Here is a 57,671-nt window from a genome sequence, read left to right on the forward strand (position 1 = left end):
TTAGAACAATTGGTGCAGGATATACCGATACCAAAGATGGTAAAGGTAAAGCAGCATTTCGATAATCAGCAAATTGATGATTTAACACAAGAATTATCAAAGCGATTACATACTGAACGTATTGAGCAGCGAATACGTCCGGGTATGGAAATCGCAGTGGCAGTCGGAAGCAGAGGATTAGATCGAATTGTTGAAATGACAAAGGTAACGGTTGACTTCTTGAAGGAGCAAGGTGCGGCACCCTTTATTGTCCCATGTATGGGAAGTCATGGAGGGGCAACAGGACCTGGACAGAAAGCTGTTCTTGAACATCTGGGTGTAAAAGAAGAAGTGGTCGGGGCAGAAATTCGTTCTTCGATGGAAGTCATTAAAATTGATGAACTGGAGAATGGCCTGCCTGTGTATATAGATAAGCTTGCTTCTGAAGCAGATGGTATCGTAGTGATTAACCGGGTGAAACCTCATACAGCCTTCAGGGGACCCTACGAAAGCGGAATTATGAAAATGATTAGTATTGGACTTGGTAAACAGAAAGGGGCAGAAGCTTGTCATCAGTTAGGTTTTAAGCATATGGCTGAATATGTTCCTGCAATGGGCAAAGTAATTCTTGATAAAATGCCGATATTATTTGCTATTGCCACGGTAGAGAATGCCTTTGACAAGGTAGCTCGATTAGAGGTGCTTTTGCCAAATGAGATTGTAGAACAAGAGCCAGATTTACAGAAGTTAGCGAAAGCTTCCTTACCAAAGCTGATGTTTGATCAGATTGATGTACTGATTATTGATCAAATAGGTAAGAACATAAGTGGAGATGGAATGGATCCCAATATCACTGGGAGATATCCAACACCATATGCTTATGGGGGGCCAGAAGTTACCAAGATGGTTGTGCTGGATTTAACCGAAGCAACCGAAGGGAATGCGAATGGGGTAGGAACAGCTGATTTCACGACTGAACGTCTAGTAGATAAAATGGATCGTGAAGCAACCTACGCAAATGGATTAACTTCTACTGTTGTAGGCCCAACCCATATCTCTACCGCTATGCCTAATGAAAAGGCGGCTATCCAAGCGGCAATTAAGACATGTAATATTTTAGATTTTCATAAGGCTAGAGTAGTGCGCATCAAGAACACTTTAGAAATCGGGGAAATAGAAGTTTCGGAGAATATGTTAACAGATGTAGCAGAGAATGAGAGCTTAGAAAAAGCATCAGAGGTATATGCATGGCATTTTGATCAAGAAGGCAATTTGACACAATAATTTTAGGAGGTCTATGATATGAGTTCTTTATTTGATTTATCAGGAAAAGTAGCAGTAGCATTAGGAGGTAATAGTACACTTGGAGGTGCAATGGCCAAAGGGTTAGCAGATCATGGAGCAAAGGTGGCAATTGTAGGACGTAATATGCAAACCGCAGAAGAAGTGGCACAAACGATTAAGGAAAGTGGTGGAGAAGCAAAGGCTTTTCAAGCAGATGTCAGTGATCTGTCAAGCATTGATCGAGTAATTGGTGAGATTGAAGCATGGTCAGGCGGCTGGGATATCTTGTTGAACGCCCCGGGTATGAACAGTACCACCCCATACCTTGAATTAGACCCAGAAGAATGGGATCAAATTATGGATGTCAATCTGAAAGGAATCGTATTTGCTACACAAGCTTTTGCCAAAAAGATGATCGAACAAGGCCGAAGTGGCAGTATTATTAATATATCTTCCGTTTCATCAACGACACCTCTTTCTAAAGTATTCACCTATTCGGCTTCGAAGGCAGCTATTAATAGTGTGACACAATATTTAGCAAGAGAATTTGCGCCATATCACATTAGGGTAAACGCAATTATTCCGGGCTTTTTCCCAGCAGAACAGAACAGGAAGATCTTAAGTGAAGACAGAGTGCAATCGATTATGGGCCATACCCCTATGAAACGCTTTGGAGATCCAGAAGAATTACAAGGTGCAACTGTATACCTTGCTTCTGATAAAGCAAGCGGCTTTGTAACCGGAGAACTGCTTCGGGTGGATGGCGGCTTTGGCAGTATGACGATCTAAAAGGTAAAGGAGAGAGGCAGAACATGATAGAACAGAAGCAGCAGTCACTTATTTCTATCCTTCAGGATATGAAAAAAGTTGTCGTCGCCTTTTCTGGCGGCGTAGACAGTACCTATTTATTGAAAGTGGCGGTAGAGGCGCTTGGAACCGATCATGTCCTGGCAGTTACTGCAGATTCAGAAACCTATCCAACAAGTGAATTAGAAGAGGCAAAGCGTTTAGCAGAACATATTGGGGCGAGACATCTAGTTATTGAGACAAGTGAACTAGCCATTCCAGGTTATACAGAGAATGATAAGAATCGGTGTTATTTCTGCAAAAACAGCCTGTTTGATCATTTAGTACCGATTATGAACGAAAAAGGTTTTGAGAATATCGTATATGGCGTTATTGCTGATGATATGAGTGAGTATCGTCCAGGAATGAGAGCGGCAAAAGAGCAAGGTGTGCGCGGTCCATTACAAGAAGCTGATTTATATAAGGAAGAAATTCGTGAGCTATCGAAGCGTTTAGGCCTGCCTACTTGGGATAAACCATCTTTTGCTTGTTTATCATCACGGATTGCCTATGGTGAAACGATTACTAAAGCCAAACTGACAAAGGTAGAGAAATCAGAGGCCTTTTTGAAAACCGTTGGGGTAAGACAGGTGCGGGTAAGGACACATGATAATATCGCACGAATAGAGGTAGAACCTCAAGATATGGATCTCATTTTGAGAAATCATACAAGGATTACAGAAAAACTGCAGAGTTATGGTTATCAATTTGTTACAATGGATTTAGTTGGATATAAAAGTGGCAGTATGAACCGGGAATTATCTAAAATAAAGAGTTAATCGAAAAGTAACGAAACGATTGCTTTGCTGCCAATAGGATAATTACAAACAAGTAATGAGATTGCTGTCTCCCAAAGTCTGATAATGGGTGACAGCTTCTCATTGTGGCGACAAGAGGTACATCGGTTATAGTTCTCATTATGAATTAGCTCAATGTTATGAAAAGAGTACAAAGGAGGATATCATGGAGGAATTAGTGATAGGTCTGGATATTGGTACTACTAGTGTGAAAGCTATTGCCTTTGACTTGCAGGGGAAGGTGGAAGCAGAAGCGGAACAGTTAATTGATACATATTATCCAAGTACATCTTATGTAGAACAGAATCCGCTCGAAGTAGAAGCAAGTACTCAACAAGTATTAAAGGAGATTTTTCAAAAGGTCAACCAAGATAAAGTAGTGGCGATTGGGATATCTTGTGCTATGCATTCGCTTATTTGTGTGGACGACAAGGGTGAGCCTTTGTCTAATATGTTAATATGGTCAGATGGGCGCAGCAGTGAACTTGCTGACTCATTAGATCCAACACTAAAGAAAGCAATTTATAGTAAAACAGGCACCCCGATTCATCCGATGTCACCATTGCTTAAGTTAATGTGGATGAAAGATAATCGTTACCAGCCCTATCAAGATGCTGCATTTTTCATGTCAATGAAAGAATATATATTATACAAGTGGTCCAAACAGCGAGTGATCGATTATTCGATGGCTTCGGCAACAGGTTTAATGAATATTTATAGTTTGGATTGGGATGCGCAAGCATTGGAATTGGCAGGTATCGACCGAAGTCAATTATCAGACATTGTTGCCCCTACAACTATGGTAACCGATATAGATGCAACGATTAAGACGGCTTTAGAATGGCCTGCTGATGTACCATTAATTATTGGGGCAGCTGATGGGCAGCTTGCTAACTTAGGCGATGGGGCAATTAAGCCAGGTGAAGTTGCAGTATCTGTTGGGACGAGTGGAGCTATCCGTCAATTAATTTCTGGCCAGCTCGTTAATGATAATGGCGAAACCTTTAGTTATGCCTTTACCAAGGATACCTCGATTGTTGGCGGTCCTACTAATAATGGCGGAATAGCTTTACAATGGCTGAAGAACGTAATGGAGTTTGAGGGAACACATCAGGAGTTTCTGGCAGGTGCAGAAATAATTGAGCCGGGCGCTGACGGCCTGTTGTTTATTCCATATGTAAATGGGGAACGTGCTCCGGTTTGGAACCAACAAGCGCGAGGTAATTTCTACGGTCTGAATATGACACATAAACGCACACATATGGTAAGAGCTGTTCTGGAAGGAATAGTTTTCAATTTATATACGATCAATCAATCGGTAGAAGAAATTGCCGGTCCGCCAACTACCATTTCGGCAAACGGTGGATTAACAAAATCTCCACTTTGGGTGCAGATTTTGGCAGATGTCTTTGGAAAGCCTGTACAGCTTGCTGATACACATCATGGAGCAGCTTGGGGAGCAGGGTGGACTGCGCTAGTAGGTATAGGACGTGTAGAATCTTTCGAACAAATTAAGGAAAATATACCGATTAAACAGGTTGTTCAGCCAAACATGGAGCGGCATCAGCAATATCAATCAATTGTAAAAAAATACCAAAAATTGAATGGAGCAATTCAATCATTTTTTTGATAGACTAAGAAGATATACTATAAGAAGCGGGTTTTCCTTCTCTACAACAGGTTTAGTGAAACCTATCTCCATGCTGTTGCTGATGTTACCCTTTTCAATGATAGGACGGTATGGACTGTTAATACATGATAAATATGAATTGTTTAGGTATAAAGTATTGGAAGTAAGTCTATTTTGCTATAGATTTATAGTTTTTCTAAATAAGGGAGTGAATATATGCTAGAGAAGGTCCTGCAGCAAGTGGCAAATGGACAACTTTCTGTTCATGAAGCGCAAAAAAAGTTAGCAACTTTTGAAAACTTAGGCTTTGCTAAGGTTGATCATCATCGAAAAAAAAGACAAGGATTTCCTGAAATTATTTTTGGGGAAGGGAAAACGGCAGAACAAATTATCGATATTTCCCGGGCAATGATCAAAAAAGCGGAGGACATTTTAATCACTAGAATAAAAGCAGACAAGGCTGCAGTCATTTGTCAATCCTTGCCCTCCTTTGAATATGATGAAACCAGTCAAATATTATTGATGAAAAATAGTACATTCAAACCATCCTATAAGGGCTATGTCTCCGTTGTTTGTGCAGGGACCTCTGATTTAGCTGTTGCAGAAGAGGCTGCCAAAACGGCAGAAGCCTTTGGTGTAGAAGTAAGACGTTTTTATGATGTGGGTGTAGCTGGTATTCACCGGCTATTGGCACATATAGAAGAAATTCAACAAGCAACCAGTTCGGTTGTTGTAGCCGGTATGGAAGGGGCATTACCTAGTGTAGTAGGCGGTTTAGTAGCCCATCCTATTATTGCCGTTCCGACTAGTGTGGGCTACGGTGCCAATTTTCAAGGTTTGTCTGCTTTATTAACGATGCTTAATTCATGCGCATCTGGAGTCAGCGTAGTCAATATTGATAATGGATTTGGTGCAGCTTATAACGCGGTGATGATACATAGAATTGCTAATCAATCCATGTGATTGGGATAGAACAAAGGGATTGTTATGGAAAAATCCGATTCGGTTCAGAACATTTTAAATAAAAATATTAATCATAGAGCGGTCAATCTATTGGTTGTTCGCTCTATCCATATGTCGACACTAATTTAAAGTGTTGTCGCTGTCTCATTACTTTTCGCTGTGTTTAGTACGACTACTCCGCTTATTATGAGTAAGATTCCAATTACTTTCAATATGCTTAACACCTCACCCCAAAATATAACACTGATTAATACTGTTAGTGCGGTTCCTGCCCCAGCCCATATGGCATAGGCTAAACTTAATGGCATCGTTTTAAGTGTTAATCCCAGAAAGTAAAATGAAAATCCATAGCCAATAATTGCTGCAAAAGAAGGAAATGGTACCGTAAAACCTTCTGATATTTTGAGCATAGTGGTAGCAAATACTTCTGTTATAATTGAGATGATTAAAAAAAGATATGTCTTCATCATGTACCCCCTCTTTTTCTGTATTAGTGCACGCCACCCAAGTTCAAGAGAATAACTCCTCCAATAATCAGGCTTAATCCAATAAATTTTTTACTGTTGAAGCCTTCTTTATACAGGATTACACCTGCTAAAGCAGTCAAGGCTGTTCCTAATCCTGACCAAATAGCATAGGCCATTCCAAGAGGGATTATCTTTAAAGATAAGGATAGTGTATAAAATGCTATCCCGTATCCCATAATGATAGCCAGAGTAGGCAGGAGTTTTTTAAAGCCATTAGAAGCCTTGAGCATGGAACTTCCAAATACTTCACCCACAATGGCGGTTATTAAGAGTAAATATCCATTCATAGCTGTTCCTCACTTATTGTCATATTCATTAGATGTTGAATTAATTTTTAAAAATGTATTCACCTAAGGCTCAGGAGGTCAATTATCATAGAGAGCTATTTTATTGTATCGTCTGGACGGATTTTTTACAATATAAATATAGCGTTATAAGCATGGTGCTAATCGTCTATAAGCCTCACTTCAACATTTACCGTCAAAGCCTTCTTGGTGAATCTAGTTCTATTTTGCAAAGTTACATATAGAGCTGTAAGAAGAGAAATGGATTTGAATTAGCTGCAGCTTGTCAATCTGTACTTTTCATGATGAAATAATTCTGCCATAATAAAGTCAAGTTTTCATTAGATAAAATCTTGTGTTGTTTGCGCAATAAATGGAAAGATAATTTCTATTTATTTGAAACCTATGTATGTTTATTCACGTATTATTAATTAGAAGGAGTGAAATATATGAGAGAACAGCCAAATGTAAGGATTGCCAAAGATGCCATCAAAGCCTGGCAATTAACGGCCCATTTATTTGCCATTATATCTTTTATCATTACCATTGCGGCAATTGTACTATATTTCTATGTGGACTTTGTGCCAGGATGGTTAGTACTTGCTATAGCAGGTGTGACCATCGTCGAATGGGTTGTTACCGCCTTTATCATACCAAAGTTGAGATGGCGCAGATGGCGGTATCAAATTTATGATCAAGAGATCTACATACAGCATGGTATATTAATTGTAACAAGAACGCTTGTACCAATGATTCGTGTGCAGCACGTAGACACACAGCAAGGCCCGATTCTAAAGAAATACGGACTAGCAACATTAGAAATATCAACTGCAGCTACCACACACCAGATTCCCGCTCTATTAGAAGAAGAGGCTTCAGAATTGCGGGACCAAATTTCTGAATTAGCAAGGGTGGAACAAGATGATGTCTGAGCCAAAACGATTGCACCCAGCTGCCATGATATTTAATATTATTCAAGCCATTAAACAATCTGTTCTGGGACTTTTACCTTTAGTAATTATTGCGCTCACGAATGGTGTCTTGTTAATTGTTATGGTTATTAGTGCGGTAGTGTTGTTGGCAGGGGTAATTTTAGTAAGCGTGTTGTCATGGTTGCGGTTCACGTATCAGCTGGAGGATGACCAATTAAGAATTGAAAGAGGTATATTGATCCGGAAGAAACGGACCATCTCCAAGCACCGCATTCAGTCGATTGATTTATCACAAAATGTGATTCATCGAATTTTTGGTTTAACAAAGGTACAGATTGAGACAGCAGGAAATGATCCAGCAACTGATGCCGCTTTATCGGCTGTATCAATGGCAGAAGGGCAAAGACTGCACGATGAATTGAAGTATAAAAAACAAGTGCCAGAAGAACTGGAAGCAGATCTAGAAGGCCAAGAAGAAGAGCAGCCAGCACTGGTACAGCCTGATCCAATCGAGGAGACCGAACTGCCGCGGCGTAAGATTACTCTGAAAACATTACTAATTGCTGGTTCAACATCAGCAAGCTTTGGGATATTATTAGGTATCTTCGGGGTGGTATTTTCTCAAGCAGAAGCATTAATCCCGGACGAGTTTTATAGTGATGCCAGCCGCTGGGTTTTGTCTCTAGGTGCCCAACTTATGATTGTACTTGGGATAGTAGTAGTTATATTCTTATGGTTATTAAGTATTTTGCAAACCGTTATCAAGAATTGGGATTTTACGATTACACGTTATGAGAAGGAATTATTTATTACCAGGGGACTATTGGAAAAGAAACAATCAACGATCCCATTAAAAAAAATTCAGGCGATAGGTATCAAGGAATCTATTGTTCACCAGCCATTAGGCTTTGTTTCAGTTTATGTAGAAATAGCCAGTGGGGAAGTCAATCAGAACGAAGAAATGCATACGCTTATTTTCCCATTAATGCGCAAAAAAGACTTGACGTCTTTCTTGGCGGAAATACTGCCTGAATATTCGTATGAGACGGAGCAGCTTGTTTCTCTGCCCAAAAAGGCACTGCCTTACTATCTTGTTAGATCGGCGATTATTCCGTTGCTTGCTACAATTGGGGTAGGGATTTTCTTCTTGTCATATATTTGGATTCCACTTATTATACTAATTATTGCCCTGTTATATGGTTTTGCGTCATATCATACAGCTGGCTATGTCATTGATGATCGTCAGATAACCGTGCAAAGCCGTATATTAGGTAAGGACACAGCAATCATTAAGCAGCACCGTGTTCAAGCATTAGCAAGAAAACAAAATCCTTTACACCGTAAACAAGCTCTTGTCAACATGGACATGGCCATTTTGAATAAAATGTCTGGCCGTCATTTTATCATTAGGGAATTACGTGTCGAAGATGGTAATAAAATAGCAGATTGGTATTCTTACCAAAAAGAATCCTCTTCCTGACAATATTTGAACAAAAATTCACTTTATGAATACGGCACCTCTAATATGGTTTAACAGCCTTGATTTTAGAGGTGTTTTTATTTGCTGGTTTAAGAAGCAATGCGATCTATCAAACACTCCAAAGAAATAATTCATAAAAATCTTGACGTATTTTTGTATACGGTGTAATATTTTTCCTAGAAGAAACTATTTTAGGCGAGTCGCATATACTGTCTACAAAAGAATGAGATGGTCTGAAAAAGAGGTGAGAGGGTCAGTTGGATTTTGATGGTAATATATTAATAGCATTCGGTCTTACATTGATGGCTGGTTTGGCTACAGGAGTAGGCAGTTTATTAGCCTTTTTTACATCGAATACAAATACAAAGTTCTTATCCTGGGCATTAGGGTTTTCAGCAGGTGTGATGATTTATGTCTCTATGGTAGAGATCTTTGTCAAGGCTGAGGAATCATTAGTGGCTGGTTTAGGGACCGGTAAGGGACAATGGGTAACTGTCATTAGTTTCTTTGCTGGCATGGTGTTAATTGCCTTAATTGATAAGCTGATCCCCAAACAAGGAAACCCGCATGAAGTCAAAAAAGTAGAAGATATGAATAAAAGTCCAAATGGAGACGGCAATTTATTAAAAATGGGGACTTTTACCGCATTAGCGATTGCCATCCATAACTTTCCGGAAGGGATCGCTACGTTTACTGCCGCACTGAAGGATCCTATGTTAGGCATACCTATTGCCATTGCCATCGCTATTCATAATATTCCAGAAGGGATTGCCGTGTCTGTTCCGATTTATTTTTCAACTGGTGATAAGAAGAAGGCCTTTCGCCTATCTTTTTTGTCCGGTTTGGCAGAGCCGATAGGGGCAATCGTAGCCTTCTTGTTTTTAATGCCGTTTTTAAATGATGTCTTATTTGGTATTATCTTTGCCGCAGTGGCAGGTATTATGGTATTTATTTCACTTGATGAATTGCTGCCAGCTGCCAAGAAGTATGATCAGGCCCATACATCTATTTATGGATTGATAACAGGGATGGCAGTGATGGCGCTAAGTATCCTGTTATTTATTTAGATTAACTTGCACAGCTAATAACGAAACAAAGGCATTTCAACAAGTCGCAGAAAGGAAATGCCTTTGTTTATCATTTTCTGATCAACTTTACAATCAGAACAATTAATGCAATCACTAACAAAAAATGAATAAGGCTGCCGGCCACATTAAATATAAATCCTAGCAGCCAGAACAAAACCAAAATACCAATAATCGTCCAAATCATCTGATCACTCCTTATGTTTATTACAGTACGGGCTTTTATCATGAATAAGGAAGAAACTCTTTCTTATTGCATGATTTCTTGTATTTAACAATAGTTTACCCAAGTCGACAATTTTAAAACTTTTTTTCGACAACTATTGCAAATGAACGTGTAGATTGCTATAATAATAAGCGTGGTTCTGATTAGTGAAACAATGAATATGCGGGTGTAGTTTAGTGGTAAAACCTCAGCCTTCCAAGCTGATGTCGAGGGTTCAATTCCCTTCACCCGCTCCATACATAGGGGTGAACGTAGTGTTTCGTTTTAAATGAGGCATTACGTTTTTTTATTGTCTTCGTAATACCAAAAGGCAACTGTATGAATGAGCTTATAAACTTCTAAATCAAGCTTTGGTCATGACTTTCTCCATAAGAACTGCTGCTAGGACAAGTTTATTCTCATGATTTTATCTTCTATTTAGGTGAAATAGAACAAAGCTGAGGTGTATTTGTCGAAAAGAAAGGAGAGCCAACCCATTTTATGGATTTACTCTCCTTTCTTTTTTGCACTATACTTCTGATTTAGGTTTAGTTTGGCTGTATTTCATCCGGCAAGCGATTGATCTGGTCAATAGAAGCCTTAGATAAACCTCCTGTCCGCCAAAAAGAAAAGGCATTATAATTTCCATGTGATGTGAGGTACTGTACCCAATTTTTTATAGTTGTTTCATCTGCATACCAAACCTCTGTGTCAGCACCTTCATCTATTACGGAAAAGGTCATTGCGTCACTTGTTGCATCACGGGTTTGTTCTGGGTGATGCTTGTCTATTAATCGTTGTATTTCCTGTTCTGTTAATGCCTTAATATTGCCATCGGCCCAACTAAATCCACCGGTAGACAAGGCAATCTGAAAATCATTATCTTGATGAGGAAAGTTAGTAATAATTTCATCCAAAAAACGATAGTCTGCTTTGGGTCCAGGGCCACTGTGATAACCATATAGGTTATATGCCATCACAATATAAGCAATCCCATTAGGCAAGTCATATTGTCGGCTGGGAAAGGTAGGCTCTAATACCACTCGAAGTCTTAACCCCTCTTCTTGAAGTTCATCTCTCAACTCTGTAAGAAATAGAATAAATTCAGGGACTAAGGAGTCCGGAATCTTCTCATAATCAATTTCAATTCCGTCAATAGCTAGTGGTTTCACATAATCGGTAATTTCCTTGATATGGACGGAGCGGTTTTGTTCTGAAATTAACAGTGCCTGTAATAAGTCAGGATTTTTTTGAATAACTGAGCCGTCATGTAAGAATTGATCATTAATGATGCTCAGATAAATCTCTTTTTGCTGAAGTGAACTTTTTAATGTCTTATCAATTAAGCTTTCAGTATTTTGTGCTGGATACAGTTGTTGATCTTGATTAAAGTATGTGCCAAACAATAGGATGTCATCAGTAGAAGAGAGCATTTCTGCCTCTTTCAAGCTCTCTTCATGCATCCAGTCTACTAACCAGATGGAAGTATGAATCTTATTCATTCCTTCCTCATTATTTGAGTGATGACCCCCTGGTAGGGCCTGTTCTTTATTCAGTGAACAGCCACTAAGTAGTAGGAGTAAGAATGAGAGGATCAGCAGAGACCGTATCATCATACTTCCATCTTCCTTTCTTAAAGAGGTTGTTAAAAAGTTTCAATAAAGAAGTCAATTACTTCTGAACTTCTTTTATCTATGATGCGATAAATAGTTTCGCCTTCGTCAGTAACAGAATAGATGGTGTTTTCACCAGATGTAATTCGCAAATCTTCAACGATAGAGTCATAAATTGTATCTTCACTCCGTTGATGAGAGGTATTTAACTTGATGCTTTTTCCAGCCAATTGCAGCTGATAACTATCTGCAGCATAAGCCAGCTCTATTTGCTTTACAGTATTACCATCTATTTTGATAAGCAGATTTCCCGGTTCCATTTCCAATGTAAGGGAGCGCTTGTTTGCCAATGTCAGCGGATAATCTTCTTCGTCAATCCTTGATCCGCTTTGTGTATCATGGTAATCGTAGGTAGTCGCCTTATTAAAGGCATAATCTTTGCCGCTCCACGAAACCTCGCTTAACGGTTCTTTATATAATAATTCTACCTGATTTTTTTGGTTTGTTTGATAAATATATAAGGTGTTTTTCTTCAGCATGATCTGAATTTGGTTCTGTTGGTCGCTAGACTGGAGGTATACCGTCTGTTCTCCCATTATATTGCCTTTTAAGCTCATGTCAGCAATAAAATGGTTGGGTAATGCTTGTTTTAAAGTTGCGACTACTTCTTTATTAGGCTGAGAAGTAAGGATAATTGACGTATGATCAAATTCAGCTGCTCCACTGGTTAAATCCCAGTGTTGCGCTGTCTCTGCATCTCCTTGTTCAAAGTCAATCGCCCAATTATGATCATCTTGAATCTTCATTAATAAATGATTGACCGGCCAGTGGGGGGCTACTGGCAAACGGTTTAAATTATATATATCTGTGTCTTTATCATTATAAGACTCCCAATCTCGATTAAAATGAAAGGCAAAGGTATCTTTAATCATTTTATCATTAATACGTTCTACCGCTTCATTCATACCATTATAGAGAGAATTCGCGTGCATGATGGCGTAAGCCTTTGGCATTTTATCAAAATCTGCTTGATAAATATCCTGCATTTGCTGATAATCTTCGATAATCCTTGCTTCCATTTCTTTGCGGGTTTCTTTCGGGAGCATATATTCATCACGCAAATAATCCATCAGATAATGATTATAGTACTCCATCTGCATTTTATCAGGGATATCATTCTCATCAATTTCACCCAAATATGCTCCGTCCTCGTTGAAAATATTAGTATAAGTTAACCGATATCCATTGGAACCAAGCTCCCAGTATCCGCTATTCATCATTGGGATTAAATCTTTAGGTTTAAGGAATTTGGTATCTCTCGTATCCATTTTATTGGCATACGTAAACATTGTAGCTCGATAGTTCAGTTCTTCCAATGTCTTTTGGGCAAAGATACTCGAATCGGTCCGGCCATCTTCAAATGAAAGGAATAAAGCCTTTTCTGGTAAAGGAGTGCCATTCTGATAGAAATCCAATATCTGTTGCTGTGAAATAGTTTCAAATCCCTGTTGTTTTAAAACTGTCAGATGCTTGTTCAGTTCATCCTTCGAAATATGTTTCGCCGATCCGCTGCGGTCCACGCCAAAGTAAGATAAGGCAATAAATCCATGATCATTCGTCAGTTCACTGCTGGAGACAGTTTGAAATTTATTAGTAAAGAAAATCGCCTGCACTACAATGATCAACAGTAAGACAATCATTATAGACTGCACGATGACACTGATTACTTTCTTGCGGTTTTTTCTTTTGACATTGAGTTTCGTATTTTTACCAAACTGAAACATGACTTCCTAACCTCCTTTCGATTACCCATGTTGTCTTTTTTTCCTGCGCAGCGCTTTTTTAAGCTCCTTTTTTTGCCGTGCTTCGACATCTTGCGGGGTTTCCCGTGTCCCCCATGTTGATTTCCAGAAGGTAACCCATGCAACAGGCATTTGCCATAGCAGGATAAATTCATAGTACATGACAAATACAAAACCGAAGAACCATAACGTACTCTTACGGAAAAACAAATGGGCAAAACTCATCATTAATGCCATTACTAGTAATCCCACGATAAAGGTGGTAGGGAAGATGCCATGCATAAGCGGTACATACAGTAAATTAAATGCAACAACAACAGGGGCTGCAATGGGAACAATTAATCCTACAAGAAAGAAAAGCTGCATAAAGGGCTCTTTTTTGATCATAAAAGTCAATGCCCGCAGCGATTCTCTTAGCCAAGACCGCTTCCAGCGCATTTGCTGCTTAAGAAAGACATGGAAATCAGACGGTACAATCGTTGAACAGACTGCTTTGTCCTGATAACCAGTCCGATGTGTTTTTAAGATAAAATTGGTCATACTGCGGTCATCGCCAAATGTGGCAGGATGCCCCAAGAAGCGTTGATTGAGCCATGCCTCAGCATTGTCCAATACCAACGATTTCCGATAACAAGAAAGCGGTCCGGATAAACATGTAACACAATCAAACGTTGCTTCGGCTGCCTTCATGATACGGAAGGCAATGTAATAACGTACAGTTTGTAATTTCGTCAGGGCATTGGTGAACTTATTCTCTACTTCTGTTCTGCCGGATACACCGCCCATTTTCGGATCTTGAAATGGCTGAACAATGTTCCGGATCGCATTTGGCTCTAAGAAGCTATCAGAATCTACAAAGACAACCAATTCATGAGTAGCTGCTTTTGTACCTTCTACCAATGCTTCTCGCTTCCCGGCATTCTTAGGTAATTGGATAAATTTCAGCCGTTCTTCTGTTTTAAAACGATGGCCTTCTCGATATATTTTTGCGACTGTCTCTTTTATTTTCTCTACACTGCCGTCTGTCGAACAATCGTCAACAATAATAACCTCTAATTTATCAATCGGATAGGTTTGATCGATACAGCCTAAAATGGTTCGTTCTATCCATTCTTCCTCATTGAAAACAGGAATTACTATACTTACTCCTGGTTCATAAGAAAGGTTGACTGGCACATTGCGATAAACCATCCCGAAAACATAACGGCTCAACAAAAAGGTAGCGGCTATTAAACTATAAAAATACAGAAACTTATTAAACTTAAAATAGATAACACTTTCAGTTCTCATAAGAATAACGATTAACATCATGAAAAAGAGGAGCAGACTTGCTGTAAAAATCGATAAGCCCCATCGCCGCTTTTTCAAATAACTCTCTAAGGATTGTTCAAACTCAAAAGCACAATAAGTATAGGAGGCGGCATTGGTTGTTTCATTAAAATGACGTACTACCTTACCCTGCAATTTGAACTTTGCTTCATATCCCTCTGGCATGGCAGCCGGAGGGATGGTGAATGTTAGTTTAGCATTTTTATTTGCTTCCAAATCTTGTTTTAAATCAGCGTGTGGTATCTGTACTAACATCCCTGTATTAGAGATGTCTACACAACTGGCCTTTACTTTACGTCCATGTAGTCGTACATTTACGGGAAACTTTGCCATATAACGCTTGCCGTTCATTCTTGCTTGATAGGCAGTATTGGGATTCGTCTCATCTTTCATTAAATTTCCTCTGCGATCAAGCGTTTTTCTAATACCATCTGGGTCAGGAATATTGGACAGAGTACGCCGGTCTTTTTTAGGTACAGTTAATTTTTCACGTTTTGCCATAATCGTGTAGCTGGTGCAAGCAGCCTTCCTCCTTTTCCTTTATTGGCTAACCCATTCAGATATTTTCTTGAATTCGTAGCCTCGTGATTGCAGATTTTCAATAACGCGTGGTAAAACCTGAATAGTATGTGATTCATCAAGAATATGCAGACCGATAATACTGCCTGGTTGTACGTTATCGACGATGCGGTGATAAATTTCGTCTTCTGGCCGGTTAAGATCCCAATCTAATGAAGCAATATCAAAGAGAATAATATAATCCACACCTGTAGCAGTTATAGCTTTAGCTGTTCTGTCATCAATTAAACCTTGGGCCGGCCTAAAATAGTTTAAAGGTTTTTCTTGCAGAGCTTCTGTAAGAATTTGGTCATTCAAGACTACATCTTCTTGCAATTCTTTAGTACCCATTTCCGTAATTACTTGATGATGATAGGAGTGACTGGCTACTTCGTGTCCCCGTTCTTCTATTAAACGGGCTAGCTGCGGATTGATTTCCACTCCGCGGCCAATGACGAAAAAGGTAGAAGAAATTTGATATTGATCTAAGATATCCAAGATCTGCGACAGAGTTTCATCACTTGCCCAATCATCAAAGGTTAACGCAACTTCTTTTTTATCTGTTGCAAATTTTCGGATAATGTTAGGCTGTACCTCTTTATAATCCAAGTTTACTTGTAGATTGTTCGTGACCGGTATCACTTCTTCATTGACATAATTTCCTTTCATCACCTCTTCTAGTGTGTTTAAGGTATAACCCTTGGCTGCTGCATTTTGTTTGATTAATTCAAGTGATTGGATGACTTCTGGATTAAGATAAGTGTTTAATTGAATCACAGCGCCCCGGTTGGTAAAACGGTCAATATAATCAGCTATTTCCGCTGCACTTTGCATCTCCCCATCATTTGGGTTAATCGTATTGGTTACCACACGCATATCCAACTGGGCGGCGGCCTCTTCAAAAGCAGTTGATGTATCTCCAGAACGGCTTCTGACATAAGCGGGTTTAAGTTCTAGTTCTTCTTTAAAGACCTTATTGGCTAAGAATAGTTCCACATATGCCTGGTCGTAATCATAGTCTTGAATCAGTACATGATTTAGGGTGTTATTTTGAATGGTGTGTCCCTGTTCGATAATTTGCTGCACTAGTTCTGGTTCTTCAGCCACTTTCATCCCTTGTAGGAAGAAGGTAGCATGTATATCTAACATTTTTAGCTGGTCTAACAATCGCTTCATGGTTACTTGATCTGCCAACCCATTAAAGGTCAGAGCCATCTTTTTTTCAGTAGTTTGAATGTGATTAACAGGTGGGAGAGGAGTCTTTTCGTTTACAGCTATTTCAATTTCAGGTTCAATGGCCTGGATTTCAGACTGTTTGTTACTACAAGCTGTCAGACTTAGGGAAATGAGGCATGCGAAAAATAAGAAGAGTAACTTTTTCACTGTTATACATTCCTTTTCTAATAAATTTATTTGGTTTTTCAGGGTGGTGAGATAGAAATGGTAAAGACAACTTGATAATTTATTTGATTATACCTCTTAAGTGATAAATTGAATATATATTTAAACAAAATAGTAGTAAATTTAGTGCCATTATCACATATTATATATTCATTTTGTCAGCCTGAATAATATTGAGGGATGTTAATAGTTTGGGCTTTTTTAGAGAGCCGTGCATGTGGAATAGAGAGTGTTGTGAAATTCACGTGTACTCTTGAACGGAGATGGTTGCTTGAAAAGGCCAAGCTATACAGTCAGAAATCAAGTGGTTTTCTCCATATTTTTTATTGGTACATTTATGCTGATAAAGAGATGGTGATGAAGGCATAGACGAAACGCTTGCCTCGCTGGATAATTAATTGTATCCTAGTCGATGACGATACTTAAAGAGGGGTTATAGATAGATGAGAAAACTAAAGCAACTCTTACGGGATATAGATGGAAAAAGCTACAAGGCATATAAACAATTAAAAGGAAGCTATCACTTCCAGTCTTATCAAATAACTATAGATTATGTGCAAGGAGATCCGTTTGCAGCACCGTCAAAAATAAGGGTGATCATCCCGCAAAGTAAGCGCCCGTTGAAACGCCAATGGATTGACAATAAGCAGCGAAATATATATGTGTCTGACCGTATTGCCAGATCTGTAGCAAAGGAAATAGAAGATCAATCAAGCAAGGTAAGGGGATCTGGCAAAAGTGGACTGATCTTGATTGATAAACCAGGTCAAGAAATTATCGAACGGACAGCTGTTCAAATGAAACAAAAAGAGACGGTGATCTGTTTGTCTATCGGATTACCTGCCAGTGGCAGACGGGTGTTAGGCAGAGAAGCAGAGAAACTGTTTTTTCAAATGATACCAGCAATTATCAAAAAAGGTTTCTTTTCCATAAGTGAAGCCATATTGGAGGAGAGTGCCCAGCTTGCTGATCAGCATACTGCGATCAGAGAGGCAATGATTAAGCATAACTGGATCGCCTTTATTGCGGATGGCGCTATTCTGCCAAGGGTCAGCGGTGTCAGCAATCGACCTTTGAAACAGGCTGTCCCCTTTAAAAGTCCCAGCACTGACCGAGTGGAATTAATGATCCCGCACCGTGATGAGCCCATGACGGGCATGGCAATAAAGCCGGGGATCAATCTGATTGCAGGCGGAGGTTACCATGGAAAGAGTACATTACTGCAAGCATTGGAACGAGGAGTCTACCATCATATTCGCGGTGATGGACGAGAATATGTTCTTACTGACCCGAGTGCAGTAAAGATCCGTGCGGAAGATGGACGGCAAGTAACTGCTGTCGATATCTCGCCTTTTATTAATGACTTGCCACATGGCCAAGATACAACGGCCTTCTCCACAGAAAATGCGAGTGGAAGTACATCACAGGCGGCAAATGTAGTCGAAGCTATAGAGGCAGGTGCCAGCACCTTATTAATTGACGAAGATACAAGTGCCACCAATTTTATGATCCGTGATGCACGTATGCAGGCTTTAGTGAGTCAGGAAAAAGAACCGATTACGCCATTTATTGATCAGATCCAGCAGTTAAGAGATCAATTACATGTCTCCGCCATTATTGTAATGGGGGGATCTGGAGATTATTTTGATGTAGCTGATGAAGTGTGGATGATGGATCATTATCTGGCTTACAATGTGACGGCAAAGGTCAGCGAAATTGCCAAAAAACACCCCATCTCTCGCCAAGCAAGTAAGCACTCTAACATCAAACAGCAAAATAAGCGGATCTTTTTGCCTGAAAGTTTATCTTTAAACAAAGGTAAGAAAAAACAAGTGCAGGCTAAGGCACTAGATACTATTGTAATGGGTAGAACCGAAATTCAGCTGCAATATGTGGAACAGCTTGTTGATGCTTCGCAAACAAGGGCGATTGCCGAGATATTGCGATATCTAGAGTCACATAACGTGCTACAACGGAAGCAGAGTTTATCGGAGTTATTGGACGATATCGAACAGATCATAGATCGATCGGGGTTGGCTGCCTTTGCGCCCTTCCCGGATCAACACCCAGGTGAGTTAGCACGTCCACGCCGTTCAGAAATAGCTGCTTGTTTGAATCGGATGCGGACAGCGAAGATTATGTAATAAAGTATCGGTGTTGCAACACGATGTTGCGAACTTAACCGATGATGGCCCTTTTTACCGAACTTTTTGAACACGCACTTATAGAAAAGAGGTGAGTATGCTGGCATACCAATCATTGAAACAAGAACTGATTCAGTATAGTAAGGAAATTGGGATTGATCAAATCGGCTTTGCTAGTGCAGATGACTTTGCCGAATTAAAGTCAAGGCTGCAGGAACAACAAGAAGCAGGTTATGCCTCTGGGTTTGAGAAAGGTACGATAGAGGAACGGACCGAGCCGAATCGATTAATGCCAGGAGCGGAATCAATTATCGCTATTGCACTTGCTTATCCTACGAGATTGAAAAATGATGTCAAGAGTGGCAAGGGAAATCGCAGAGGCATGTTTTGCCGTGCTTCATGGGGGACAGATTATCATCTCGTTTTACAAGAAAAACTTTCCCAATTGACAAATTTTTTGACAGAACGGGTGCCAGGCTTTTCCTCGCTTTCGATGGTGGATACCGGCGAATTATCTGATCGGGCAGTCGCAGAGCGCGCCGGTATTGGATTTAGTGCCAAAAATACATTTATTATTTCGCCGCAATTTGGTTCGTATATTTATTTGGGCGAAATGATCACGAATATCCCCTTTACACCAGATAAGCCGCTTGCTGAAGGATGTGGAAGCTGTACCAAATGTCTGGATGCTTGTCCAACTGGTGCCCTAGTGGAACCAGGCCGCTTAAATGCTCAACAATGTTTGGCGTTCTTAACCCAGACAAAAGGCTTTTTACCAGATGAACATCGAGATAAGCTGGGGAATTTTATTTATGGGTATGAAACTTGTCAGGTAGTATGTCCATACAACAGAGGTGTCGACTATCATCACCATGAACAATTTGAACCAGACCCTGATTTAGTTAAACCGCGGTTACTCGATTTATTAACTATTTCCAACCGGGAATTTAAGCGTAAATTTGGAAAAATGTCAGGTTCGTGGCGAGGCAAGAAACCAATTCAACGTAATGCCATTATTGCCCTTGCTCATTATAAGGAAGTAGCAGCAGTCGATCAGCTAATTGATTTAATGCAGCATGATCCACGACCAGTAATCAGGGGAACAGCCGCCTGGGCGTTAGGGAAAATTGGTGAACCAAGCGGAATTGCTGCCATTAGAGAAGCTATGGAAACAGAGCAGGAGCAAGAAGTGCTGGCTGAAATGAGAAAGGGACTAGCCTATCCGCAGAAAGTAGAATAAGGGATGGAGATGGTTCACATGACGAAATGAATGAGTAGAGGAGAAGTAATGGATTGTATTTACTATGTCAACTATACATCACCAATAGGTCCGCTAGTGTTACTCAGCTATCAAGGTCATTTGATCTATGTAAAATACGGCAGTATGGAAAGTTCCAAGGATAAGTTAACAGCTTGGTGCAACCGGCATCAACTCCCGGTCAGGTTTGTCGAATCAACAGAGACTTTAGCTCAGGTTATTAAGCAATTAGATGAATATTTTGCGCAAAAGCGAACAACTTTTTCCATTCCTTATCAGCTATATGGTACCCCTTTTCAAAAAAAGGTGTGGCAGGCATTAGCTACTGAGGTGACATATGGCAATACTTGTACCTATCAAGATATTGCGGTTGCGGTCTCATCACCTAAGGCAGTCAGGGCAGTCGGTGGGGCGAATAACAAGAATCCAATTTCGATTATCTTGCCTTGTCACCGCGTGATTGGAAAGAATGGCAAACTAGTTGGGTATGGGGGAGGAATGGACAAAAAACAGTACCTTCTAAACCTTGAACAGCATAAAAAAAGAAGGTAAACAGAGCCTTCTTTTTTTTATATATATGAACAGTTATATCTTATCCCTCTTCTTGGTTGGAATCTTCGCTTGAATCAGGAGCTTTTTCTAATGGGGGCGGTGTTTGATTATTATGCTGCTGTTGTCCGGCACCCATGCACCCACTTAAACCACCAAGCATTAATGTGGATATGCTTAACATCGCTAACCACTTCTTCATTAAAATCCTCCTCATTCGTTATTCATTACATACATACCCTAATTGTCAGTGAAGTAATCATCTTCTGGGAAAATATTTTTCTTCTTTTAATTAAGTAATTCTCAGAAAATCTTAAAGAGAGTCATATCAGGGTTTACTAGATGAATAAAATAGAAGGAGTTATGTGCTCGCTAGGTTATGAGATGTGATAAGTCACAGTTCTAACGAGAGGAGGGCTACAAGATGACGGAATGGAATCTTGTGAAAACTTATTGGGAAGACAACATCGCCAAGTATCTGTCACCAACCTTTCTTCTTCATCAAAAACACCATAAACGTACGAAGCATCTAGTCGTTAAGGCAGAACAACAAGATCTGATTAGACAAGAAAAGCAAACGACAATTCCTTATCAGCTGCATATTAAACTATTAATAGAAGATCTTGATGATTATTATCATGAGGAATGGAGACAGCAGCGAATTGCTCGTTTTGAAGAAGGCTGGTTGCTGGATGATCATCCAGTAGCACGTACAATTAGTGATAATTTACCGCGTGTTCAAGCAAATCCGTTAGAAACCCGTTTTGTTTATGACCGTAGAGCTGCTGTGCGATATGCGGAAAGATGGTGGAATAGTGCCAATCCGGCATATCATTATTTTGAAGAGAACGATTGTACCAATTATGTGTCTCAATGTTTAAAGGCTGGCGGTATTCCTATGCATGGCATGCCTAATCGGTCAGAGGGATGGTGGTATGGCCAAGGAAGCTGGAGTTACAGCTGGGCAGTGGCTCATTCTTTTCGATGGTATCTGGCTGGGGCAGTGTCTAAATGGCAAGGAAGAGAAGTAAATCAAGCCAGTGAATTATCACCAGGTGATGTCATTTGTTATGACTTTGAAGGTAATGGCAGGTGGGATCATAATACAATCGTGGTTGCCAAGGACAGTCAGAATCAGCCATTGGTAAATGCCCATACCAATAACAGCAGAAATCGATTTTGGACTTATGAAGATTCAGCGGCATGGACACCGGCATGTGAGTATCTTTTTTTCCGGATTAGTGATTAGCTAAACGTGCAAAAGGGGGAGAGTATGATATAATAGCAAAGGTTAAATAGCGATAGTTGAGGTGAGAAAGATTGGCAATACATGTTGTACTATATCAACCAGAAATCCCAGCTAATACGGGCAATATCGCCAGAACCTGTCTTGCGACAAATGTGCATTTACATTTGATTCGGCCTTTGGGTTTTTCCACAGACGATAAGATGTTGCGTCGGGCGGGGCTAGATTATTGGCATGATGTTCAAATTCATTACTATGATTCCATCAATGAATTATATCAAACATATGACAATGGGGATTTTTATTATATTGAAAACTTTGGTACAAAATATTATTCTGATTTTGATTTTAGCAATACAGAAAAAGAATTATTCTTTGTATTTGGACGAGAGACAAATGGTATACCAAAAGAATTATTAATCGGTAAAGAAGACCGTTGTCTGCGCCTGCAAATGACTGATAAGGTACGGTCTCTGAATTTATCGAATACAGCTGCTATTGTTATATATGATGTATTAAAACAGCAGGGATTTCCTGGATTACATTAGATCAAGGTAGCGGTCTATTCTGTATTTATCCGCTTCATTAAATAAAACGGGAAAGGCTGTGATGGAGCGGACAAACTTTGGTTTGCTGCTCCATCTTTGTACTCAAAAACGCTTCATTGAAATCCCCTCATATTTTCCTGACTATACTTAGCCATTCTGTGCCGTTTGTATAATTTTCTGCATAAAGGTGGCATTGGGATAGTGAACGTCTTCATATTGTTTACAGACTGTTTCGATTGGATAAGATACCCTTATTTGTTGCACATTTAATTGATTATTTTCGATATCAAGGAGGACATATGAGGCCTTGGGGATGCCGTCAAATGGTAATCCGACACTGCCTAAATTAACAATTGTTTTGCCTGCAATTGTTCGCTGGTAAGATCTATGGATATGCCCGTATAGGTAAAGGTCGGCTTCTTCATTTAAAGTTAAACTTTCTAATAGATCATGGTCTGATCCGTCTGGAGTAATGACATCAAAGAGACTGTTCGGTGTTGCATGAAAGGCATGAATCTTTATGTTTTCTACAGATAAACTCAGTTCCGTAGGTAAGTTATCCAGATAGCTAATTTCTTCTTCTGATAATTGGTCTCTAGCCCATGCTTGTTCTGTTTGCATGGTAGCTAATGCTTGGTCAGGAACCTCTCCTGAACGCACACCCCTGACGATCCATTGATCTGCATTTCCTTTAATCACATCGGTTTGTAAGGAACGAATCCATTGAATACATTTTGCGGGTTCCGGACCACGATAGGCAAGGTCACCCAGTACGATAATTCGGTCGACCTTCTTCCTTTCGATATCTTGTAAAACCGCTTCTAAAGCAATAGCATTTCCATGAATATCTGATAGGAATGCAATTCTCATGATTATCACCTCTTAAATTATGATAAATGAAATAGTTGCTATAAAGCAAAGGTTTTGACGAAGCGGCTTATACGGGCATATAATAAAATAGTAACGTATTTTAGACTATTGGGGGATGTATAGTATGTTCTCTTACTTTGCGAAAGATCTTCCTATATTTGTAAAGACAGAGTTGGAACGTTTATTTGAGAAACTATCACCATTGATGAGGAAAAATGCAAAATATCGAATTTTTTCCTTGCCATTACTGTTTATATCTATCTTAAATTTGCTGTTTTGGTTGTTTATTGGTGGATTAGATAGAGGTTTATTGATTGTTTACGCATTAATTGCAGCGATCGGTCTTGCCTTATACAAGGAATCCAGTTATATTAAGAAACAAATCAGTGCCATTGAGAAAGAACATATAGTGAACCGTATTCAAACTAGTGATATTATCAATGACTATAAGAAAAAGGACTATCTTTCCATGCTGGAAACACAGCCGAGAATGAGATTGCACACATTTTTGCAATTCTTAACAGAAGAAAATGAGCGAAAAAGCAGAATGCAAGATTCATAGCAAAAAGTCTACACACATCTAAACTAAAATGATTTAGGTGTGTTTTTTATGCAATCATAGAAAGGCTGCGATCTCCAGCATGTTTTTGAGTAAAATGACAGAATAGGAGGAAGAATAGGTTATGAATGAATTATGTATGTGTGAGACAACAACAGTTTATCGATTAGAGGCCGATTATGAGGCAAGTCCCATCTGGTGTGCTGACTGCAGCTGTAATATAGAAATAGAGGCTATTCTTATGGATAAACAATTGAAACAGTTGTTAACAGAATGGGCCAGTGAGTATGGGGAATGGTTTGATTGGGTAAACGACCAGCTGAAAGCAGGCGCTGCAGAGCGAGAAGCAGCTCATAATAAGCAGGGCGAGCAGCTATTAAAACAGTTACAAGAGACGCATCCAATGTTTCAAACAGCTACTTTTTCGCCAGCGACACTAACAAAGGTATATATATAAACAGCATGCCTTAGTAGATAGAATCCACAATAAGTTATATTAAAAGGCTGTATATATTTTTTATACAATATTTTGTTGTTTAAATAGTTCAAAAGTATTATAATAAAAGGAGTGATTATTACATAAAAAGAATGGATTCGAGGATGTGAAAGAAATGAAACAGAAGGTTATCATTGGAGAAGCACAGAAATTATTTAAAGAGATGATTACTAGTATTGTAGGAGAAATTGATCAGTTTCAAGTAATTGGCACAATGGAAAACAGTCAAGAAATCATTGACTTTATAAAACAAAAACAAGTTCAGCCTTCGTTAGCGATTATAAATGTTGAGCTTTTACAAGGACAAGGGATTCAGTGCCTTACCTGCTTAAAGGAAGCATATCCAACTGTAAAATTAGTGCTGTTATCAGAAGAAACTGAAGATACTGCCATTGATTCTATCTTAGCAACTGAAGCAAATGGCTATATTCAGAAAAACCTAGGTTTAGAAGAGTTTAAGGAAGTTCTTCAATTTATTACAGCTGGCCATTTTGTAGCACCTGCATCATTTACTACCTATTTATCTGAGCGATTATGGCCATTTCTCCCAATGGAGCAGGTGCTTTCTTCTGAACGTTTAGAAAGTAGGTTACAGCTGGATAATCCTCTCAGTCAAAGAGACATAGGGATTATTCGATTGATTCAAAGAGGTTGGACTAACAAAGTGATTGCTGAGAAATTAGGTGTCAGTGAAGGTACTGTTAAGAAAAGCCTGTCTCAGATTTATAAAGAATTAGCTGTAAAAAACCGTGTACAGTTACTGAAATTATTAACAGAATAGCAAGACGTGCATCATTCAAGTTTACTGCCAAAGTAATCCAGAATGAATTTGTCCGTGTGGTCAAAAGTCAAAGATTTTTTGGCGGTATTCCCTCGGGGAAACAAGGTAGGTTTTCTTAAACACCCGATGAAAATAGGAATAGGAGCCGAATCCACAGTTTTGGGCAATGTTTTCTAAGGTCATCGTGGTGTATTTCATCTGATTAATAGCAGTAGATAACCGAATAGACTGAGCATATTCAATAATGGTTTGACCTACATACTCCTTAAATAAATGCACACACCGCGATTCGCTTAAATTGCAAAAAGCAGCAATAGATTCAATTTTAAAGCCTTGCTTTGTGGCGTTTTCTTCAATATAACGCATCATTCTGGTAACAATATACGGACGAAACGTGTCGGTTGACTTCTTATCAAGTGCTCGTTCTAATGAGACAAACAGTGCACTTAACAGGTGATAGGTCAACTCCCTGTTTCTTTCCATCTCTGGCCGGCGCTCTTCAATGATGAGATATTGCCATAGATTTAAAATTCCATCATCTAAGGCAATCTTCGAAAGGGTCGGGCTGTGTCGAAACCGTTCGCTAATTTCATTACCCTCACAATATAAATGAAAATCTCCGCTTTGCTGTCCGTCAGATACATGAAGTTCATAACCTTCCCCTGGCTTAACGATTAGCAGATCTCCTTTTTCAATTGGATGAGTTTCCTCGTTTATGTTAATCGCCGCCTGACCTTCCACCTGTAACCGAAAAAGGTAAGAAGAATAGCGGGATTGATGTAGTGTATGAAATAAATGGTTATGGTACGAGTATCCGCAAAAGTCAATTCTCATCAATAATCTCCCTTTCAGAGGATATTCAAAAAGTTCAACCAAAATAACGCATCTAATGTTGGAGTTGGCGGTAGATGTTGCAAAGTTAATCGATGATAGTCTTGTTTGTCGAACTTTTGAACACGCCCTTTCTTTTTATTAATCTCTATTCTTTTTTGCTTAAAACGATAAGAAGAAAGTAGAGGTTTGTAACAGCTTATCCTTGAAACAATTTAACAAGAAAGAAACAATATCTCATAAATGACACTATCCTTTCCACGCAATCTCTCAGCTAGGAGGAAAAAATTATCGTGGAAAGAAACCTTATTTTATAGCAAGATAGTTCATGTTATGATTATATCATTTATGTTCAATTTATAGAATATCTTATATCATGAGAAATAGATTATTTTGCTAATGAAAAGGATAACATTTTTCAGATTGACGTTTATCTGATAAAATGTTTGTTCAAGGAGTTACGCAAATAAGATAACTTAAGGAGGATAACAATGAAAGTATTAATATGGAATGAATACCGACACGAGAAACGAGACGAAGAAATCGCAAAAATCTACCCAGAAGGAATCCATGGTGCTATTAAGTCCTTCTTGGAAACAGATGAGGATATAGAAGTAGAAACAGCAACTTTAGACGAGCCTAATCATGGTATCACTGATGAAAGATTAGCAGAAACAGATGTAGTAGTATGGTGGGGGCATATGGCCCATGAGGAAGTAGCAGATGAAATCGTAGAGAAAGTTCACCAGCGAGTTATGGAAGGTATGGGGTTAATCGTTCTTCACTCTGGACATTTCTCTAAAATATTCAAAAAATTAATGGGTACTGGCTGTGATTTGAAATGGCGTGAAGCAGATGATAAAGAACGTCTTTGGGTCGTTAATCCAAGTCACCCAATCGCAGAGGGTATTGGAGAATATATCGAACTTGAAAATGAAGAAATGTACGGAGAGCATTTTGATATACCAGCACCGGATGAGTTAGTTTTTGTAAGCTGGTTTACTGGAGGAGAAGTGTTCCGTTCAGGTTGTACATACCGTCGCGGTCATGGGAAAGTTTTCTATTTCCGTCCAGGTCATGAAACTTATCCAACTTATCATCACAAAGATGTACAGCGCGTGATTAAAAACGCTGTCCGTTGGGCAAAACCAACAACAAGAGCATTCTCAAGTTATGGAAATGCAAAAGCATTAGAACAATAAAAATAATATATTAAATATAGGAGTGAAGATTGTTATGAGTCAATTAAAAGTAGCTGTAATCGGTGCCGGCAGTATAGCTGTTCACCGTCATTTACCGGAGTATGCCCAAAGAGAAGATGTAGAGATTGTTGCTGTTTGTGATATTCTAAAGGAGCGTGCAGAGCAGGTAGCTGAAGAGTATGGTGCCAAAGCATACACCGACTATAAAGAAGCAATCACCGAATCTGGTGCGGATTTAGTAAGTGTCTGTCTGCCAAACTATTTACATGCTCCAGTGTCGATTTTTGCTTTAGAACAAGGTAAGCATGTCCTTTGCGAGAAGCCAATGGCAACTTCACATGAGGAAGCAGAACAAATGATTGCCGCAAGTAAGCAAGCGGGCAAGAAACTGATGATCGGTCATAACCAGCGTTTTGTAGCCAGTCACCAAAAAGCTCGTGAAATCATTGCTAATGGGGAACTTGGCAGGATTTACAATTTCCGTACAACATTTGGTCATGGTGGTCCTGAGGGCTGGAGCGTGGATGGTGCAGACAGCTGGTTCTTCCGTAAGAAAGAAGCTTTTATCGGGGCATTAGGTGACTTAGGGGTACACAAAGCAGACTTGATCCGTTACATTTTAGGAGAAGAATTTACAGAAGTAGCGGCAATGGTAGAATCATCTGCTAAAAAGAATAGTGATGTAGACGATCAGGCAGTTAGTGTATTGCGCAGTGAAAGTGGAGTTATTGGAACATTAACTGCAAGCTGGGCATACAAAGGCGGAGAAGATAACTCTACCATTATTTATGGAGAGAAGGGGAACCTTCGTTTAGAAGATGATCCTGCTTACAGTTTAATTGCTAGTTTCACAGATGGTACTCGTGTAAATTATGAATTAGGTCAAATCCAAACAAATGACAGCGGCGGACAAACCTCTTCTGGTGTAGTTGATCACTTTGTGGAAAGTGTGTTAAATGATACAGAACCATTAATTAATGGAGAAGAAGGTCATAAATCACTTAGCATTATTTTAGCTGCATTAGAATCAAATGAAACGAAGAAAAATGTAACCATTTCATAAGAAGGAGGATTTTATTGATGAAGTTAGGTGTATTTACTGTTTTATTTTCAGACAAGAAGTTTGAGGACATGCTTGATCATGTAAAAGCAAGCGGCTTAGATGCTGTAGAGATTGGAACGGGTGGATATCCAGGAGGTGCACACTGTAACTTGGATGAGTTACTGGCAGATGAAGCGAAACGCAGTGCCTATCTGAAGGCTGTAGAAGACCGAGGGCTTACTATTAGCGCATTTAGCTGCCACGGTAATCCTTTGACTCCGGATCAAGCGTTCGCGAAGGAATCGGATGAGACACTTCGTAAGACGATTGAATTGGCTGGTTTAACAGGAGTACCTGTTGTTAACTGCTTCTCAGGGACACCAGGTGATCACGAAAATGCCAAAGCTCCTAACTGGCCGGTTGCACCTTGGCCAACAGAATATTCTGATGTACTGGAATGGCAGTGGGAAGAGAAATTAATCCCTTATTGGAAAGAGATCGGAGCATTAGCAGAGAAAAATAATGTGAAGATTGGGATTGAATTACATGCTGGGTTCTTAGTGCATACGCCATATACGATGTTAAAGTTGCGTGAAAAAACAAGTCCGGCAATTGGTGCTAACCTTGATCCAAGTCACTTATGGTGGCAAGGTATTGATCCAGTAGCGGCGATCAAAATACTAGGTGCGGAAAATGCTATTCATCATTTCCACGCCAAAGATACGTACATTGATCAAGATAATGTTAATATGTATGGTCTTACAGATATGCAGCCTTATGGCAATATTAAAACAAGGGCCTGGAATTTCCGCTCGGTTGGCTGTGGCCATGGTTTAGAAGAGTGGTCTAACATCATCAGTGCGCTAAGAATTGCTGGATATGATTATGTTGTAAGTATTGAACACGAAGATCCTATCATGTCTATCGATGAAGGCTTCGCACGTGCTGTGAACAGCCTGAAAGCAGTTAATATTTCAGAATCACCAACAGATATGTGGTGGGCGTAAGGAAAGGACGATTTTGCGGATGACGAAATTAAAGGTTGGATTGATTGGTGCAGGCGGCATTGCGACTTCTGTTCACATCCCGGCTTATGAGGCTGTTGCAGATAAAGTAGAGATTGCAGCTATTGCAGATGTGGCATATGACCGTGCCAAGGCGGTAGCAGAACAAAGCGGTATCCCGGCAGTTTTTGATAATCATGAAACAATGTTAGCAGAAACAGATCTCGATGCTATAAGTGTTTGTGTACCGAATAAATTTCATAAATCTGCAGTTATTGCAGCACTAGAGGCTGGCTGTCATGTTTTATGTGAAAAACCTCCAGCAATGAACCAAACAGAAGCAAAGGAAATGGAAGAGGCGGCAAAGGCAGCAGGGAAATTACTGATGTACGGTTTCCACTTCCGTTTCCAATCGGAAACACAAGCTGCCAAACGTTTTATTGACGCAGGTGAATTTGGTGAGATATATTCTGGAAGGGTACAAGCGATCAGACGTCGGGGCATTCCCGGTTGGGGTGTGTTTACGAATAAGGAATTGCAAGGTGGGGGACCACTTATTGATATAGGCGTCCATATGCTGGATACAGCTTTATATTTGATGGGTTACCCTGAACCAGCTGTTGTGTTGGGGAAAACACATCAACAAATCGGTACGAAAAAAGGCGTTGGCTTATTAGGTGAATGGAACTATCAGAATTTCACTATAGAAGATATGGCAGTAGGGATGATTACTTTTAAAAACGGTGCTTCTTTAGTATTAGAATCTGCATTTGCAGCCAATGTAGAGCAGCGGGAAACTATGCAAGTGTCGTTGATGGGAAATAAAGGCGGAGCAGATATTTTTCCTTTGAAGATGTATCAGGAGAAACATGACACATTAGTGGATATTACACCAGCCTATTTGCCTAAAGTACCAGCTCATCAAGCAGAGATACATGCCTTTGTAGCTGAATGTATGAGCGGGGATATCTCGGATCACTATGCCAAACAAGGAACCAGTATTCAAAAGATCATTGATGCCTTATATGAATCTGCAGACACTGGTAAAGCTGTTTACTTATAGAAACAGGACTTTTCCTCAGCGGAGGCAGACATCTCTGCTGAGGTTTTGTATTAATCATGCTTGTCTTTCCTTAGTGGAAGTCTAGCAGCAATATAAACATTCAAAAAGGAGCGGATATACAATGGGGAAAATTGCAATTCAATTATATTCAGTACGTGAACATACAGCAAACGACTTCCTTGGCACGTTGTCAAAACTAGGTGAGATGGGGTATGAAGCTGTTCAATTTGCAGGTTTCTTTGACACTCCAGCAGATGAATTAAAGAAGGTAATGGATGAGGCTGGTCTTGTCGCTGCGGGAAGTCATATGCCTTTTGAAAGTTTGGTTGGAGATCAATTGACAGCTTCATTAGAATATAACCGTACGATTGGTAATGATCTGATTATCTGCCCGATTTTGCCTGAGGAATATCGCGAGGATGAGGCAGCTTATTATCGCGGCGCAGAAGCGTTAAATGAGATTGGAGAAAAATGTAGACAAGCAGGTTTTACATTTGCGTATCATAACCATGATATGGAATTTATTGATCTAGGAAACGGAAAAAGAGGTTTTGATATTTTATTTGAAGAAACGGATCATGAGAACGTTAAGATGGAATTAGATTGCTATTGGGCAACCTATGCAAGCGTAGATCCATTACAAACAATCCATGCTTACGATGATATCGTTGTTTCCCTTCATATCAAGGATATGACCGTGGAAGACGGTAAAAAACGCAGCATTGAAATTGGTAAAGGCTCATTAGATATCAAATCACTTTGGGAAACTGGTGAAGCTGCTGGCGTGAAGTGGTTTGTTATTGAGCAAGAGCAATTTGACGGCGATCCGCTGGATAGTGCACGTGAAAATGTAGTGCAGTTAAAGGCACTCGTTAGATAAATAAACATGAATCCCTCTCTTTGGAAAGAGAGGGTTTTTGTTGGTTAGAGTTTTGTGAAAAAGGGTAAAATATATAGATAGTTAACAATTTATTGGAGGGTTTATGATGCTAGGTAAATTATTCAAGAAGAAAAAGTCAGACATGAACATAGTAGCACCAATGACTGGGAGAATAATGGCTTTGGCGGAGGTTCCTGACCAAGTCTTCTCTCAAAAAATGATGGGGGAAGGAATAGCGCTTGAACCTAATACAAATGAAGTATTATCACCTATTGATGGGAAAGTGGTGGATGTCTTCCGGACAAAGCATGCCATCAGTATGATTGCTGATAATGGTGCAGAAGTATTGATTCATATGGGGCTGGAAACCGTAGAATTAGATGGAAAAGGCTTTGAGATTCATGTAACCAACGGTCAAAAAATTGGTAAAGGTGATCATCTAGCTACCTTTGATATTGAGACCGTTGCAGCGGAGGGCTATAAGATCATTACCCCGCTAATTATCTTAAATAGTAATGACTATGAAGTAGCTCACCTAACCTCTGAACAACATGCCGAAGCCGGTCAAACCAACTTATTTCAGGTAGATAAAAAATAACTGCCGTACACCCTATCTTAAGGCTGTAGGAACCTGGCTAACACCTTGATAAGTTTACTTGAACAATACGTTTTTCTAATTTAAAAGTTGGATAGAGTTTGTGATATGATGATGATGTTATGAGAGAACATACTAAAAACAAAAAAGGGGGATATGAGATGAATAAGGTAGCCCTATTAGAGGGGTTAGAACAAATAAGTATACAAGAGCAGCCACGGCCAGATTTTCAAGAAAATGAAGTATTAATCCGGGTAAAGAATTGTGGTATTTGTGGAACCGATATACATATTTATCATGGACATCCCGGAAGTGCCGAGGTAACCCCGCCAAGGGTTTTAGGACATGAGCTTGCAGGAGAAGTAGTAGCGGTAGGCAGTGAGGTAACCGAACTCCTTGTAGGGGACCGGGTATCAGTTGATCCAAATATTTATTGTCAATCATGTGAATTCTGCAGAAAAGGCCAGCCAAATCTGTGTGATAACCTTCAGGCAATAGGAGTGACAAGAGATGGCGGTATGGCTGAGTATTGTGCCGTGCCTGCAGCTAATAGTTACAAAATACCAAATGCTATGACATATGAACAAGCAGCGATGGTAGAGCCGTTAGGATGTGTATTGCATGGGTTCAAAAAATTAACGATCCGGTCTATTGATGAAGTATTAATCATTGGCGGTGGATTTATTGGTCAACTATTCCTTCAGTTAGTAGGCCATACACATCCTAAGAAAATCACCGTGATTGAACCAATGGAACATAAACACACCATGTTAAAACAATTAGGAGCCTCAGATGTATGGACACCTGCCCAATTGGACAAGCAGTTAACAGCTGATATTGTTATTGAATGTGTTGGGCGTCAGGACAGTGCAGCTACAGCAGTAGCTCAGGCAAGAAAAGGCGGTCAAGTATTGCTGTTTGGTGTGGCTTCACCAGAAACGATGGTAGAAATATCCCCATTTGAGGTTTTTACAAAAGAACTGCGACTCTATGGTTCTTTTATTAATCCGCATACACATGAAGAAGCTATTGCCTTGATTGCCAATGGCCAAGTGAAGGTAGATGAATTAATAAGCCATCGCCTGTCTATTACAGAGCTTCCTGATGTAATGAAAAACTATCCAGCTCTTAATATCTCAAAGGCTGTTATATGTTTGCATTAATATAGGAAATAGAAGGGTGTTACATGTTATTTGCAATTGCATTGCTGATTATACTTAGTATAACTTTTTTTCTTGTGTTTAAATTAGTGCACAAAGGAAATAAAGAAGAGCCAGAAAAAGAGCGCATAAATATCTTTTTGGTCTTGTTTATCACTGCTTTGTTTACTCTGATTATAACGGGTGTGATCGCCGTCTTTCTGTTTGCGGTTCTTGGGTCAACTAGTGTCGTCAATTTGGTATTTTCTCTGGATATCAGTACAGGGAAGCTTTTTCTATTAGCTATTGTTTTCCTGATCTATCTTTTTACAGTAGATAGTCTGATAGAATTGGTGATCAAATATATTCTGGGCGAAAATATGTTGCTTCGATTGGTCATGTTTATGATGAGGTCAGCAGCATTTTATCTAATTGGCTCGATAGCTGGTCTGACAGATCATACAAGTTTTATATTAGCACTTGGCGTATCAGTTATTGTGTTGATATTTGAAATTTTATATGACTTAAAAGAGAAAAGTAAATAATAGAAATAAGAAAGAGCTGTCACAAAATGCCTCCTTTTTTGTGACAGCTTTTTAATACTAGACGATTCCGTTTGATTTATACCCAACCTTCACACACAGAAACAAACTCCTTGTTATCATTACCATCCTCTCTCATATTGCACTTTCTTAAAAAGATATAGTTGATATATATATTATCTAGATAATCAGTTTATAGAATTATTTTTTTACCGACAAAAAATATATCTATAAAGACATTGATTTAACAGCGTTTTTTGTTATGATATATCAAATGACTTATATAATATATAAATATATTATTGACATGACTTTATCTATATGTATAATTGTTGATAACGGTTACATGTGATATATGGAGTAAAAGGTATATCATATAGAGTCTTGTTAGTATCTGGTCAAATAACTAAGGGAAGGAGGGTGTAGTTTCTTAGATTGATCATAAAATTAAATATCAGGGGGAATTGGGATGAACAATACTAAATTAAATAAGTTAATACTGAGTATAGGTTTATTAATGGTATCGGTATTAGTTGCTTGTTCTTCAGATGAGGAAAGTGGAGGAAGTTCTTCAGGTGATGCCAACACAGTAGAGGTGTGGCATTCTATGACTGATACTTCTGGAGAAGCGATAGAACAAGTAATTGAAGAGTTTGAACAGCAGAATCCGGATATTAAGATTGAAGCTACGTATGTAGCCAATCAAGGAGAAGGGCAAAACGAAAAACTTTTAACTGCTATTGCTGGCGGAAATCCTCCAGATGTAGCTTATTTCGACCGTTTTGAAGTAGCGGCATGGGCAGCACAAGGTTCTTTGGAGCCTTTAACAGAATTAGCAGAACAAGATGGTATCACAGAAGACAATTATTATGGTTTTGCTTGGGAAGAAGCAAGCTTTGAGGATGATCTATACGCCATTCCTACTACAACAGATTCACGATTATTATTTTATAATAAAGATCATTTCGAAGAAGTTGGATTAGATCCAGAAAATCCTCCAACTACGCTTGATGAATTAGAAGCAGCAGCAGAAAAGCTCACCATTAAAGAAGGAAATCGCTTTGAGAGAATTGGCTTTATCCCATGGTACGGTCAAGGATGGTTCTATGGTTGGGGCTGGTCATTTGGCGGGGACTTCTATGATCCGGAGTCAGGAGAAGTTACCGCAGATCATCCTCAAAATGTAGAAGCGTTAGAGTGGATGACAGAGTTTGGACAGGAATATGGAGTAGAAGATATTGCAGGATTTACAGATTCGCAAGGGAGCGGAGCAATGGATCCGTTTGTCTCTGGTCAGCTTAGTATGAAGATTGATGGAAACTTTGGTGTAGCTTCTTTAGAAAAATTTGCCCCAGATCTCAATTACGGTGTAACTCCAATTCCTACTCCTACAGGTGATAATTTTACAACTTGGTCAGGTGGCTGGTCAGTTGTTATTCCGAAGGGAGCTAACAATCAAGACGGAGCCTGGGAATTTTTGAAGTTCTTTGGCAGTGAAGAAGGGCAAAGGATTTTTAGTGAAACTAGCAGAGATTTCTCTGTTATTGAATCGGTGAATGAATCTTTAGGTTATACAGAAGATCCGGTTTTTGCAGAATTTATCAATATACTTCCAGAATCTAATGCTCGCCCTGTTATGACAGAGGGTTCATTATATTGGAATGCATTGGCTGATGCGGTCGAGGCGTCTACTCGTGGAAATGGCACACCGCAAGAGAATTTAGAAAAGGTCACACAACAGGTGACAGAGGCATTAGGAGAATAATTGATAAAGGGGAAGGAGTACTTCTCCTTTCTCTCTATCTGAGGAGGAAAGAAAGATGAAGAATAAAATGAATCAAGCTAATCATTTTTCTGCAACGGCAGGAATTCAGTCTGAGATGAAAAGGAAATCCAAGATAGCTGGTTCATCACTCAATGGTTGGTTATTTGCTTTACCTTGGGTAATAGGGCTAATTTTATTTTATGCGTTTCCGTTGTTTTCTTCTATTTATTTTAGCTTCACTACATACAGCATATTGAGTCCGGGAGAATTCATAGGCTTGGCAAATTATAAACAACTGATGAATGATGGTCTATTTTGGCAGTCTATTTATAATACTATTTATTTTGCTGTCTTCTTTGTGCCTTTAAGTATTATTATTGGAGTTGCTTTAGCTATGATGCTCAATATGAAGGTGAAAGGAATGGCAGTGTACCGTACAATCTTCTTTTTGCCGACGCTTGTGCCGCATGTTGCATTGGCTGTATTGTGGATGTGGTTATTGAATCCTGGTTTTGGTCTTGTTAATGGCGTACTAGATGCGATTGGAATTACTGGCCCTAACTGGTTGGGAAGTGTGACCTGGTCAAAACCTTCGTTAATTTTGATGTCGCTCTGGGCTATTGGTCAGCCAGTTATTATCTATTTAGCTGGTCTGGGAGATATCCCGCAAGAATTGTATGAAGCAGCTGATGTAGACGGGGCAAGCTGGCTGCAGAAAACATTTAAAGTTACCTTGCCATTATTAACACCAGTTATCTTCTTTAATCTAGTTATGGGTGCGATTGGTGCGTTTCAACAATTCACCTTGCCTTATACGATGACGCAAGGACAGGGAACACCAGATAACTCCTTAACATTCTATGTCATGTACTTGTATGATAATGCTTTTAAGTATTTCAAAATGGGTTACGCCTCTGCAATGGCATGGATATTATTTATTGTTATTATGCTGTTGACGGCAGTCATTTTTCTATCATCCAGACGCTGGGTGCATTATCAAGGTAGATAAAAAGGAGGGCATAATCATGCAGCCAAAGGTAAAACATAATCTATTGAGGACTTTTGCTCATTTAGGACTATTAATTGCTTCGGCATTTTTCCTGGTGCCATTTTTATGGATGGTATCCACATCATTAAAACCCGTTACACAAATTTTTACGTATCCGCCTGAATTTATTCCAAATCCATTTCAATGGAGTAATTATATCGAGGCTACAGAATATATTCCGTTTTTTACTTATCTATCTAATACAACGATTATTACCGTGTTCAGTACGATTGGTGTCGTTTTATCGTGTCCGCTGGTAGCTTATAGTTTTGCCAAGCTGGAGTGGAAGGGTAGAAATACAATGTTTATCATTACGATTGCTGTTATGATGATTCCAATGCAAGTGACCATGATTCCACTCTTTCTTTTGTTTAATAAGATCGGCTGGGTAGGTACCCCTTTGCCTCTGATCGTTCCTGCGTTTTTTGGTGTACCATTTTCGATTTTCCTGATGAGGCAATTTTTTATGGGTCTGCCAAATACACTACGTGACGCTGCAAAGATTGACGGTGCAAGTGAATTTCGAATTTATTGGCAGATCATGCTTCCATTGGCAAAACCAGCTGTACTAGCTGTTGGTTTGTTCCAGTTTATGAATGTCTGGACAGATTTTATTGGGCCATTACTTTATCTTACCAATGAATCACAATATACATTATCGTTAGGTTTACAACAATTCCAAAGTCAGAAAGGTACAGAGTGGGGGCTGATGATGGCCGTCTCTACTATGATGACAGTGCCGATTATTGTGTTATTCTTTTTTATGCAGCGAACGTTTATTCAAGGAATTACGTTTAGTGGAATTAAATAACAATAGTATGTCGGTATACTATTCTCCGCATTTATTACGAGGCTGACTGTTCGTAAGCCCTCGCCATAAGCTTTATAAAAAAATGAAGAAGTGAGGCGGGGGAATGATTACTAATACATTGAGGAAAGATATGAGGTTTGGATTGATATATTAATATAGTGCAATGAAATAGTTGTTTATTTTAAGGATCCGAAACATAATTGTTATATTAATCTAATAAACTTTAATAATGCTAAAAAATGGCGCCATTACAGCTTTTTTTAGCTTGGCAATTAAGAGAAGAAAATAAATATTAATAATTTATATTAAATTATTAATATTTAGACTCGCTAGAATTCTAAAAACAATGTATTATAAATAACGAAGGACTTTTGAAAGCTATTTCAAGGGTGCCTGATACATAAAACCATTTAGGAGGACAAAATATGACAAGAACAGTACGTGTAGCAATTATTGGATGCGGGGGTATTGCGAATGGAAAGCATATGCCTAGCTTAAAAAAACTAAAACATGTGGAAATGGTGGCTTTCTGTGACATTGAATTAGACAAAGCGGAGAAAGCGGCTGCAGAATATGGAACAGAAGATGCAAAAGTTTATCAAGACTACCAAGAACTACTTAAAGATGCCAGTATTGAGGCGGTTCATGTTTGTACACCAAATGACGCACATGCCGCAATCACCATTGCAGCACTTGAATCAGATAAACATGTGATGTGTGAGAAGCCGATGGCGAAGACAACGGAAGAGGCACAGCAAATGGTAGAAGCGGCCAAACGTACAGGCAAGAAATTAACGATCGGTTATAACAACCGTTTCCGTCAAGACAGTCAATACTTACATCAGGTTTGTGAGCAGGGTGATCTTGGTGAGATTTATTTTGCGAAAGCACATGCAATCAGACGCCGTGCAGTACCGACATGGGGTGTATTCTTAGATGAAGAGAAACAAGGTGGAGGTCCGTTAATTGATATTGGGACACATGCTTTAGACTTAACGCTATGGATGATGGATAATTATAAGCCGAAAGTGGTAATGGGATCGTCTTATCATAAATTAGGTAAGAAAAAGGATGCCGCCAATGCTTGGGGACCATGGGATCCGGAGAAATTCACTGTAGAGGATTCAGCTTTTGGTTTTATTACGATGGAGAACGGTGCCACCATTATTCTTGAATCAAGCTGGGCTCTTAATAGCTTAGATGTAGATGAAGCAAAATGTTCTTTAAGCGGTACAGAAGGTGGAGCAGATATGAAAGGCGGTCTGCGTCTAAATGGAGAACGATTCGGCAAACTACATGAAACAAATGTTGAACTTGGTGCCGGCGGTGTTGCTTTTTATGATGGATCTGTGGAGACAGATGCCGATTTAGAAGCAAGATTGTGGATTGATAATATTATTCATGATACAGAACCAGTGGTGAAACCAGAACAGGCACTAGTTGTCACGCAAATTCTAGAAGCTATCTATGAATCTGCCAAAACTGGCAAAGCAGTTTACTTATAAAAAATATAAATAGAGTTAAAGGAGTATGTAGATGACTACTAAAGTAAAAATCGGAATTATCGGAAGTGGCGGAATTGCTGCCGCCCATGCAAGAGCTTATTTAAGTTTTCCTGATGTAGAGATTATTGGAGTAGCAGATATTATTCCCGGTAAGGCGCAAAGCTTCATAGATGATCTTGGGATTGAAGGAGCAACGGCTTGTAATAGTGTCGCAGAGCTTGTGAAACTGGATATCGAGGCGGTCAGCGTCTGTACGCCAAATGTTGCCCATCACTCAGCTTCTGTGGAAGCGTTACATGCAGGGAAACATGTGTTAGTGGAAAAACCGCTAGCTGTTACCTTAGAACAAGGTGTAGACATGGTAAAAGCAGCAAAGGCAAATGATCGTTTGTTGAGTGTTGGATTTCAGCCTAGATATGATCCAAATATGAAAGCAATTAAAGAATTAATCCATTCAGGTACCCTAGGTGATGTTTATTATATGCAGGCTGGCGGCGGGCGCCGGCGCGGGATGCCTGGAGGCACCTTTATTAATAAAGAACTTGCAGGTGCAGGAGCGATGGCAGATATTGGCTGTTACTCATTAGATTTAGTGTTAAATGCACTAGATTATCCAAAACCGTTAACCGTATCGGCATATACCTCTAATCATTTTGGAACGAACTCCAAATACCATCCAGAAGCTGATAAATTTGAAGTTGAGGATTTTGGGGTAGCAATGGTTCGCTTAGAAGGCGGCAAGGTATTGAACTTTAAGATTTCATGGGCGATGCACATGGATACACTTGGACCAACTTTGTTCTTAGGAACAGACGCTGGATTGAAGCTGACACCTGCAGGACAAGGGCCGTGGAGCGGTGTATGGGATGGCGGAATCGGATCTATTTCTTTGTTCCATGATGTCAATGATCATCATGTGGAAACATCTATTCCTGTCCAAGAACATAACGTGGATATTTTTGCTGAAAAGGTAAGGGATTTTGTAACGGCAGTGAAAGAAGGAAAGCCAGCACCAATCCCTGCTGAAGAAATCTTAATTAATCAAGCCATTATTGATGGCATTTTGAGATCATCAGAATTAGGTAAAGAAGTAGAGATCCATATACCGGAGATTTAACCATTTAGCTAAAGGAGCGATTGGATGGAATTAGAAGGATTGACAGGCAGAGTGTACAAAATAACGGATTGGTTCATGCTTATAGTTGTTACGAATGTCCTGTGGTTTCTCTTTAATCTGCCAATCGCTTATTTAGCTTTTATGTTATTGGTTGTTGACAGTACAAGAGATATGATTGCCTTTTCTATTTATATTATGGTCTTACTACCGGTTTTTTTCTTTCCGGCAACGACAGCAATGTTTGCCGTCTTGCGGAATAGAATCATGTTTCCTAACGATGATAGAGGAATCTTTACATACTTTCTCAAAAGTTATAAGGCTAATTATATTAGAAGTTTTCTCGGGGGCGTTCTTTTTACCGTATTATGGACAGTATGGATTGTTGATTATTTCTTCTTTGTTAATCGAATAAGTGAGTTATTTTTATATTTGTTCTTATTTATTGGATTTTTGCTTATCGTGATGACGATACACTTTTTCTCAGTAACTGTACATATGCACAGCAAATTGCTTGAGGCGGTAAAAAATGCAGTAATCATTACTATTGCTAATCCGTTATTGACACTTATTATTGGTATAGTAACGATAGTTGTAATTTATATCAGCTTTCAAATAACAACATTCTTTATTCCTTTTTTCTTAGGATCTTTCATCGCCTATATCGCATTTAATAGATTTTATCATTTTGTGAACAAAATGATGGATGATGTAATAATCCAGCCAAACGAAGATAATCATTAGGGGAAAATGACAGGGAATAACGTTCTTTTTTGAATAACCTCTTAGAAAAAGAATCGGGGGAAGAGCTATAATATGGCTCTTCTCCCGATTTGTCTTTGATAAAATACTTTCTTCATAAAAAGCAGCATGTATATGAATTAAACCGTTATAATAAGTAAGTATAAAGCATTTGTTATAATAGGTTATTAAAAGATGGAAGTAAATCGTTAATGTTGAGGTGATTAGATGAGCGCATTGTATGAACAAGTGTATGAGGCAATTAAAAGTGATATCCTTTCAGCAAAGTATAAGGTAGGTGACAAGATTCCTTCAGAAAAAGAGATTGCGGAGTCTTTTTCTGTTAGTCGAATTACTAGTAAGAAAGCTTTGGAAAAATTGGTGCAAGAAGGCTTTGTGTATCGGCAGAGAGGTAAAGGAACTTTTGTGTTAACAACAACTAGTCTTCTATCGAAACAAACGGATAAAGAACATAAAAAACTGCCGGTATTTGGACTAATTATGTCGAAATTTGGTGAAAGTTATGGAACAGGTATAATTGAAGCAATAGAAGAAGCCTCTGATGGGAAATGCTTTATTATTTTGAAATTTTCAAAGGGAATACCAGAGAAAGAAGAAAAAGCGATTAAAGAATTATTAGACTATGGAGTAGATGGACTAATCGTGTTTCCAGCCAAATCGGAGTATTATAGTTCAGAGATTTTGAAAATGATCGTCAATCAATATCCGTTTGTTTTAGTAGATCGAAACTTCAAAGGACTTGCTGCACCATCTGTATCAACGGATAATTTCTATGCAGCTAAGGAAGGTGTTAAATACTTATTTGATCTTGGCCATGAACAAATAGGCATACTAATTCCGGAGGACTTTGAAATTACGGCAATTGAAGACCGATTAAATGGTATTGTCAGTGCATTTGCTGAAAATAAGGTGAGTGTTAACAAGGCTTACTGGTGTGATCAAATAAAAAGGTGTTCTTCTAGTGAGAAAAAAGATATTGAATTGATTATGCAATATTTGCAGAATCATCCTGAGCTGACTGCATTAATGGCCTTAGAGTATAAGATTGCCAAATTGGCAATGATTGCAGCGGAACAGTTAAACTTAAAGATTCCTGAAGATATTTCTATTTTATCGTTTGATAGTCCTTATGTTACCGCCATGGAGTGGAGCTTTACACATGTAAAACAAAATGAACAAGAGATTGGTCGGCGAGCCTTGCAGAAACTATTGGAAATGCATGAACATGGAATAGATTCCAACAAAGAACAAATTAAAGCTACGATACAAGAAGGTGATTCTACGAGGGCGCTGGCAAAGGTTGTCCCAACGGATAAATAAAAAACAACCTGATTTCTGCTTATTATTATATATAATAAACCCTTTGCTAAGCTAGTGGGATAAAAGCCTTCTTAGCAGAGGGAGATAAAAAATCAATCTTCAAAGTTTTTCGAGCTATAAAATAAAACAACTAGTTCACATGGATCACAGCTATTACCTAAAACAAAAAAAGCTGAGCTAATTAAATTAGTAAGAATTCCAGATAGGCACTAATGATATTTATTAGCTATTTCTGGGTAGGAATAGGTGGCATAGAAAAATTGTGTAGAGAGGTCTTATTGTATTTCTAGGGAAAAACGAATAGTATGAAGCTGCCTGTGAATTTATCCCTATTTTGATAATTGACAATTCTGAATTGCTTTATAAAACAGTGAAGATAAGTTAACCAAATATGATTAAATTTGTTGTTATGTCATCAACATAAAGCGAACGAAAAAAGATTATCGGCTGTTTATAGGGAGTTTTTCAATTATAACTGTTAAACAGGAGTGGGATATTTGATTGAATCAAGTACATTCTATAAATTTCCTAGAGTTGATCGGTTTTATACTTCTGTTTTGACTGACCTCTTCAACGTTTATTCTCCTCGGAGTTGATTTTTTAATTTTGTTAATAATTAGGTATTTGTTTGCTCCTCTTAGAAAAAACCTCGTTTTTAATATTATTTACTGTCTTAAATCTGATCCATGTTTAAAACTCATTTAAAATTTGCCGAGATCTCGATTATATATTACTGAAATCTTATAACTAAGTGGTGACGTAAATCTGTTTTTTGTATAGTCAGTTTAAAGGCGAAACCTAATTCAGAACCTGTTGTGTAAAAGCTGTTCTAATCTAAAGCTTATTTACAAATGCTCCGAAAGTGTTTTCAAACAATTCTAATATATGTTGTATAATAAAATAACAAAAATAACAAAAAAGGATGAGGTATGTGGCCAAAAAAATAACAGTACAAATGATTGCGGATGCAGCAGGTTATTCGAAGTATGTCGTTTCTAAAACACTTAATAATAAGCCAGGTGTAAAAGAAAGTACTAGGGATAAAATTCTGTTTGTAGCAGAGCAACTAGGTTATTTCAATAACGACCAACAAAAAAAGAATGAACATATGACAGATGCTGGTTTTGTGTTGGTAATTATGCCAGATCAACGATATCAAAATATAGAATCAGTTTACTGGGGGAAAATATTTGATGGAATAATGAGTACTTTAGAGAAGATGAACTATGGAAGTGTTGTGATTTCCGGGAAAGACTATCTGATTGATAAGGTGAAAGGGGAATCGCTATTAGGGGTTATAACAGTAGGTCATATTGATACGGATATGTTGTTGAATCTCAGTAATCTCTATAGTGTACCATTTGTAATGGTTGATCATGAGGATGAAGTGATTAAAGCAGATCGGATTTTTATGGACAATTACAGAGGGATGTATAAGTTAACTACACATATATTGATGTTAGGGCATGAACAGGTTTGTTTTGTCGGTGATAGAGCTTTTTCGCCAAGTTTTAAAGAAAGATGGATGGGGTTTAGAGAGGCATTAACAGTACAAGGTTGCTATCGTTCAGAGGAGGAGTGTTTATTTAATTTGAATTACAGTAGAGATATGGAGTGGCAATTCAGAGAATGTTTGGAAGAGTATGAGAGGGAATGTGGAAAGTTTACTGCCTTTGTGTGTGCTAATGATGAGATAGCAACAAAGGTTTCAAAGGTTTTATTAGAAAAAGGCTATGATATCCCTTCTGATGTTTCTGTTGCGGGCTTTGATAATATTGATTTTAAGGTGAAAAACATTCCTCCGATTACTACGGTACAAGTTATTCAGGAGGCGATAGGACAGCGTGCAGTGAATGAGTTAATCTGGAGGCTGGATAATTATCAAGCACCTAATGAACGAATACAGATTTCGGGCGACATAATTGTGAAAAAATCTACAGCAAAAGCAAGAAAATAAACCGTTTACATATTTGGGTTTATATGATATCATCTCTTTGTGATAACAAAATAATAACAATAATAACAAAGAGGTGGTAACATGTGGATCAAGAAAAGTAAATGGTTTCTAATCATTACCTATTTTCTAGTTGTCTTAACTGCGTGTAATAATAGTGACAGTGTTTCAGAAAATGAAGAGAATCCTTCGTCATTAACTTTATGGGCATGGCCAGGATTTGGATTGGAGGAGTTAGCGGCTGAATATGAAGAAGAAACTGGCATATCCATAAATATCCAAGAGGCCGAGTATGGAGATGTTCATCAGAATTTAATCACTGCCTTGGCGTCAGGTTCGGGTGCACCAGATATTTCTGCAGTTGATCAAGGTTATCTTGATCAAATGAAACAAAATGAAGACCAATTTCATAATCTCTTTGATTTTGGGGGTGAGGAATTAGCAGATGTCTATCTAGATGCCAAATGGTCTCAGGCTACAAATACAGAAGGTGACTTTTTATTAGGAGTACCTACTGATGTAGGTCCCATGGTTATGCTTTATCGAGAAGATATTTTTGAGGAAGCAGGACTACCGACTAATCCAGATGAAGTGGCTGCAGAGATTGATACATGGGAAGCTTACGTAGAAGCCGGTAAGCAGGTCAGAGAAAATACCGATGCGTATATGATTAACCGAACATCAGATATATATGTTGCCATCTTAGATCAAGCCGAGGAACAGTATTTTACAACAGATGAGGAATTTATTGGTGACAAAAGTACACAAAGCCTACGTGCCTGGGAAGTAGCTAGTCATGCAGTAGATATTTCTATGAATGTAGAAAGAAGCACACCTGAGTGGGGGACTGCGTTAGCGAATGGCGAAATTGCAACCGTTTTATTACCACCATGGATGTTACAAAATGTGAAAAATGCAGCACCAGATACAGCTGGAAAGTGGAATATAACATTTATGCCGGAAGGATCGGGTAATTTTGGTGGTTCATTTTTAACAGTTCCTAAACAAAGTGATTATCCTCAAGCAGCATATGATTTTGCAAAGTGGGTAATGGCACCAGAACAGCAACTTAGAATTTTCGAGAATGGTGGTCCTTTTCCTTCTACACCCTCTATCTATGATGAACCAGCCATTCAGAATCTAGAAGATGATTTTGTAAACAGTGACCAATTAGGAATTTTATATGCAGAAGCAGCTGAAGAAATTGTAGCGGGGTACAAAGGGGTGCACCATGATGCGGTGAGTAGCTTATTTCAGGATGCACTTGTTTCCATTGAAGATGGAAGTGCAACTCCAGAACAGGCATGGGATAATGCCCTTCAAGAGGCAGAGCGACAGCTTAGTCGGTAAATATAATGTGGAGAAATGATAATCTCTTCTCCGTCATCATTCTGAAATAGTAAGGAGGCTTTCTGCATGCAGTCTGAAACAGGACGACTAACGATAAAACAGAGGAAAAGATTTAGTCAAAAAACAAATGAATATAAATCAGGCTATTTATTTATATCACCATTCTTTATTTTGTTCGGGGTATTTGGTGTATTTCCCTTGGTATTTACATTATATATATCCTTTCATCAGTGGGATATTCTCGGTACAACGGAGTTTATTGGTATGACCAACTATCTAAGTTTGATCACAAATGATCCCTTATTCTGGAAGTCAGTTGGGAACACTTTTAGTATTTGGGCATTATCTACCATTCCCCAATTAATTGCGGCATTATTAATTGCTTTCTTTTTAAATCAGGCATTTCTTAAGTACAAGTCATTCTTTAGGTTGTCCATTTTTATGCCAAATGTTACGTCTGTTGTTGCAGTTGCCTTGGTTTTTTCAGTTATTTTTGGTTCTCAGTATGGGTTGGTTAATTATGTGTTGTCATTGATCGGGGTAGAGGCGATTAATTGGAGTGGTTCGTATTTTGGCACGCATGTTGCTATTGCTACAATGGTAATGTGGCGTTGGATAGGATATAATGCGATTATTTATTTGGCAGGGCTTCAAGGTATTTCAAAGGATTTATATGAAGCCGCTACCATTGATGGTGCTAATAAATTACAACAACTTTGGAGTATTACGATACCTATGTTACGGCCAATTATAATCTTTACTGTTGTGCAATCTACTATTGGTGGTATGCAATTATTTGCTGAACCACTCTTGTTTGGACAAGGTTCACAATACCAAGGCTTAACTATGACATTATATTTATATCAAGAAGCATTTAATCGCTTTTCGTTTGGTTATGCAGCAGCAATTGCCTGGATGCTTTTCTTTATCATTATCATTTTTTCGTTGATCAATCTCTTTTTGACAAGAAAAATTAGTTCTGCCTAAAAAGGAGGGATAGTAATGAACCAGGTTGGAGAAAAGAAACTATCCAAAATAATTTTATATGTATTTATGTTAGTTAGTGCCTTATTGTCTGTCTTCCCTTTTTATTGGATGTTTGTAGTAGGATCTAATACAACATCAGCGATTAATAAATTTCCACCTGCCATTATACCAGGCTCGAATTTTATTAGTAATAGCATGGCGGTTTTTGACAAAATACCATTTCTACAAGTATTGTGGAATTCTATTTTTATCTCGATTGTAGTAACAGTGTCTGTTTTGTTTTTCTGCTCATTAGCAGGATTCGCCTTTTCTAAATTGAATTTCAAAGGCAGAGACGGATTATTTATTTTTGTTATTGCCACCATGATGATTCCGCCTCAACTAAGCTTGATACCAAACTTTATGATTATGACGAACTTGGGTTGGATAGATGATCTAAAAGCAGTTATTGTACCGGCAGCGGTTAATGCTTTTGGAGTATTTTGGATGAGGCAGTATATTTCTTCTGCTGTACCATATGAATTGATTGAAGCAGGGAGAATTGATGGTTGCAGTAATTTTAGAATATTTTTAAATATTGTCATTCCAGCTGTTCGACCTGGTTTGGCAACATTAGGTATTTTTACCTTTATGGCAACATGGAATGATTTCCTTTGGCCGTTAGTTGTTCTAAAGGATAGCAGTGTCCATACCTTGCAGATTGCTTTAAGGACGCTGAATGATGTCTACAATACGGATTATTCTCTTATTCTTACTGGTACTTTTTTGGCAACATTGCCAATTCTATTGGTTTTTATTATATTCAGTCGTCAGTTTATTTCAGGTTTAACAGAAGGTGCAATCAAGTAGAAATTCTTATTGTATAGGATGGTATAGTATGAATCAAAAGTTTATCTTCGCAGAATGGCTTTTGGAATTATTTAAACTGCATGTATTTTGGATCGGTTATCTGTTCAGAGGTGGTTTGTTTTTTGGTCTTTTTCCAGCAACGGCAGCTGTATATGCAATTGTAAGGCATTGGATGTTAAAAAGACATCCAGAAACACTATCTTTTCTGTTTAGAAAATATTACAAAGAAAATTTTGTCGTCTCTAATAAAATTGGTTATTTGCTTACGCTTTTAACTGGTATTATCACGATGAATATTATCTATATACCGATATACCACGAGACTATTCGCTTAATTATGTATGTGATCTTAATATTTCTTTCCATTATAGTGTTAATTGTGTGGATATATTTCTTTCCTACTATTGTTCATTTTAACTGTAGAGTAGGAGACTGCTTAATTTTTACGTTCCAGTTTAGCATGTTATCGTTAAATGCATTCTTTCTTCATGTCTTGTTGTTTGGAATATTCATTATTGTGATCTATGCCATCCCTGCGGTATTCCTAGTATTTGGAATTATTCCAATGGTATGTACACAAATGGCGGTTAACAATAATTTATATGAGATCCTGCGAAGGAAGAAAGAAGAAGGAGATGTGAACAGACATTTGGCGTCTGACAAATTGTAAAATGTTAAAAAGAACACGAAAGTGTCTTGGAAGAAATATAATAGCTTAGCATAATCTTAAGGAAGGCAGCTAAAAACAGCTGCCTTTCTTTTATAATGTCCGATATAAAGTGCTAATTGATTGTTGTTCATATAAGCGGATAATCGCTTCTGCTAATACAGGTGCAACCGTCAGCTGTGTAATTTTGTCAATTTGTTTCTCTTCAGACAGTGGAATAGTATTGGTTACAATCAATTCTTTTACAAAAGAGTTTTCCACCTTTGCAACGGCATGGTCAGAAAGAACTGGGTGGGTTGTACAGGCATAGATATCACCTGCTCCATAATTTTTTAATGCTTGAGCGCTGGAAGTAATGCGATGCCCCGTATCAATAATATCATCGATAATAACAGCTGTTTTCTTTTCTACTTCTCCAACAATATGAATAACAGAACCACTTTCACGAGAACCACGTCGATCAATAATGGCGATCGGTGCTTTTAATTGATCGGCTAGTTGTCTGGCACGAGAAACACTGCTATGGTCTGGTGCGACAACTACTACATCATTTAATTCTTTTGTAATTAAGTAATTACCGATAATCGGAATGGCGGTAATTGGATCTACCGGAATATCAAAGAATCCTTGTGCTTGAGGAGCGTGTAAATCAACAGAGATTACACGGGTGGCACCTGCTGTCTGAACCAAATCAGCAATCAGTTTTGCTGTGATTGGTTCTCTGGCACGTGATTTACGGTCCTGTCTTGCATATCCATAATAAGGGATGACAAGGTTAATGGATCGAGCAGAAGCTCGTTTTAATGCATCTGCCATGATCAATAGTTCCATAATATGGTCTTCAACAGGATCGTATGTGGATTGAATCACATATACATCACAACCTCTAATGCTTTCTTCAATGTGGATTTGCAGTTCTCCATCACTAAATCGCTCTACAGAGGTTCGTCCAAGATCAATGCCAATATGTTTGGTGATCTCTTCTGCAAGTGGGATGTTGGAATTTAGTGCAAGTACCTTTAATTTTGTATTTTTATAGCTGTCACTCAAGCGAAAGACCTCCTATTAATTTTCAATTAGTCATATCTAATTATCGCAAAAAGAATCAGAAGAGACAAGTCTTCCCTCTACTAAAAAATCAATAAAATAAGAAGTATGATTTATCGCATTGTTACTGGCTGTAAGCCTCCCACTTCAAGAAATAAGGGAGCATGTCATTTCTAGGTGGGAGATTCAACAGCCAGTGACTAACGGCCCAATTGGTTCAACTTATGTTCAGTGGGGGAGAGAGGAGATGACTAAGTTCGCAATGTCTGAACTAGCACATACTATGTGTCGAAACCTCGATGAACGAAGTGTTATCACCGCCTCTGACAAGAAAAAAGCGCACAACTTGTTGTACGCTTTGATTCTTATAGCATTTAGTTCTCACCAATAAACGCACGACGTACATTGGTTGATTTTCTTAGTTCTAGCAAAAGAATTGTAAAGGAGATATGGCCATAAATCAGATTAGCGATAAATAATCCCCATAAATACATCTCGTTTGGTGCAATTCCAACAGTTACATGCTTAATGAAAATAACCCATGAAGCAATAATAAATGGAATTTGACCGATAGCTGTCTTTTTCCAATGATCATTCCATAATAAAAATGGTGTAAAACTGAATATTAATAAAAAGATTAAGAGTATACTCATTTTCGCTCACCTCGTTTAAATGGTTCTGTAAGTGTTTACAAATATAGTATAACACACGAGTTCAAAAAGTTGTAACAATTAATTCGTTTTTTAGACACAAATTAGCTGTTTTTTGTTCACAATTATAGTTGCCAATGATTCATGGTGTATTTGGCTATATATTAAGAAAGGGAGTCCCAGAGGAGAGATAACTGATACGATGAGGAGTTTTATTAGTTACACAGAGACAGTACTGATTGCCTGAATATAAAAAAACGGAGACAGAATCACTACGGATCTGCCCCCGAATTTAATTAGTTTCTATTATTAATGGATCAACCTGTGTTACGCAGTCCTGCAGCAATACCATTGATAGTTAGTAAAGCTTCTGCCAGCAGTTCCTGGTATTTTTCACTGCCTTCTTCTTCTGTTCGTAATTTAGAGACAAGTTGAACTTGCAGTAGATTTAATGGATCTACTAAAGGATTTCGTAAGCGTACAGAGTCTTTAATATTTGGACGATTGTCGAGTAATTCTTCTTGTTCGGCAATCTTCAGCACAATGTCTTTTGTTACTTCATATTCTGCTTTAATAGCACCAAAGATACGTGAACCGACTTCCGTGTCTTGTACCATCTTCGCATACTCATGAGCGGTATAGACATCAGCTTTTGTTAAAGCCATTTGTAAATTGTTGATGGTAGCCTGGAAGAACGGCCAGCGCTTGTACATATTTTGCAGCAGTTCTAAATTGTTCGTTTCATCTAGATATTGTTTAATTCCTGTACCTGTTGCATACCAAGCAGGTAACAGCTGACGGCTTTGTGTCCAAGCAAATACCCATGGGATAGCTCGAAGATCCTCGAAGCGGTCACTTCCTTTACGTTTCATTGGCCGAGAACCAATATTCAAGTCTCCTAATTCATGTAATGGTGTTGCCTGGTTGAAGTATTCCAAAAAGCTAGGATCTTCAAATACTAATTCCTGATATTTCTTGAGGGCATATTCTGAGATCACATGCATGGCGTCAACTTCTTCTTGTGACGGCTGCATCGAAGTTTGATCATCATTCAGTCCCATAATACCGGTTAGTAAGGTAGAAGTCGCTTGTTCTAAGCTTCGATAAGCAATATCTTCTAATAAATAGCGTGAAGATAGTACTTCGCCTTGTTCTGTAATCTTCACTCCATCACCTAATGTAACGGCTGGCTGAGATAATATACTGGCATATAAAGGTCCGCCGCCACGTCCTAGAGATCCCCCGCGTCCGTGGAAGTATTTAAGCTTCACACCATAGCTAGACGCAATATCATGTATTTCTTGCTGGGCTTGATATAATTCCCAGTTAGCCGTAATATTACCGCCGTCTTTACTGCTGTCTGAATAGCCAAGCATGATTTCCTGTAAATCACCGCGAGCGTCTAAATGTTTGCGGTATAGCGGAATATCAAATAATTTTTTGATCATTTCTGGTCCATTTTTTAAATCATCAATTGTCTCTAACAGTGGCGCAACATGGATTCGACTTACTACCTTGCCGTTCGGATAGACACGGTACAATCCAGCTTCTTTTGCCAATACTAATACTTCTAGTAAATCACTTACATTATCGGTCATACTAATCAGATATACTTCAATAGCCCGTAAGCCAAATGTATCTTGTGCCCGTTTAATCATTCGGAATGTATCAATTACCTCTAATGTATCTGTTGTAAATTCGTCATAGATTGAAATCATTGGACGAGGATTTTCTAATACAGAAATAAGTGTCTGTACTTTTTCCTCTTCGTCTAAGGCAGAATAATCAGCTGAAATATTGACTTTCTGTAAGATTTCCGTTAAGGCAGATTCATGTTCGCCGCTATGGTTACGAATGTCAAGTGAAGCCAAATGGAAACCAAACAGATCAACTTGACGAATTACCTTACGCAATAATTTAACTGGGTTGTTGACTGGATGATGCAATTTCATGCTATCTTGGATAAGCTGTAAATCAGCCAGTAATTCTTCAGACTTTGAATAACCTCGCTTGTCATCTTGCTCGGTATACTTAAGCTTTTTGAGCATAAGAGATAATTTCACACGATACACTTCATCTTCTTTATACCAGCCTTTGATGCCTAATATTTTCTGATCTTTCTTAATTGATTCTTGAATCTCGTCACTGACGTTTATCTTGGAGGTAGAGTGACTTAAGCGATTTTTTAGTACCTCTAGTACACCGATATATTTGTTTAATACCAATTCACGGTGCTTCTTTAATGTATCAAAGGTAGTTGTCGCTTTAACGTTAGGATTTCCATCACGATCTCCGCCAATCCATGAACCAAATCGCAAAAATGAAGGAATTTTCCAACGTTGCTGATATTTTTCAAATAATAAGTCTTCTAGATCGTCGTGAATCTTTGGAAGTACATCAAATAATACCCGATCGAAGAAATACAGCCCATTGGAAACTTCTTTCATTACAGAAGGTTTATTCTGTCTAATTTCTTGAGTTTGCCATAAAATGGTTATTTCATTTGCAATACGTTCTTTGATCATTTTCTTCTCATATCTAGTATAGGAATAATCCCATTGGGTTAACAATCGTGCAATACGTTTGTGTATTTGTAGGATCGTTCTTCTCGTTGCCTCTGTTGGGTGAGCGGTCATTACCAATTCTAATGATAATTTGCCAAGTAATTCTGTTACTTGTTCAGGTGTTACATTGTTATCCGTTAATGTCTTTACACCAGCCTCTAGTGACCCGGGCTGAATCACTGACTCATCTTGTGCTTGATATTCACGACGTCTCCTCGTACGGAAGTTCTGTTCCGCAATATTTAATAAGTGTAAGTGAATAGAAAAAGCATGTATGACATTTTGGCGTAAATTAGGATCTAGCTCGGTAATTTTTCGTTTAATACTATTTAGAGTGTCTTCTTCATGACCATTTCTGGATTCACGTGATAGCTTACGCAGCCCTTTCACGGTATTTAGTAATGTATCCCCACCTTGATGATACAATACTTGATCAAAAATTTGCGTCAAGAACTCGACATCTTGCCATAAAGTTATACTGGACTTCTGTTCTATAGATGTCATAATTGTCCCACTTCCTTTCAAAGTTAAAAAATTATGTCCCTTAAGTACGACATGACTCCGATTATTTTTATGTAATCAGAGTACGGTTTTGTAGTGGTTATGGTGCTGGACATCTGCAGAAAAACTGGTTTGATGTTTAGAACCATAATAAATCTCAGTAAGGCATACAAACTTCTTACTGATTGAAGGTGCACTTTATGTGGCTGGAATGGATGGAATTTATCTGCTTTATCAATTATTCACTTAAACTATGAGACTCTTTGAATAAATCAAGAGATGATAGAGGCACATCTATTATCATAACATGAATTTAGAAAAATGAATAATTTTTTCAATAATCCGTCTCTTTCTTAAACTATGAAAACAAATCAAAAATACATATATTCGTAAGTATATTACCGTCTATGTCTGTATGTAAACATAAATCTAGCTAGTAGAATGGGAGATTTTCTGACGCTTCGTACTAGACACAATTTGTCATATTATTTATGCTGATGTATATATTTTTAAGAAGTTTTGAGCACTTACAAATAGGTGGAATGTAAAAAATATCATAAAAATAGTTTTGCGAAGTGAGTTCGCGCTGTTTGAACATCCTCTTTTTTTAGTATTTCTACTTTCCGTTTGGTGTACTCGTGTGAAACGTAAGTTGTTATAATATGAAAATATAGTGCTGTTTAAGCAAGGAGAGGTGTCGATGAAGTTACAAGGTGTACTGCCAGCAGTAAGAAAAATGAAGGATTTTGAAAAGGTGTTGCAAAGTGATCATTCTTTAGTCATTTTATTAGAAACGAGAATTGCTCAGCTGCCAAAACTTGTTCAGTATGCTAAACAACATCAAAAGAAGGTATTTGTTCATGGCGATTTAATTAACGGTTTAAAGTTAGATCGGTATGGATTAGAGTTTTTGGTGCATCATATAAAGATTGATGGAATTATTTCAACAAGAGCTAATGTGATTGCATTGGCAAAGCAACACACGATCTATGCTATTCAGCGCTTATTTGCTATTGACAGTTCTGCGGTGGAGAAGAATATAGATTTGATTAACAAGACGAAACCCGATTATGTGGAAGTGCTGCCAGGTATTATTCCTTCTGTTATCAAGGAAATCATCCAGAGCACCAATACACCAGTCATTGCCGGAGGACTAATTAAGACGAGAGAAGAGGTTGAAATGGTGTTAACCCATGGAGCCGTGGCTGTTACTACTTCAGAGGCAAGTTTATGGCAAAGATAGTTGACAGACAATTTGTTTTTATAGTATCTTAATCACTAACAAGTTAAAACCGTGCCGGAGACGAGGAGTCCACATCGTAATTTCGTAGCTTTAATAAAGGTTGCGTTATTGTCTTTGTGGACTTTTTTCATACTTGATTTCCTCACGGCTTGCTATAAGGATGGGGATGGTTTTAGATTATTTCTTTTGTGGTAACACTAAGATAACAAAAGATTTATTACAAGATAAGGATGGGGGAAAGTACGATGGAAAAGTATATACTATCGATTGATCAAGGAACTACCAGTTCAAGGGCGATTGTTTTTAATAAAAGTGGGGAGGTTGTAGAATCAAGCCAACTGGAATTTGAACAATTTTTTCCGCAAGCAGGCTGGGTAGAACATGATGCCAATGAGATTTGGACATCGGTATTGGCGTGTATTGCAGATGTTTTGCGTAAAGCAGATATTAATGCTAGTCAAATTGAGGGAATTGGCATTACTAATCAACGGGAGACAACTGTAGTTTGGGATAAAGATACTGGCAAACCAATTTATAAAGCAATTGTCTGGCAGTCTCGTCAAACAGATGACATTTGCCGAGAACTGCGTGAGGCAGGTCATGAAGACACCTTCCGTAAAAAAACAGGGCTGCTTATCGATGCCTATTTTTCAGGAACCAAGGTGAAATGGATCTTAGATTATGTCGAGGGAGCGCGTGAAAAAGCAGAGCAAGGCAAATTATTATTTGGAACGATCGATACGTGGCTGATTTACAAATTTACTAACGGCAAGGTTCATGTGACGGATTATTCAAATGCCTCAAGAACTTTAATGTATAATATTTACGATTTACAATGGGATGATGAACTTCTGGATATTTTGGGTGTTCCAGAGAATATGCTGCCTGAAGTGAAATCGTCTTCTGAGATTTATGGAGAAACCGTTTCTTACCATTTCTTTGGTTACAACGTACCGATTGCCGGTGCTGCAGGAGATCAACAGGCAGCTTTATTTGGTCAGGCATGTTTTGAGAAGGGGATGGTGAAGAATACATACGGTACAGGATGTTTTGTATTGATGCATACGGGAGAGGAGCCTGTACGTTCAGAGCATGGGTTATTGACAACACTGGCTTGCAGCATGGATGGAAAAGCAGAATATGCCTTAGAGGGCAGTATTTTTGTGGCGGGTTCAGCGATCCAATGGCTTCGTGATGGTATGCGCATGTTTAAGAATGCTAAGGAATCAGAGAAGTATGCTTCTAAGGTAGAATCAACGGATGGTGTCTATTTCGTGCCAGCGTTTGTAGGGCTTGGTACACCATATTGGGATAGTGATGCCAGAGGTGCAGTATTTGGCCTGACACGTGGTACATCTAAGGAGCATTTTATCCGCGCAACATTGGAAGCCCTTGCTTATCAAACAAAAGATGTAGTGGGGGTTATGGCCGAAGATGCAGGCACACATGTGAAATCCCTGCGGGTAGACGGTGGCGCAGTATCCAATAATTTTCTGATGCAGTTCCAGAGTGATTTGCTGGATGTATCGGTAGAACGACCAGAAATTATTGAAACAACAGCACTGGGGGCTGCTTATTTGGCTGGTTTGGCTGTAGGTTTTTGGCAAAACAGAGAGGAGATTAGCGAACAATGGCGAGTCGACAAGGAGTTTACAAGTAAAATGGAGGAAGAGAAGCGCCAGCGTTTATATAAAGGATGGCAAAAGGCAGTAGAAGCGACGAGGGTCTTTAAATAAAGGAAACTTCTATATGGAGATTTATGGATGTACTAAATTTTAATCAATAAAGTGCGTGTTCAAAAGTTTGATAAAATTGAACAACCACATAAAGGAGAAAATAAGATGACATTTTCTAGTTTAAACCGTGATCAAGTCTATCAGGAACTTCAGCAGCAGCCGTTGGATCTGATTATTGTTGGTGGCGGAATTACAGGCGCAGGCATTGCCTTAGATGCAGTTTTGCGAGGCTTAAAAGTAGCGTTGTTTGAGATGCAAGATTTTTCAGCAGGTACTTCCAGCCGCTCTACAAAACTTGTACATGGCGGTTTAAGATATCTAAAACAATTTGAAGTGAAAATGGTGGCCGAAGTGGGCAAAGAACGTGAGATAGTCTATGAGAATGGACCACATGTGACAGTTCCGGAATGGATGCTGCTGCCATTTTACCGAAACGGCACATTTGGGCCGCTGTCAACCAATGCAGGGTTGCGTGTGTATGATTTCTTAGCTGGTGTAAAGAAATCAGAGCGCAGAAAAATGTTGAACAGGGAGGAGGCATTGATTCGGGAGCCGTTATTGAAGAAGGAAGGCTTAAAAGGGGCAGGCTACTATGTGGAATACCGCACAGATGATGCCAGGCTTACCTTAGAAGTATTGAAGAAGGCGGTTGAACATGGAGCTCATGCACTAAATTATGCCAAGGTGCAGAAATTGCTATATGATGATAACGGCCAAATTCAAGGGGTGGAAGTAGAAGACCAAGTCAGCCATACCACATCTCAGGTGAAGGCAAAGTATGTAATTAACGCAACAGGCCCATGGGTAGATACATTGCGGGAAAAGGATCATTCCAAACGAGGCAAAACTTTGCATTTGACCAAAGGGATTCACTTAGTATTTGATCACTTGCGGTTTCCATTACAACAGGCAGTTTATTTTGATACCCCAGATGGCCGCATGGTATTTGCCATCCCTCGTGAAGGAAAAACATATGTAGGTACAACGGATACAACGTATACTGGTAACATTGCTCACCCCACAATGACAGAAAGTGACCGTGCCTATGTTTTAAAGGCTATTGATTATATGTTCCCTGAATTATCAATTACTGCTGATGATGTAGAGTCGAGCTGGGCTGGATTACGGCCGCTTATTCACGAAGAAGGGAAGGATCCTTCTGAAATTTCACGCAAGGATGAAATCTTCGAATCAGAGTCAGGTCTAATCTCGATTGCGGGCGGAAAATTAACTGGTTATCGTAAAATGGCTGAAGAAGTGGTAAATGTGATTCGAGACAAGATGATTGAAGCAGAGCGCAAGGTGTTTCTGCCAAGTGACACGAAACACGTACCACTTTCAGGTGGAGATGTAAAAGGGTCTAAGGGGTTTGCCGATTACAAGGCAGAGCAGATTCAGAAAGGAACAGAAATTAGTTTAACGGAAGAAGAGGCAGAACAGCTCGTTCAGCGCTATGGTTCTAATGTTCCAATTGTCTATCAATACTTTATCGATGCCGTGAATAATGAACGGGAAGAGCCAGTCTTGCAGGCGATGCTTCGATATAGCATAGAGCATGAGGCAGCTTGCACTCCGGCCGATTTCTTTATTCGCAGAACAGGAGCATTATACTTCGATATTGCATGGGTGAAACAGCATCAGGCATTAGTCTTGCAGGAAATGAAAAACATTTTAAACTGGACAGCTGCAAAGACAGAACAATATCAAGCAGAATTAGAACAATATCTTAAGGAAGCTGTATATCCAACAACAGAGTCGTGAGGTCTAACCCCACGGCTTTTTCTCTGAAGGCTGTGTTAATAACTATGTTGATAATCATATAAAAGTAAACGCTTGGAATTATTCCAAGCGTTTACGATGTGCATTTGTTCTTCTTCAAGTAAAGCACGCGTTAGCATAGTGGATGGGGCTAGTCGTATCCAGGTGTACCGGTGTGTATTGGACTGTCCTTGAGCGCCCGAAACTTCCTGTCATTAGTGTTCATTTGCTTCGATTTGATGGAGAATTTCATTAACGACGTGCGCGATCGGTGCGGTGGCGTCGATTATAATCCCGTTTTTGGGAACGCCTTCTTTCGTTTGATACATTCGCGCACTGATTTCTCGTTCCTCTGGTCTGCCACCCCAGTCAGTTGGGTCCAGTGCCACTCGCTCATCAATCCGCCGGAGACTGGTTTCCAAGTCAACCTCAAGGACAAGCAATTCGCTGCAGACCGTAGTTTTGCCGGCGCCGGAAACGCCTCCAATCAGATAATTCCTAATGCCCATTGTTAGACCCTCCATTTCCTTCGCTAAACTGAATCGTTAAATAAGGTTCGTTCACCTAATATTATCA

General features: G+C 38.8%; 53 protein-coding genes and 1 tRNA gene (1 of these 54 cut by a window edge). 40 read left to right on the forward strand and 14 right to left on the reverse strand.

The features are described 5' to 3' along the window. The 5 genes from JOD18_RS06805 to larB all read left to right on the forward strand — a co-directional run. Positions 1-1,263 carry the 3' portion of a nickel pincer cofactor-dependent isomerase, group 22 gene (locus JOD18_RS06805; protein WP_204668193.1) on the forward strand. 9 nt of this gene lie to the left of the window's left edge, so 1,263 of the gene's 1,272 nt are visible here — the last part of the coding sequence; its start codon lies off the left edge, out of view; the stop codon is at positions 1,261-1,263. Between the two features lie 18 nt (positions 1,264-1,281). Beyond that, positions 1,282-2,052: an SDR family oxidoreductase gene (locus JOD18_RS06810; protein WP_204668194.1), complete on the forward strand. Its 771-nt coding sequence runs from the start codon at positions 1,282-1,284 to the stop codon at positions 2,050-2,052. 23 nt (positions 2,053-2,075) lie between these two features. Beyond that, positions 2,076-2,888 (forward strand): ATP-dependent sacrificial sulfur transferase LarE, encoded by an 813-nt coding sequence (gene larE / locus JOD18_RS06815; protein WP_204668195.1) that lies wholly within the window; start codon positions 2,076-2,078, stop codon positions 2,886-2,888. 184 nt (positions 2,889-3,072) lie between these two features. Then, positions 3,073-4,536: a gluconokinase gene (locus JOD18_RS06820; protein ID WP_204668196.1), complete on the forward strand. Its 1,464-nt coding sequence runs from the start codon at positions 3,073-3,075 to the stop codon at positions 4,534-4,536. Between the two features lie 216 nt (positions 4,537-4,752). Further along, the gene (larB, locus tag JOD18_RS06825) at positions 4,753-5,499 is read left to right on the forward strand and encodes a nickel pincer cofactor biosynthesis protein LarB (protein WP_204668197.1); all 747 of its coding nucleotides are present in this window, start codon (positions 4,753-4,755) and stop codon (positions 5,497-5,499) included. A gap of 125 nt (positions 5,500-5,624) precedes the next feature. On the opposite strand, the gene JOD18_RS06830 is transcribed toward larB, so the two are convergent. Beyond that, a complete protein-coding gene (locus tag JOD18_RS06830; protein ID WP_204668198.1) occupies positions 5,625-5,966 on the reverse strand; it encodes a DMT family transporter in 342 nt (113 codons plus the stop codon). Positions 5,967-5,989: 23 nt separating this feature from the next. Further along, on the reverse strand, positions 5,990-6,313 hold the full coding sequence (locus JOD18_RS06835; protein WP_204668199.1) for a DMT family transporter: 324 nt from the start codon (positions 6,311-6,313) through the stop codon (positions 5,990-5,992). Positions 6,314-6,759: 446 nt separating this feature from the next. On the opposite strand from JOD18_RS06835, the gene JOD18_RS06840 reads away from it, so the two are divergent. The 3 genes from JOD18_RS06840 to zupT all read left to right on the forward strand — a co-directional run bounded on the left by JOD18_RS06840 (position 6,760) and on the right by zupT (position 9,789). Then, positions 6,760-7,242 carry a PH domain-containing protein gene (locus tag JOD18_RS06840; RefSeq protein ID WP_204668200.1) on the forward strand — a complete coding sequence of 161 codons (483 nt, stop codon included), beginning with the start codon at positions 6,760-6,762 and terminating at the stop codon, positions 7,240-7,242. After that, positions 7,232-8,722, forward strand: coding sequence for a PH domain-containing protein (locus JOD18_RS06845; RefSeq protein ID WP_204668201.1), 1,491 nt, complete (start codon positions 7,232-7,234; stop codon positions 8,720-8,722). Before JOD18_RS06840 ends, JOD18_RS06845 begins: the two co-directional genes overlap by 11 nt. 257 nt (positions 8,723-8,979) lie before the next feature. Then, positions 8,980-9,789: a zinc transporter ZupT gene (gene zupT / locus JOD18_RS06850; RefSeq protein WP_204668202.1), complete on the forward strand. Its 810-nt coding sequence runs from the start codon at positions 8,980-8,982 to the stop codon at positions 9,787-9,789. 70 nt (positions 9,790-9,859) lie between these two features. On the opposite strand, the gene JOD18_RS06855 is transcribed toward zupT, so the two are convergent. After that, positions 9,860-9,994 carry a lmo0937 family membrane protein gene (locus JOD18_RS06855; RefSeq protein WP_204668203.1) on the reverse strand — a complete coding sequence of 45 codons (135 nt, stop codon included), beginning with the start codon at positions 9,992-9,994 and terminating at the stop codon, positions 9,860-9,862. Between the two features lie 201 nt (positions 9,995-10,195). Between JOD18_RS06855 and JOD18_RS06860 the strand changes: the two genes are divergently transcribed. Continuing rightward, positions 10,196-10,269: transfer RNA gene (locus JOD18_RS06860), tRNA-Gly, on the forward strand. A 291-nt stretch (positions 10,270-10,560) separates the two neighbouring features. Here JOD18_RS06860 and JOD18_RS06865 read toward each other — a convergent pair. From JOD18_RS06865 to JOD18_RS06880, 4 genes are all read right to left on the reverse strand, one after another. After that, the gene (locus JOD18_RS06865) at positions 10,561-11,514 is read right to left on the reverse strand and encodes a glycosyl hydrolase family 18 protein (protein ID WP_204668204.1); all 954 of its coding nucleotides are present in this window, start codon (positions 11,512-11,514) and stop codon (positions 10,561-10,563) included. Positions 11,515-11,657: 143 nt separating this feature from the next. Next, entirely contained in the window at positions 11,658-13,409 is a 1,752-nt protein-coding gene (locus JOD18_RS06870) for a polysaccharide deacetylase family protein (RefSeq protein ID WP_204668205.1), read from the reverse strand. A gap of 21 nt (positions 13,410-13,430) precedes the next feature. Next, complete coding sequence (locus JOD18_RS06875; protein WP_204668206.1) at positions 13,431-15,257, reverse strand: glycosyltransferase; 1,827 nt, start codon at positions 15,255-15,257, stop codon at positions 13,431-13,433. Between the two features lie 39 nt (positions 15,258-15,296). After that, positions 15,297-16,697: a polysaccharide deacetylase family protein gene (locus tag JOD18_RS06880; RefSeq protein ID WP_338029502.1), complete on the reverse strand. Its 1,401-nt coding sequence runs from the start codon at positions 16,695-16,697 to the stop codon at positions 15,297-15,299. A gap of 461 nt (positions 16,698-17,158) precedes the next feature. On the opposite strand from JOD18_RS06880, the gene JOD18_RS06885 reads away from it, so the two are divergent. The 3 genes from JOD18_RS06885 to JOD18_RS06895 all read left to right on the forward strand — a co-directional run bounded on the left by JOD18_RS06885 (position 17,159) and on the right by JOD18_RS06895 (position 20,669). Next, entirely contained in the window at positions 17,159-18,859 is a 1,701-nt protein-coding gene (locus tag JOD18_RS06885) for an ABC-ATPase domain-containing protein (protein WP_204668207.1), read from the forward strand. 100 nt (positions 18,860-18,959) lie between these two features. Further along, positions 18,960-20,099, forward strand: coding sequence for a tRNA epoxyqueuosine(34) reductase QueG (gene queG, locus JOD18_RS06890; RefSeq protein WP_204668279.1), 1,140 nt, complete (start codon positions 18,960-18,962; stop codon positions 20,097-20,099). 30 nt (positions 20,100-20,129) lie between these two features. Beyond that, positions 20,130-20,669: a methylated-DNA--[protein]-cysteine S-methyltransferase gene (locus JOD18_RS06895; protein ID WP_239587970.1), complete on the forward strand. Its 540-nt coding sequence runs from the start codon at positions 20,130-20,132 to the stop codon at positions 20,667-20,669. Between the two features lie 40 nt (positions 20,670-20,709). Here the strand turns inward: JOD18_RS06895 and JOD18_RS06900 are convergent, their stop codons facing one another. Next, entirely contained in the window at positions 20,710-20,868 is a 159-nt protein-coding gene (locus JOD18_RS06900) for a hypothetical protein (RefSeq protein ID WP_204668208.1), read from the reverse strand. 222 nt (positions 20,869-21,090) lie between these two features. Here JOD18_RS06900 and JOD18_RS06905 point away from each other — a divergent pair, with 222 nt between their 5' ends. Both JOD18_RS06905 and trmL read left to right on the forward strand, forming a co-directional pair. After that, entirely contained in the window at positions 21,091-21,915 is an 825-nt protein-coding gene (locus JOD18_RS06905) for an amidase domain-containing protein (RefSeq protein WP_204668209.1), read from the forward strand. Positions 21,916-21,986: 71 nt separating this feature from the next. Further along, entirely contained in the window at positions 21,987-22,460 is a 474-nt protein-coding gene (gene trmL / locus JOD18_RS06910; protein WP_204668210.1) for a tRNA (uridine(34)/cytosine(34)/5-carboxymethylaminomethyluridine(34)-2'-O)-methyltransferase TrmL, read from the forward strand. A 147-nt stretch (positions 22,461-22,607) separates the two neighbouring features. Here trmL and JOD18_RS06915 read toward each other — a convergent pair whose 3' ends face one another. Then, positions 22,608-23,330 carry a metallophosphoesterase family protein gene (locus JOD18_RS06915; protein ID WP_204668211.1) on the reverse strand — a complete coding sequence of 241 codons (723 nt, stop codon included), beginning with the start codon at positions 23,328-23,330 and terminating at the stop codon, positions 22,608-22,610. A gap of 124 nt (positions 23,331-23,454) precedes the next feature. On the opposite strand from JOD18_RS06915, the gene JOD18_RS06920 reads away from it, so the two are divergent. The 3 genes from JOD18_RS06920 (at position 23,455) to JOD18_RS06930 (ending at position 25,166) form a co-directional block, all read left to right on the forward strand. Continuing rightward, complete coding sequence (locus JOD18_RS06920) at positions 23,455-23,892, forward strand: DUF5392 family protein (protein WP_204668212.1); 438 nt, start codon at positions 23,455-23,457, stop codon at positions 23,890-23,892. 121 nt (positions 23,893-24,013) lie between these two features. Then, the gene (locus JOD18_RS06925) at positions 24,014-24,346 is read left to right on the forward strand and encodes a hypothetical protein (protein ID WP_204668213.1); all 333 of its coding nucleotides are present in this window, start codon (positions 24,014-24,016) and stop codon (positions 24,344-24,346) included. 154 nt (positions 24,347-24,500) lie between these two features. Continuing rightward, positions 24,501-25,166 (forward strand): LuxR C-terminal-related transcriptional regulator, encoded by a 666-nt coding sequence (locus JOD18_RS06930; RefSeq protein ID WP_204668214.1) that lies wholly within the window; start codon positions 24,501-24,503, stop codon positions 25,164-25,166. Positions 25,167-25,226: 60 nt separating this feature from the next. Here the strand turns inward: JOD18_RS06930 and JOD18_RS06935 are convergent, their stop codons facing one another. After that, positions 25,227-26,000: a helix-turn-helix transcriptional regulator gene (locus tag JOD18_RS06935; protein WP_204668215.1), complete on the reverse strand. Its 774-nt coding sequence runs from the start codon at positions 25,998-26,000 to the stop codon at positions 25,227-25,229. A gap of 488 nt (positions 26,001-26,488) precedes the next feature. On the opposite strand from JOD18_RS06935, the gene JOD18_RS06940 reads away from it, so the two are divergent. From JOD18_RS06940 to JOD18_RS07035, 20 genes are all read left to right on the forward strand, one after another. Next, positions 26,489-27,199, forward strand: coding sequence for a ThuA domain-containing protein (locus JOD18_RS06940; RefSeq protein WP_204668216.1), 711 nt, complete (start codon positions 26,489-26,491; stop codon positions 27,197-27,199). Positions 27,200-27,233: 34 nt separating this feature from the next. Further along, complete coding sequence (locus JOD18_RS06945) at positions 27,234-28,262, forward strand: Gfo/Idh/MocA family protein (RefSeq protein WP_204668217.1); 1,029 nt, start codon at positions 27,234-27,236, stop codon at positions 28,260-28,262. 17 nt (positions 28,263-28,279) lie between these two features. Further along, the gene (locus JOD18_RS06950) at positions 28,280-29,248 is read left to right on the forward strand and encodes a sugar phosphate isomerase/epimerase family protein (protein ID WP_204668218.1); all 969 of its coding nucleotides are present in this window, start codon (positions 28,280-28,282) and stop codon (positions 29,246-29,248) included. 19 nt (positions 29,249-29,267) lie between these two features. Then, entirely contained in the window at positions 29,268-30,308 is a 1,041-nt protein-coding gene (locus JOD18_RS06955; protein WP_204668219.1) for a Gfo/Idh/MocA family protein, read from the forward strand. A 121-nt stretch (positions 30,309-30,429) separates the two neighbouring features. Beyond that, positions 30,430-31,188 carry a sugar phosphate isomerase/epimerase family protein gene (locus tag JOD18_RS06960; protein WP_204668220.1) on the forward strand — a complete coding sequence of 253 codons (759 nt, stop codon included), beginning with the start codon at positions 30,430-30,432 and terminating at the stop codon, positions 31,186-31,188. A 106-nt stretch (positions 31,189-31,294) separates the two neighbouring features. Then, positions 31,295-31,786: a PTS sugar transporter subunit IIA gene (locus JOD18_RS06965; protein WP_204668221.1), complete on the forward strand. Its 492-nt coding sequence runs from the start codon at positions 31,295-31,297 to the stop codon at positions 31,784-31,786. A 158-nt stretch (positions 31,787-31,944) separates the two neighbouring features. After that, positions 31,945-32,946: a zinc-dependent alcohol dehydrogenase family protein gene (locus tag JOD18_RS06970; RefSeq protein ID WP_204668222.1), complete on the forward strand. Its 1,002-nt coding sequence runs from the start codon at positions 31,945-31,947 to the stop codon at positions 32,944-32,946. A gap of 23 nt (positions 32,947-32,969) precedes the next feature. Next, positions 32,970-33,467: a hypothetical protein gene (locus JOD18_RS06975; RefSeq protein WP_204668223.1), complete on the forward strand. Its 498-nt coding sequence runs from the start codon at positions 32,970-32,972 to the stop codon at positions 33,465-33,467. A 466-nt stretch (positions 33,468-33,933) separates the two neighbouring features. After that, on the forward strand, positions 33,934-35,229 hold the full coding sequence (locus tag JOD18_RS06980; RefSeq protein ID WP_204668224.1) for an ABC transporter substrate-binding protein: 1,296 nt from the start codon (positions 33,934-33,936) through the stop codon (positions 35,227-35,229). Between the two features lie 55 nt (positions 35,230-35,284). Further along, a complete protein-coding gene (locus JOD18_RS06985) occupies positions 35,285-36,238 on the forward strand; it encodes a carbohydrate ABC transporter permease (protein ID WP_239587971.1) in 954 nt (317 codons plus the stop codon). 16 nt (positions 36,239-36,254) lie between these two features. Then, positions 36,255-37,088: a carbohydrate ABC transporter permease gene (locus JOD18_RS06990; RefSeq protein ID WP_204668225.1), complete on the forward strand. Its 834-nt coding sequence runs from the start codon at positions 36,255-36,257 to the stop codon at positions 37,086-37,088. 425 nt (positions 37,089-37,513) lie between these two features. Beyond that, positions 37,514-38,593, forward strand: a complete 1,080-nt coding sequence (locus tag JOD18_RS06995) for a Gfo/Idh/MocA family protein (protein WP_204668226.1) — start codon at positions 37,514-37,516, stop codon at positions 38,591-38,593. A 31-nt stretch (positions 38,594-38,624) separates the two neighbouring features. Then, positions 38,625-39,710, forward strand: a complete 1,086-nt coding sequence (locus JOD18_RS07000; RefSeq protein WP_204668227.1) for a Gfo/Idh/MocA family protein — start codon at positions 38,625-38,627, stop codon at positions 39,708-39,710. 24 nt (positions 39,711-39,734) lie between these two features. Further along, positions 39,735-40,451: a YesL family protein gene (locus JOD18_RS07005; protein ID WP_204668228.1), complete on the forward strand. Its 717-nt coding sequence runs from the start codon at positions 39,735-39,737 to the stop codon at positions 40,449-40,451. 225 nt (positions 40,452-40,676) lie between these two features. Next, positions 40,677-41,789, forward strand: a complete 1,113-nt coding sequence (locus tag JOD18_RS07010) for a GntR family transcriptional regulator (protein ID WP_204668229.1) — start codon at positions 40,677-40,679, stop codon at positions 41,787-41,789. 931 nt (positions 41,790-42,720) lie between these two features. Continuing rightward, positions 42,721-43,746 carry a substrate-binding domain-containing protein gene (locus JOD18_RS07015; RefSeq protein ID WP_204668230.1) on the forward strand — a complete coding sequence of 342 codons (1,026 nt, stop codon included), beginning with the start codon at positions 42,721-42,723 and terminating at the stop codon, positions 43,744-43,746. 81 nt (positions 43,747-43,827) lie between these two features. Continuing rightward, entirely contained in the window at positions 43,828-45,093 is a 1,266-nt protein-coding gene (locus JOD18_RS07020; protein WP_204668231.1) for an ABC transporter substrate-binding protein, read from the forward strand. 66 nt (positions 45,094-45,159) lie between these two features. Then, entirely contained in the window at positions 45,160-46,080 is a 921-nt protein-coding gene (locus tag JOD18_RS07025) for a carbohydrate ABC transporter permease (RefSeq protein ID WP_204668232.1), read from the forward strand. Between the two features lie 15 nt (positions 46,081-46,095). Continuing rightward, on the forward strand, positions 46,096-46,929 hold the full coding sequence (locus JOD18_RS07030; RefSeq protein WP_204668233.1) for a carbohydrate ABC transporter permease: 834 nt from the start codon (positions 46,096-46,098) through the stop codon (positions 46,927-46,929). A 28-nt stretch (positions 46,930-46,957) separates the two neighbouring features. Then, entirely contained in the window at positions 46,958-47,599 is a 642-nt protein-coding gene (locus JOD18_RS07035; RefSeq protein WP_204668234.1) for a YesL family protein, read from the forward strand. Positions 47,600-47,689: 90 nt separating this feature from the next. Here the strand turns inward: JOD18_RS07035 and JOD18_RS07040 are convergent, their stop codons facing one another. From JOD18_RS07040 to ppc, 3 genes are all read right to left on the reverse strand, one after another. Beyond that, on the reverse strand, positions 47,690-48,646 hold the full coding sequence (locus JOD18_RS07040; RefSeq protein WP_204668235.1) for a ribose-phosphate diphosphokinase: 957 nt from the start codon (positions 48,644-48,646) through the stop codon (positions 47,690-47,692). A gap of 371 nt (positions 48,647-49,017) precedes the next feature. Continuing rightward, positions 49,018-49,296 carry a spore morphogenesis/germination protein YwcE gene (locus JOD18_RS07045; protein WP_204668236.1) on the reverse strand — a complete coding sequence of 93 codons (279 nt, stop codon included), beginning with the start codon at positions 49,294-49,296 and terminating at the stop codon, positions 49,018-49,020. 314 nt (positions 49,297-49,610) lie between these two features. After that, positions 49,611-52,361: a phosphoenolpyruvate carboxylase gene (gene ppc, locus JOD18_RS07050; RefSeq protein ID WP_204668237.1), complete on the reverse strand. Its 2,751-nt coding sequence runs from the start codon at positions 52,359-52,361 to the stop codon at positions 49,611-49,613. 697 nt (positions 52,362-53,058) lie between these two features. Between ppc and JOD18_RS07055 the strand changes: the two genes are divergently transcribed. The 3 genes from JOD18_RS07055 to JOD18_RS07065 all read left to right on the forward strand — a co-directional run bounded on the left by JOD18_RS07055 (position 53,059) and on the right by JOD18_RS07065 (position 57,098). Further along, the gene (locus JOD18_RS07055) at positions 53,059-53,601 is read left to right on the forward strand and encodes a glycerol-3-phosphate responsive antiterminator (protein WP_204668238.1); all 543 of its coding nucleotides are present in this window, start codon (positions 53,059-53,061) and stop codon (positions 53,599-53,601) included. A 245-nt stretch (positions 53,602-53,846) separates the two neighbouring features. Next, positions 53,847-55,337: a glycerol kinase GlpK gene (gene glpK, locus JOD18_RS07060; protein WP_204668239.1), complete on the forward strand. Its 1,491-nt coding sequence runs from the start codon at positions 53,847-53,849 to the stop codon at positions 55,335-55,337. Positions 55,338-55,442: 105 nt separating this feature from the next. Next, complete coding sequence (locus tag JOD18_RS07065; protein ID WP_204668240.1) at positions 55,443-57,098, forward strand: glycerol-3-phosphate dehydrogenase/oxidase; 1,656 nt, start codon at positions 55,443-55,445, stop codon at positions 57,096-57,098. Positions 57,099-57,310: 212 nt separating this feature from the next. On the opposite strand, the gene JOD18_RS07070 is transcribed toward JOD18_RS07065, so the two are convergent. Then, complete coding sequence (locus JOD18_RS07070; RefSeq protein ID WP_239587972.1) at positions 57,311-57,517, reverse strand: hypothetical protein; 207 nt, start codon at positions 57,515-57,517, stop codon at positions 57,311-57,313. Positions 57,518-57,671: the final 154 nt, after the last annotated feature.

Origin of the sequence: Gracilibacillus alcaliphilus (assembly GCF_016909015.1) — a bacterium.
Lineage (GTDB): Bacteria > Bacillota > Bacilli > Bacillales > Amphibacillaceae > Gracilibacillus > Gracilibacillus alcaliphilus.

Excerpts from the sequence above, each read along its gene's own strand:
- JOD18_RS06810 (WP_204668194.1), top strand. The coding sequence starts at position 1,282 with ATGAGTTCTTTATTTGATTTATCAGGAAAAGTAGCAGTAGCATTAGGA.
- larE (WP_204668195.1), top strand. The coding sequence starts at position 2,076 with ATGATAGAACAGAAGCAGCAGTCACTTATTTCTATCCTTCAGGATATG.
- JOD18_RS06820 (WP_204668196.1), top strand. The coding sequence starts at position 3,073 with ATGGAGGAATTAGTGATAGGTCTGGATATTGGTACTACTAGTGTGAAA.
- larB (WP_204668197.1), top strand. The coding sequence starts at position 4,753 with ATGCTAGAGAAGGTCCTGCAGCAAGTGGCAAATGGACAACTTTCTGTT.
- JOD18_RS06830 (WP_204668198.1), bottom strand. The coding sequence starts at position 5,966 with ATGAAGACATATCTTTTTTTAATCATCTCAATTATAACAGAAGTATTT.
- JOD18_RS06835 (WP_204668199.1), bottom strand. The coding sequence starts at position 6,313 with ATGAATGGATATTTACTCTTAATAACCGCCATTGTGGGTGAAGTATTT.
- JOD18_RS06840 (WP_204668200.1), top strand. The coding sequence starts at position 6,760 with ATGAGAGAACAGCCAAATGTAAGGATTGCCAAAGATGCCATCAAAGCC.
- JOD18_RS06845 (WP_204668201.1), top strand. The coding sequence starts at position 7,232 with ATGATGTCTGAGCCAAAACGATTGCACCCAGCTGCCATGATATTTAAT.
- JOD18_RS06855 (WP_204668203.1), bottom strand. The coding sequence starts at position 9,994 with ATGATTTGGACGATTATTGGTATTTTGGTTTTGTTCTGGCTGCTAGGA.
- JOD18_RS06865 (WP_204668204.1), bottom strand. The coding sequence starts at position 11,514 with ATGAATAAGATTCATACTTCCATCTGGTTAGTAGACTGGATGCATGAA.
- JOD18_RS06870 (WP_204668205.1), bottom strand. The coding sequence starts at position 13,409 with ATGTTTCAGTTTGGTAAAAATACGAAACTCAATGTCAAAAGAAAAAAC.
- JOD18_RS06875 (WP_204668206.1), bottom strand. The coding sequence starts at position 15,257 with ATGGCAAAACGTGAAAAATTAACTGTACCTAAAAAAGACCGGCGTACT.
- JOD18_RS06885 (WP_204668207.1), top strand. The coding sequence starts at position 17,159 with ATGAGAAAACTAAAGCAACTCTTACGGGATATAGATGGAAAAAGCTAC.
- JOD18_RS06895 (WP_239587970.1), top strand. The coding sequence starts at position 20,130 with ATGAGTAGAGGAGAAGTAATGGATTGTATTTACTATGTCAACTATACA.
- JOD18_RS06900 (WP_204668208.1), bottom strand. The coding sequence starts at position 20,868 with ATGAAGAAGTGGTTAGCGATGTTAAGCATATCCACATTAATGCTTGGT.
- JOD18_RS06905 (WP_204668209.1), top strand. The coding sequence starts at position 21,091 with ATGACGGAATGGAATCTTGTGAAAACTTATTGGGAAGACAACATCGCC.
- JOD18_RS06915 (WP_204668211.1), bottom strand. The coding sequence starts at position 23,330 with ATGAGAATTGCATTCCTATCAGATATTCATGGAAATGCTATTGCTTTA.
- JOD18_RS06920 (WP_204668212.1), top strand. The coding sequence starts at position 23,455 with ATGTTCTCTTACTTTGCGAAAGATCTTCCTATATTTGTAAAGACAGAG.
- JOD18_RS06925 (WP_204668213.1), top strand. The coding sequence starts at position 24,014 with ATGAATGAATTATGTATGTGTGAGACAACAACAGTTTATCGATTAGAG.
- JOD18_RS06930 (WP_204668214.1), top strand. The coding sequence starts at position 24,501 with ATGAAACAGAAGGTTATCATTGGAGAAGCACAGAAATTATTTAAAGAG.
- JOD18_RS06935 (WP_204668215.1), bottom strand. The coding sequence starts at position 26,000 with ATGAGAATTGACTTTTGCGGATACTCGTACCATAACCATTTATTTCAT.
- JOD18_RS06940 (WP_204668216.1), top strand. The coding sequence starts at position 26,489 with ATGAAAGTATTAATATGGAATGAATACCGACACGAGAAACGAGACGAA.
- JOD18_RS06945 (WP_204668217.1), top strand. The coding sequence starts at position 27,234 with ATGAGTCAATTAAAAGTAGCTGTAATCGGTGCCGGCAGTATAGCTGTT.
- JOD18_RS06950 (WP_204668218.1), top strand. The coding sequence starts at position 28,280 with ATGAAGTTAGGTGTATTTACTGTTTTATTTTCAGACAAGAAGTTTGAG.
- JOD18_RS06955 (WP_204668219.1), top strand. The coding sequence starts at position 29,268 with ATGACGAAATTAAAGGTTGGATTGATTGGTGCAGGCGGCATTGCGACT.
- JOD18_RS06960 (WP_204668220.1), top strand. The coding sequence starts at position 30,430 with ATGGGGAAAATTGCAATTCAATTATATTCAGTACGTGAACATACAGCA.
- JOD18_RS06965 (WP_204668221.1), top strand. The coding sequence starts at position 31,295 with ATGCTAGGTAAATTATTCAAGAAGAAAAAGTCAGACATGAACATAGTA.
- JOD18_RS06970 (WP_204668222.1), top strand. The coding sequence starts at position 31,945 with ATGAATAAGGTAGCCCTATTAGAGGGGTTAGAACAAATAAGTATACAA.
- JOD18_RS06975 (WP_204668223.1), top strand. The coding sequence starts at position 32,970 with ATGTTATTTGCAATTGCATTGCTGATTATACTTAGTATAACTTTTTTT.
- JOD18_RS06980 (WP_204668224.1), top strand. The coding sequence starts at position 33,934 with ATGAACAATACTAAATTAAATAAGTTAATACTGAGTATAGGTTTATTA.
- JOD18_RS06985 (WP_239587971.1), top strand. The coding sequence starts at position 35,285 with ATGAAGAATAAAATGAATCAAGCTAATCATTTTTCTGCAACGGCAGGA.
- JOD18_RS06990 (WP_204668225.1), top strand. The coding sequence starts at position 36,255 with ATGCAGCCAAAGGTAAAACATAATCTATTGAGGACTTTTGCTCATTTA.
- JOD18_RS06995 (WP_204668226.1), top strand. The coding sequence starts at position 37,514 with ATGACAAGAACAGTACGTGTAGCAATTATTGGATGCGGGGGTATTGCG.
- JOD18_RS07000 (WP_204668227.1), top strand. The coding sequence starts at position 38,625 with ATGACTACTAAAGTAAAAATCGGAATTATCGGAAGTGGCGGAATTGCT.
- JOD18_RS07005 (WP_204668228.1), top strand. The coding sequence starts at position 39,735 with ATGGAATTAGAAGGATTGACAGGCAGAGTGTACAAAATAACGGATTGG.
- JOD18_RS07010 (WP_204668229.1), top strand. The coding sequence starts at position 40,677 with ATGAGCGCATTGTATGAACAAGTGTATGAGGCAATTAAAAGTGATATC.
- JOD18_RS07020 (WP_204668231.1), top strand. The coding sequence starts at position 43,828 with ATGTGGATCAAGAAAAGTAAATGGTTTCTAATCATTACCTATTTTCTA.
- JOD18_RS07025 (WP_204668232.1), top strand. The coding sequence starts at position 45,160 with ATGCAGTCTGAAACAGGACGACTAACGATAAAACAGAGGAAAAGATTT.
- JOD18_RS07030 (WP_204668233.1), top strand. The coding sequence starts at position 46,096 with ATGAACCAGGTTGGAGAAAAGAAACTATCCAAAATAATTTTATATGTA.
- JOD18_RS07035 (WP_204668234.1), top strand. The coding sequence starts at position 46,958 with ATGAATCAAAAGTTTATCTTCGCAGAATGGCTTTTGGAATTATTTAAA.
- JOD18_RS07045 (WP_204668236.1), bottom strand. The coding sequence starts at position 49,296 with ATGAGTATACTCTTAATCTTTTTATTAATATTCAGTTTTACACCATTT.
- ppc (WP_204668237.1), bottom strand. The coding sequence starts at position 52,361 with ATGACATCTATAGAACAGAAGTCCAGTATAACTTTATGGCAAGATGTC.
- JOD18_RS07055 (WP_204668238.1), top strand. The coding sequence starts at position 53,059 with ATGAAGTTACAAGGTGTACTGCCAGCAGTAAGAAAAATGAAGGATTTT.
- glpK (WP_204668239.1), top strand. The coding sequence starts at position 53,847 with ATGGAAAAGTATATACTATCGATTGATCAAGGAACTACCAGTTCAAGG.
- JOD18_RS07065 (WP_204668240.1), top strand. The coding sequence starts at position 55,443 with ATGACATTTTCTAGTTTAAACCGTGATCAAGTCTATCAGGAACTTCAG.